The 57,671-nt window shown below is 69.0% G+C and carries 42 protein-coding genes and 1 pseudogene (1 of these 43 running past the window's edge); 20 read left to right on the top strand and 23 right to left on the bottom strand.

The annotated features are described in order from the left end of the window. A partial coding sequence (locus JFB92_RS03150) for a glycosyl hydrolase family 95 catalytic domain-containing protein (protein ID WP_372451562.1) occupies positions 1–2,679 on the bottom strand: 2,679 nt, incomplete at its 3' end. Between the two features lie 163 nt (positions 2,680–2,842). Next, entirely contained in the window at positions 2,843–3,613 is a 771-nt protein-coding gene (locus JFB92_RS03155) for a FadR/GntR family transcriptional regulator (RefSeq protein ID WP_199034824.1), read from the bottom strand. Between the two features lie 146 nt (positions 3,614–3,759). Here JFB92_RS03155 and JFB92_RS03160 point away from each other — a divergent pair, with 146 nt between their 5' ends. From JFB92_RS03160 to JFB92_RS03185, 6 genes are all read left to right on the top strand, one after another. Then, a complete protein-coding gene (locus tag JFB92_RS03160; protein WP_199034826.1) occupies positions 3,760–5,028 on the top strand; it encodes an ABC transporter substrate-binding protein in 1,269 nt (422 codons plus the stop codon). A gap of 3 nt (positions 5,029–5,031) precedes the next feature. Beyond that, on the top strand, positions 5,032–6,012 hold the full coding sequence (locus tag JFB92_RS03165; RefSeq protein ID WP_372451559.1) for a carbohydrate ABC transporter permease: 981 nt from the start codon (positions 5,032–5,034) through the stop codon (positions 6,010–6,012). Further along, positions 6,012–6,839, top strand: a complete 828-nt coding sequence (locus JFB92_RS03170) for a carbohydrate ABC transporter permease (RefSeq protein ID WP_199034830.1) — start codon at positions 6,012–6,014, stop codon at positions 6,837–6,839. The genes JFB92_RS03165 and JFB92_RS03170 overlap by 1 nt, the downstream gene beginning before the upstream one ends. 1 nt (position 6,840) lies before the next feature. Beyond that, complete coding sequence (locus JFB92_RS03175; protein WP_199034832.1) at positions 6,841–8,010, top strand: mandelate racemase/muconate lactonizing enzyme family protein; 1,170 nt, start codon at positions 6,841–6,843, stop codon at positions 8,008–8,010. 31 nt (positions 8,011–8,041) lie between these two features. Next, the gene (locus JFB92_RS03180; protein WP_199034834.1) at positions 8,042–10,456 is read left to right on the top strand and encodes a ricin-type beta-trefoil lectin domain protein; all 2,415 of its coding nucleotides are present in this window, start codon (positions 8,042–8,044) and stop codon (positions 10,454–10,456) included. 119 nt (positions 10,457–10,575) lie between these two features. Beyond that, positions 10,576–12,573 carry a hypothetical protein gene (locus JFB92_RS03185; RefSeq protein WP_199034836.1) on the top strand — a complete coding sequence of 666 codons (1,998 nt, stop codon included), beginning with the start codon at positions 10,576–10,578 and terminating at the stop codon, positions 12,571–12,573. Positions 12,574–12,661: 88 nt separating this feature from the next. On the opposite strand, the gene JFB92_RS03190 is transcribed toward JFB92_RS03185, so the two are convergent. The 4 genes from JFB92_RS03190 to JFB92_RS03205 all read right to left on the bottom strand — a co-directional run bounded on the left by JFB92_RS03190 (position 12,662) and on the right by JFB92_RS03205 (position 18,064). Beyond that, positions 12,662–14,314: a type 2 periplasmic-binding domain-containing protein gene (locus tag JFB92_RS03190; protein ID WP_199034838.1), complete on the bottom strand. Its 1,653-nt coding sequence runs from the start codon at positions 14,312–14,314 to the stop codon at positions 12,662–12,664. Between the two features lie 54 nt (positions 14,315–14,368). Then, positions 14,369–15,328, bottom strand: coding sequence for a carbohydrate ABC transporter permease (locus tag JFB92_RS03195; RefSeq protein ID WP_199034840.1), 960 nt, complete (start codon positions 15,326–15,328; stop codon positions 14,369–14,371). 14 nt (positions 15,329–15,342) lie between these two features. Continuing rightward, positions 15,343–16,335 carry an ABC transporter permease gene (locus tag JFB92_RS03200; protein ID WP_372451560.1) on the bottom strand — a complete coding sequence of 331 codons (993 nt, stop codon included), beginning with the start codon at positions 16,333–16,335 and terminating at the stop codon, positions 15,343–15,345. Positions 16,336–16,438: 103 nt separating this feature from the next. Further along, positions 16,439–18,064 (bottom strand): GH39 family glycosyl hydrolase, encoded by a 1,626-nt coding sequence (locus JFB92_RS03205; protein ID WP_199034842.1) that lies wholly within the window; start codon positions 18,062–18,064, stop codon positions 16,439–16,441. Between the two features lie 203 nt (positions 18,065–18,267). Here JFB92_RS03205 and JFB92_RS03210 point away from each other — a divergent pair, with 203 nt between their 5' ends. Continuing rightward, complete coding sequence (locus JFB92_RS03210; RefSeq protein WP_199034846.1) at positions 18,268–19,311, top strand: LacI family DNA-binding transcriptional regulator; 1,044 nt, start codon at positions 18,268–18,270, stop codon at positions 19,309–19,311. 11 nt (positions 19,312–19,322) lie between these two features. Here the strand turns inward: JFB92_RS03210 and JFB92_RS03215 are convergent, their stop codons facing one another. The 4 genes from JFB92_RS03215 to JFB92_RS03230 are packed head-to-tail and all read right to left on the bottom strand — an operon-like array spanning position 19,323 to position 23,662. Then, positions 19,323–20,009 (bottom strand): hypothetical protein, encoded by a 687-nt coding sequence (locus JFB92_RS03215; RefSeq protein WP_199034847.1) that lies wholly within the window; start codon positions 20,007–20,009, stop codon positions 19,323–19,325. A 5-nt stretch (positions 20,010–20,014) separates the two neighbouring features. Next, entirely contained in the window at positions 20,015–20,902 is an 888-nt protein-coding gene (locus tag JFB92_RS03220) for a carbohydrate ABC transporter permease (RefSeq protein ID WP_372451563.1), read from the bottom strand. Positions 20,903–20,943: 41 nt separating this feature from the next. Next, positions 20,944–21,954: an ABC transporter permease gene (locus JFB92_RS03225; protein WP_199034849.1), complete on the bottom strand. Its 1,011-nt coding sequence runs from the start codon at positions 21,952–21,954 to the stop codon at positions 20,944–20,946. Between the two features lie 52 nt (positions 21,955–22,006). Next, the gene (locus JFB92_RS03230; RefSeq protein ID WP_199034855.1) at positions 22,007–23,662 is read right to left on the bottom strand and encodes an ABC transporter substrate-binding protein; all 1,656 of its coding nucleotides are present in this window, start codon (positions 23,660–23,662) and stop codon (positions 22,007–22,009) included. A gap of 600 nt (positions 23,663–24,262) precedes the next feature. On the opposite strand from JFB92_RS03230, the gene JFB92_RS03235 reads away from it, so the two are divergent. Genes JFB92_RS03235 through JFB92_RS03245 form a run of 3 tightly spaced genes read left to right on the top strand, consistent with a single transcriptional unit; the run spans position 24,263 to position 27,254 of the window. Further along, positions 24,263–25,486: a Gfo/Idh/MocA family protein gene (locus tag JFB92_RS03235; protein WP_199034856.1), complete on the top strand. Its 1,224-nt coding sequence runs from the start codon at positions 24,263–24,265 to the stop codon at positions 25,484–25,486. Then, on the top strand, positions 25,483–26,184 hold the full coding sequence (locus tag JFB92_RS03240) for a ThuA domain-containing protein (protein WP_199034857.1): 702 nt from the start codon (positions 25,483–25,485) through the stop codon (positions 26,182–26,184). Before JFB92_RS03235 ends, JFB92_RS03240 begins: the two co-directional genes overlap by 4 nt. Then, positions 26,157–27,254: a Gfo/Idh/MocA family protein gene (locus JFB92_RS03245; protein WP_199034858.1), complete on the top strand. Its 1,098-nt coding sequence runs from the start codon at positions 26,157–26,159 to the stop codon at positions 27,252–27,254. Before JFB92_RS03240 ends, JFB92_RS03245 begins: the two co-directional genes overlap by 28 nt. A gap of 44 nt (positions 27,255–27,298) precedes the next feature. Here the strand turns inward: JFB92_RS03245 and JFB92_RS03250 are convergent, their stop codons facing one another. Together JFB92_RS03250 and JFB92_RS03255 are read right to left on the bottom strand one after the other, a co-directional pair. Further along, positions 27,299–28,093: an SDR family NAD(P)-dependent oxidoreductase gene (locus JFB92_RS03250; RefSeq protein ID WP_199034863.1), complete on the bottom strand. Its 795-nt coding sequence runs from the start codon at positions 28,091–28,093 to the stop codon at positions 27,299–27,301. Between the two features lie 45 nt (positions 28,094–28,138). Then, on the bottom strand, positions 28,139–29,005 hold the full coding sequence (locus tag JFB92_RS03255) for a LysR family transcriptional regulator (RefSeq protein WP_199034865.1): 867 nt from the start codon (positions 29,003–29,005) through the stop codon (positions 28,139–28,141). A 74-nt stretch (positions 29,006–29,079) separates the two neighbouring features. On the opposite strand from JFB92_RS03255, the gene JFB92_RS03260 reads away from it, so the two are divergent. The 3 genes from JFB92_RS03260 to JFB92_RS03270 all read left to right on the top strand — a co-directional run bounded on the left by JFB92_RS03260 (position 29,080) and on the right by JFB92_RS03270 (position 30,460). Continuing rightward, complete coding sequence (locus tag JFB92_RS03260; RefSeq protein ID WP_199034867.1) at positions 29,080–29,613, top strand: cysteine dioxygenase family protein; 534 nt, start codon at positions 29,080–29,082, stop codon at positions 29,611–29,613. Between the two features lie 8 nt (positions 29,614–29,621). Further along, entirely contained in the window at positions 29,622–30,059 is a 438-nt protein-coding gene (locus JFB92_RS03265; RefSeq protein ID WP_199034868.1) for a VOC family protein, read from the top strand. A gap of 140 nt (positions 30,060–30,199) precedes the next feature. Further along, the gene (locus JFB92_RS03270; protein WP_199034869.1) at positions 30,200–30,460 is read left to right on the top strand and encodes a hypothetical protein; all 261 of its coding nucleotides are present in this window, start codon (positions 30,200–30,202) and stop codon (positions 30,458–30,460) included. A 57-nt stretch (positions 30,461–30,517) separates the two neighbouring features. Here JFB92_RS03270 and JFB92_RS03275 read toward each other — a convergent pair whose 3' ends face one another. From JFB92_RS03275 to JFB92_RS03300, 6 genes are all read right to left on the bottom strand, one after another. After that, the gene (locus JFB92_RS03275; protein WP_199034870.1) at positions 30,518–31,330 is read right to left on the bottom strand and encodes a DeoR/GlpR family DNA-binding transcription regulator; all 813 of its coding nucleotides are present in this window, start codon (positions 31,328–31,330) and stop codon (positions 30,518–30,520) included. Beyond that, entirely contained in the window at positions 31,321–32,454 is a 1,134-nt protein-coding gene (locus tag JFB92_RS03280) for a zinc-dependent alcohol dehydrogenase family protein (protein WP_199034871.1), read from the bottom strand. The genes JFB92_RS03275 and JFB92_RS03280 overlap by 10 nt, the downstream gene beginning before the upstream one ends. Continuing rightward, a complete protein-coding gene (locus JFB92_RS03285) occupies positions 32,454–33,347 on the bottom strand; it encodes a carbohydrate ABC transporter permease (protein WP_199034872.1) in 894 nt (297 codons plus the stop codon). Before JFB92_RS03285 ends, JFB92_RS03280 begins: the two co-directional genes overlap by 1 nt. Positions 33,348–33,350: 3 nt before the next feature. Continuing rightward, positions 33,351–34,301, bottom strand: a complete 951-nt coding sequence (locus JFB92_RS03290; RefSeq protein ID WP_199034873.1) for a carbohydrate ABC transporter permease — start codon at positions 34,299–34,301, stop codon at positions 33,351–33,353. A gap of 5 nt (positions 34,302–34,306) precedes the next feature. Then, positions 34,307–35,665, bottom strand: coding sequence for an ABC transporter substrate-binding protein (locus JFB92_RS03295; RefSeq protein WP_199034874.1), 1,359 nt, complete (start codon positions 35,663–35,665; stop codon positions 34,307–34,309). 420 nt (positions 35,666–36,085) lie between these two features. Next, complete coding sequence (locus tag JFB92_RS03300) at positions 36,086–36,484, bottom strand: transposase (RefSeq protein WP_199034876.1); 399 nt, start codon at positions 36,482–36,484, stop codon at positions 36,086–36,088. Between the two features lie 356 nt (positions 36,485–36,840). On the opposite strand from JFB92_RS03300, the gene JFB92_RS03305 reads away from it, so the two are divergent. Next, entirely contained in the window at positions 36,841–37,695 is an 855-nt protein-coding gene (locus tag JFB92_RS03305; RefSeq protein WP_199034878.1) for a hypothetical protein, read from the top strand. 121 nt (positions 37,696–37,816) lie between these two features. Here JFB92_RS03305 and JFB92_RS03310 read toward each other — a convergent pair whose 3' ends face one another. After that, entirely contained in the window at positions 37,817–42,508 is a 4,692-nt protein-coding gene (locus JFB92_RS03310) for a tetratricopeptide repeat protein (RefSeq protein ID WP_199034880.1), read from the bottom strand. A gap of 376 nt (positions 42,509–42,884) precedes the next feature. On the opposite strand from JFB92_RS03310, the gene JFB92_RS03315 reads away from it, so the two are divergent. The 5 genes and pseudogenes from JFB92_RS03315 to JFB92_RS25200 all read left to right on the top strand — a co-directional run. Continuing rightward, positions 42,885–44,396 (top strand): WD40 repeat domain-containing protein, encoded by a 1,512-nt coding sequence (locus JFB92_RS03315; RefSeq protein ID WP_199034882.1) that lies wholly within the window; start codon positions 42,885–42,887, stop codon positions 44,394–44,396. Positions 44,397–44,408: 12 nt separating this feature from the next. After that, on the top strand, positions 44,409–48,140 hold the full coding sequence (locus tag JFB92_RS03320; protein ID WP_199034883.1) for an nSTAND1 domain-containing NTPase: 3,732 nt from the start codon (positions 44,409–44,411) through the stop codon (positions 48,138–48,140). A 122-nt stretch (positions 48,141–48,262) separates the two neighbouring features. Then, a complete protein-coding gene (locus JFB92_RS03325) occupies positions 48,263–48,862 on the top strand; it encodes a DUF4333 domain-containing protein (RefSeq protein WP_199034887.1) in 600 nt (199 codons plus the stop codon). 204 nt (positions 48,863–49,066) lie between these two features. Next, positions 49,067–49,384 carry a hypothetical protein gene (locus tag JFB92_RS03330; protein WP_199034889.1) on the top strand — a complete coding sequence of 106 codons (318 nt, stop codon included), beginning with the start codon at positions 49,067–49,069 and terminating at the stop codon, positions 49,382–49,384. Positions 49,385–49,689: 305 nt separating this feature from the next. Beyond that, a pseudogene (locus JFB92_RS25200) lies at positions 49,690–50,085 on the top strand (pyridoxamine 5'-phosphate oxidase family protein); the annotation flags it as partial. Between the two features lie 36 nt (positions 50,086–50,121). Here JFB92_RS25200 and narI read toward each other — a convergent pair. The 4 genes from narI to JFB92_RS03350 are packed head-to-tail and all read right to left on the bottom strand — an operon-like array spanning position 50,122 to position 56,865. Next, the gene (gene narI / locus JFB92_RS03335; RefSeq protein WP_199034891.1) at positions 50,122–50,865 is read right to left on the bottom strand and encodes a respiratory nitrate reductase subunit gamma; all 744 of its coding nucleotides are present in this window, start codon (positions 50,863–50,865) and stop codon (positions 50,122–50,124) included. Then, entirely contained in the window at positions 50,862–51,503 is a 642-nt protein-coding gene (gene narJ / locus JFB92_RS03340) for a nitrate reductase molybdenum cofactor assembly chaperone (RefSeq protein ID WP_199034893.1), read from the bottom strand. The genes narI and narJ overlap by 4 nt, the downstream gene beginning before the upstream one ends. Continuing rightward, positions 51,500–53,182 carry a nitrate reductase subunit beta gene (gene narH, locus JFB92_RS03345; protein WP_199034895.1) on the bottom strand — a complete coding sequence of 561 codons (1,683 nt, stop codon included), beginning with the start codon at positions 53,180–53,182 and terminating at the stop codon, positions 51,500–51,502. Before narH ends, narJ begins: the two co-directional genes overlap by 4 nt. Next, on the bottom strand, positions 53,182–56,865 hold the full coding sequence (locus JFB92_RS03350; protein ID WP_199034897.1) for a nitrate reductase subunit alpha: 3,684 nt from the start codon (positions 56,863–56,865) through the stop codon (positions 53,182–53,184). The genes narH and JFB92_RS03350 overlap by 1 nt, the downstream gene beginning before the upstream one ends. A 216-nt stretch (positions 56,866–57,081) precedes the next feature. Here JFB92_RS03350 and JFB92_RS03355 point away from each other — a divergent pair, with 216 nt between their 5' ends. Continuing rightward, a protein-coding gene (locus JFB92_RS03355) for an MFS transporter (protein ID WP_199035034.1) crosses the window boundary here: on the top strand, positions 57,082–57,671 show its start. Its footprint extends 619 nt past the window's final position; 590 of the gene's 1,209 nt are visible here — the first part of the coding sequence; its start codon is at positions 57,082–57,084; the stop codon falls past the right edge of the window.

Here is a 57,671-nt window from a genome sequence, read left to right on the forward strand (position 1 = left end):
CACCGCACCAGAATCGGCCTGCTGGGTGATGTCGGCGCCGGGCCCGGCGCCGGACACCTCGAGCACCAGACCCGAATGGCGGGCCCTGATACGCCAGAACCCGCCGCCGGCGTCGACGAAGTCGAACTGCTGATTGTCACCGCCGTGAATCGACCACTGGATCGCGGCAGCTCCGGCTCCGGCGGACGCACCCTCGATGTCGACTGCCTTCCCGCTGTGCTTCGCCACCAACCGGTAGAACCCACCGGGCTCCACCACGGATGCCTCACCGAGGGAGGTCACGCGGTAGGCGCGTCCGGCCTGGCCGTTGAACTCGATCACGTCGCTCTCGGGCTCGTCTGGAACGATGACCGAACCGTTCGACTCGTCCACGAGCTCGTAGTCGCCGGTGAACATCCGGCTGCGCACCTTGACGGAGCCGTCGGAGTCGGGCGTGACGGTGAGTTCGTCGATCGATCCGGCGCTCCAGGCGGCACCGACGGTGAATCCGCCGCGGCCGCGCAGGCCGGCGACGCTTCCGGTCGACCAGGCGGGCGGCAGCGCGGGCAGCAGATGAAGTTCGTCGCCGTGGCTGTGCAGCAGCATCTCGGCGATGCCGGAGGTCGCGCCGAAGTTGCCGTCGATCTGGAACGGCGGGTGCAGGTCGAACATGTTGGGCGCGAGACGGTCCGGCGTCACCAGCTGGCGGATCAGGTCGTGGGCGCGGCTTCCTTCCTCCATGCGCGCCCAGAAGTTGATCTTCCAGGCCAGCGACCAGCCGGTTCCGGCGTCGCCGCGGAGTTCGAGGGTCCGGCGCGCCGCTTCGAACAGCTCGGGGGTGCCGCGACTGGTGATCTGGTTGCTCGGGTGCAGGCCGTAGAGGTGCGAGACATGCCGGTGACTCGTCTCGAGCTCGACCCAGTCGTAGAGCCACTCCATGATGTTTCCGCGGGATCCGACTCGCGTGGGCGCCAACCGGTCTCGTGCGTCCTTGACTTGCGCCCCGAAGTCGGAGTCGACGCCCAGCACCTCGCCGGCGCTCACGCAGCCGTCGAACAGGTCGCGCAGAATCTGCATGTCCATGGTGGGCCCGGCGCACACGCTGGCGCCGTTGTGATGTGGCAGCTCCGGGGAGTTCGACGGATTGGTGACCAGCCATCCGAGGTCGGGCTCCTCCACCAGCGTCTCCAGGAAGAATTGGGCGGCGCCTTTCATCAGCGGATAGTTCGCCCGCAGGAGCTGGGAGTCGCCGGTGAACCGGTAGTGCTCCCAGATCTGCGTGGCGAGCCAGGCGCCGCCGGTCTGCCACATGCCCCACAGCGCCCCGTCGACGACTGAGGCGCCCCGCCAGCCGTCGGTGTTGTGGTGGCTCATCCAGCCGCCCGCCCCGTACTGCACGTCAGCGACCCGCGCTCCGGTGTGCGAGAGGTCGTCGACCATGTCGAACACCGGTTCCAGGCACTCGGCGAGGTTCGTCGTCCCGGCCGGCCAGTAGTTCATCGGCAGGTTGGCGTTGATGGTGTACTTCGACTCCCAGGCGGGGGTCATCTCCTGGTTCCAGAGCCCTTGCAGGTTGGCGGGCTGAGTGCCGGGACGCGACGCGGAGATCAGCAGGTAGCGGCCGTACTGGAACAGCAAGGTCGAGAACTGCGGATCGTTCACGGAATCGTGCTGGGCGATGCGGACGTCGGTCGGCTGGTCGGCCGCGGCCGTCCGCCCGAGGTCGATGGAGGTGCGGTCGAATAGTTCCCGGTAGTCGGCCAGGTGCCGGGACCGCAGGTCGTCGTAGGAGGTGTTCGTCGCGGCGTCGAGGTGGCCCCAGGCGATCCCCTGGTAGTCGCCGTCGACGTACTGATAGTCGACGTAGCTCGTCCCGATCGAGATCAGCAGCGTCACGGCGTCCGCATCGGACACCTGGAGCGTGCCGCCGGAAGAGCTCGAGTCGCCTCCTTCGACGACGGCCCGCGCCAGCGCGAGGAACCTGACCGAGCCCGCGATGCCACGGTGGTCGCCCGATCTGCCGTCGAGGGCGATCGTGCGGCCGTCGGGGCTGGACGTCGACGCGTTTTGCGGAGTGTCGAACGTGGCGGTGAACGAGATCCGACCGGCGGTGTCGGCGGTGAGGCGCACCGCGATGACCTGGTCGGGCACGGTGGCGATGACCTCGCGCTGGTAGCGCACGCCGTTCGCGAGGTAGCCGACGCCGGTGGCGGCGGTGGTCAGGTCGAGCCACCGCTCGTACTCGGAGACCCCGCCGATGCCGGGAAAGGCGAAGTCGAGGTCGCCGACGGGCTGGTAGGCGAGCTGGCCGGCGGGATTGCCGAGCATGGTCTGGTTGATGAGGTCCTGCGCCTCGCCCCACCGGTCGGCGAAGACGAGCCCGCGGATCTGCGGGAGGGCGTCGGCCCCGCCGGGGTTGCTGTAGTCGTGCGGGCCGCCCGCCCAGACCGTGTCCTCGTTGAGCTGCAACCGCTCCGCGCCGTAGTTGCCGAACACCATCGCGCCGAGCCGGCCGTTGCCGACCGGGAGGGCGCGCAGCCAGTCGGTGCCGGCGGGCTCGTCGTACCACAGTGCAAGGTCACCGGCGGCCTCCACCGCCGCTGGTGCCGCGGCCGCGCGCGGCGCGGCCCACTGGAGCGGGGCCGCGACCGCGCCGATCGCACCGTACTGGATCACCTGTCGTCGCCGCAGCGCTGCCATGTCGATCCTCCGAGGGGTGGCCGCGCACGCGGCCAGGGCTCTGAACATCGAAGACAGTCTATAAAGATTGGATCTATGAAGTCAAGTATGTGAATATTGAGCCTTATGGCTCAACGGAAGCCGGGGGGTTCGGCCGAGTCATCAGACCTATCGAGGCGCCGCCCTAGCGCTGAAGCCGGTCGGGGTCGGCCTGCCCGCTGCGGCGGACCAGCCACGCGTCGGTGATGTGCCTGAACATCGCCTCGCCGGCGCCTTCGGCGTCGCGGGCGGCGATGCGCTCGTACACGCGCCGGTGCCCCTCGTTGGACGCCACGCACAGCGACCGCTCGGTGCGGCCCATGTAGCTGGCGGTGTTGATGACCTGGCTCTCCAGGGAGCGGACGACGGCGCGCGCGATGCGGTTGCCCGAGGCCCGCATGACCGTGTCGTGGAAGGCCCGGTCCTGCTCGTGGTACGACGAGGGATCGTCGACGAGCCCGTCCATGCGGTCCACGAGCTCGCGCATCCGCTCGATCGCCTCCTCGTCGGCGACGCGGGCGGCGACGTGGGCCATGTCGGATTCGAGCACGCGCCTGGTGACGACCAGGTCGTCGAGGATGGAGAGGCTCTCGTCCTCGGCGATGGTCGCGCCGAGCACCAGCTCGTCGAGCATGTTCCACTCCGTGGAGGGCAGCACGGTGGTCCCCGCGCCCTGGCGGATCTGGACCATGCCCTTCTCCTGCAGGATCTTCACGGCCTCCCGGACGACGGTCCGGCTCACCGAGAACGCCTGGCACAGGGCCGGCTCCGGCGGCAGCGGCGCACCGGCCGGATAGTCGCCGCGGACGATGCGCTGCACCAGCTCCGCGGTGACCGCCTTGGCCAGGTTCGTGGGTCGTCTCGCCCAGGCCGGCGGCTTCGAGTCGCCCGCGGCCGATTGCTGCAATGCCGTCATGTTCCCTCCGTTTGCGCAGGCCGCTGGGCCGCGGCGCGCGAGCACAGTATACGTCATTCCATTGACATAAGACGTCATACGAGTTACGTTCTCGGTGGACATGCATCCGCCGGGCGACCGGCGACCCCTCTGGAGAGTGATCTGCGATGAAGCAGCGAACACTGACGGCCGCCGCGATGGCCGCGGCATTGGCACTGGCCGGCTGCGGCAGCGCCGCGCAACCGGACTCGGACTCCGGCGGCTCGGAAGACAAGCTGGTCGTCTGGGACTGGAAGTCCGGAGACGAGAATGCGGTCTCGTACATCGAGCTGGCGAAGGCCGACTTCGCCGAGAAGCACCCGGACGTCGAGGTCGAATTCGTCGCCCAGCCGTTCGACCAGTACTACAACCTGCTGGGCACGGCCATACAGTCCGGCGAGGGCCCCGACGTCATGATGTTCAACGGCGGCGGCCAGCTGCGGGACCGGACCGACGCCCTCCTCCCGCTCGACGACTACATCGCCGAGGACCGGGAGCGCCTGGCCGGCTGGGAGGCGTTCAGCGCCGACGGCACCGCCTACGCGGCGCCGGTCACGCTCCAGGGCCACCCGATCTACTACAACAAGGACCTCTACGAGCAGGCCGGCCTCGACCCGGAGGCCCCGGCGGCCACGTGGGACGACCTGGCCGACGACTGCGGGGCCGTCACCGAGGAGACCGGCGCGAACTGCTTCGCGCAGGGTAACAAGGAGGGCTACGGCATCCAGTTCTGGCTCTCCGGCCTGGGCTCGGGCGTCCTCACCGACGCCGAGTACGAGGCGTGGATCGCCGGGGACCGCGACTGGTCCGCTCCGGGCGTGAAACGGGTCTTCGAGCTGTGGCAGGAGTCCGGGGACGCGGGCCTGTTCAACGACGGCGCGAACTCGACGGCCATGTTCAACGACATGTTCGCGGTCTTCGAGGCCGGCGAGGCCGCCCACGTGATCGGCCTGATGTCCGACGTCGGGCACTGGAAGGACTTCAGCGAGTTCCTCGGCGCCGAGAACGTCGGCGTGATGGAGGCGCCGCTGGTCAACCCCGAGTCGGCGCCCAGCCTGCCCTACGACGGCGGCATCGGCTACGGCGCCGCCGAATGGACGGCGGACCCCGAGCTGGCGGCGGACCTGGTCCGCTCGCTGACCTCGACCGCCGCGCTCGAGGCCTTCTACGCCGACGCCGGAGCCATCGCCTCGGACACCACCATCGACGCCTCCGACGCCGGCCCGGCCGCGTCGGCGATCGTCTCCCGGATTCCGGACGGCGAGCCCGCCCTCCACGTCGCCTTGTCCTCCGAGACGCTCGAGCTGATGGGACGGCTCTCCCAGCAGCTGCTGAGCGGCTCGGTCACCGTCGACGAGGCGCTCGACCAGCTCGCAGAGAGCGACCAGGCGGGATAGGGCATGCCGATCGGAAGTCCGCCTCCCTCGGTCCGCCCATCCGTGGTCGGGCGGGCCGGGGGTGCGGCACCCGCACGGGTTCCTCAGCAGGCACGGGGACGGCGCGTACGGGCCTCGCGCCGCCCCCGTGCCGAACGTCTCGCGCCGTACGTGCTGGTGGCGCCCGCGGTGCTCATCATCGCGGGGCTTCGGCTGTACCCGCTGGCGCTCGGGGTCAACTTCTCCTTCACCGGCGACGGCGACCGGAACGGGCAGGCGGTCGGGCTGGACAACTACGCAGTCCTGCTCGACGACCCGCTGTTCCGCGAGGCGATGGGGAACGTCTGGCTGCTGGTGCTGCTCCTGCCGGTCGCGGTGGCGATCCCGGGGATGCTGGCGACGTTCATCTACCTGCGCGTCCCCGGCCACCGGTTCTACCGGAGCGTCTACTTCTTCCCGGCGGTCCTGTCACCGGTGATCGTCGGCGCGATCTTCAACCTGCTGCTGGCGTACGACGGCACGGTCAACACCGTGCTCGGCGCGATCGGGCTCGGACCGGTCGACTGGCTCGGCGATCCGGACGTCGCGATGTTCGCGGTCGTCGGCGTGCACGTGTGGGCGACCTTCGGGATGGCGCTGGTGGTGTTCCTCGCCGGATTCTCCACTCTCGACTCAGCCCTCATCGACGCGGCACGCATCGACGGCGCCTCGCTCTCCCAGGTGATCCGGCACGTGATCGTCCCCGGCCTGTCGCGCACCATCCAGTTCGTCTTCGTGACCACGATGATCGGGATGCTGACCTCGATGTTCGGGCTGCTGTACGTCATGACCGGCGGCGGCCCGGAGGGCTCGACGTACCTGCCCGAGTACTACATCTGGATCCAGCAGGGGCAGATGAACCGCCCGGCGCTCGCCTCGGCCGCCTCCACCGTCCTGTTCGGCGTGATGCTGGTGGTGGGGCTGGCCCAGATCGCCGTGCTCCGCCGCGCGGGGAGGGAGGACTGATGTCCCGCAACCGTTTCGGCAGATGGCTGATCGCGGTCCCGATGGCCGCGCTGGCGGTGGCCACGATCTACCCGCTGGTGTTCACCGCCAACGTCGCGTCCAAGACCCGCCACGAGTACATCCTCGACCGCTTCTCCCCCACCGAGTCCCTGCGACTGGAGAACTTCGCGTCCGCGTGGGCCAGCGCGGGCATGGCGCGTTACTTCGCCAACTCGGTCATCGTCGTCGCCGGCGCGGTGGCGCTGCTCCTGGTGGTCGGCTCGATGGCCGGGTTCGCGCTGAGCCGGCTGCGCTTCACCGGATCGCGGGCGCTGTTCCTCGGCTGCCTCGCGGCCCTGTTCGTCCCGTTCCAGGTGATCATGGTGCCGCTCGCCCGGACCATGGACCAGATCGGCCTCATGGACACCTACCCCGGGCTGATCCTCGCCTACGTCGCGCAGTTCCTGCCGTTCACGATCTTCCTGATGACCGCCTACTACAGCGGCATCCCGCGGGAGATCATCGACGCGGCCCGGATCGACGGGAACACCACGTACGGGGTGTACTGGCGGATCATGCTGCCGCTGGGCCGTCCGGCGCTGCTGTCGGTCGGCATCCTCAATGCCCTGTTCTGCTGGAACGACGTCCTCATCGCGCTGCTGATGATGCCCTCGGCCGACCACCGGACCCTGATGGTCGGCGTCACCTCGCTACGTGGGCAGTACTCGGACGACATCCCGACCTTCGCGGCCGGGGTGCTCATCGCCGCGCTGCCGGTCCTGCTGCTCTACCTGTTCTTCCAGCGCCAGATCGCCGCCGGCGTCACCGCCGGCTCCACGAAGGGATGACATGCGGATCACCGGTTACCGAGCATTGACGACCGTCCAGGAATGGGGCAGGCCGGTCGGTGACGCCAACGGCGTCCTCGCCGACGGCGTCACCACCGTGCCGATCGTCCTGGTCGACACCGACGAGGGCATCACCGGCACCGGCATCGGCTCCCACGTCGAGCTGGAGACCGTCTTCGCCGCCGTCGCCGGGCAGGACCCGCGCTCGGTCACCGCGCTCTACGACCGGATGCTGCGCCGCACCTTCAAGACCGGCCACGCCGGAGCCGTGTTCGGGACCATCGGCGCGATCGACACCGCCCTGTGGGACATCAAGGCGCAGGCGGCGGACGAGCCGCTGTGGCGCCTGCTGGGCGGGCGCGCCCGGACCGTCCCCGCCTACGCCTCGGGGCTCGACATCGGACTGGACGACGAGGAGCTGGCCGCTGCCTACCGCCTTTACGCCGAGCGCGGCCTGCGGGCCGCCAAGCTCAAGGGCGGTCTCGATGTCGAGCGCGACCGCCGCCGCCTGGAACTGGTGCGGGAGGTGCTCGCCGGGTCCGGGCGCGGATCGCGGCCGGGCCTGATGCTGGACGCGAACGAGGTCTGGACGCGCAAGGAGGCGGTCCGGCACGTAGCCGAGCTCGAGCGCTCCCTCGACCTGATCTGGGTCGAGGAGCCCGTGCGGCGCTGGGACGCCGAGGGGTTGGCCGTCGTCCAGCGCGGGGTGCGCGCCTCGGTCGCCGCGGGCGAGAACCTGACCGGGCTCGAGCAGTACCTCCCGCTGCTGCGGGCGGGCGGGCTCGACGTCGTGCAGTCGGCGGCGGTCGGCGGCGTCACCCACTTCCTGCGGGTCGCCGCCCTCGCCCACGCCCACGACCTCCCGGTCAGTCCGATCGGCAACATCCCGGTCGGGCTGCTCCACGCCGCCACTTCGGTGCCCAACCACATCGCCAGCGAGCTCCAGGACCTCAGACCGCCGGTCGGGCTCGCCGTCGACCTCGACATCGCCGACGGCGCCTTCGTCCTCGGCGAGTCGCCCGGCCTGGGCATCAAGGTCGACCAGGCCGCGATCGCCGCGATCGATCCCGCGCCGAGCAGCCCCAGCCCCGAGGGGCCGGGTGTCAGGCCCGAACACGCCGGACGCCGGCTCCTCCCGCCCCCAGACTCCGATCCCGCCACACACAACTGATCAACTCGCTTCGAAGATGAAGGAGAAGACCATGCGTTCCTCACCCCCGCAACTCGCCCGCTCGGCGGCGCTGGCGGCCACCGGCGTCATCGCCGCCGCCGGGTTCCTCGTCGGCCCGGCGGCAGTCCCGGCACATGCCCAGCAGGAGGCCGAATACGAGTACTTCGTCGCTCCGGACGGCGACGACGGCGGCCCCGGCACCGTCGAGCAGCCGCTCGGCTCCCTGGAGGAGGCCCAGCAGCGGGCCCGGCAGGCCGCCGCCGAGGGAGACGGCGACGTGGTCGTGAACCTCCTGGACGGCACCTTCCGCCTCGACTCCCCGCTGCGGTTCGACGCGGCCGATTCGGGACGGGGCGGCCACATCGTGACCTGGCGGGCCGCGGACGACGCCGAACCCGTCGTCACCGGCGCCCGGGCCGTCACCGGCTGGGAGCTCGACGACGCCGCGGAGAACGTCTACCGGGCGGACGTCGGCACCGGGTTCGACACCCGGCAGCTCTACGTCGACGGCGTCCTGGCGCAGCGGGCCCGACTCAGCCTGTCGCCGAATGACATCTCGCTCAACGCGAACGGGTTCGATATCCAGAACCAGAACCTCGGCTGGCTCTCGGGCCTGCCGGACCAGGGTCGCATCGGCTTCCTCGCGCACCTGACCTGGAGCACCCGGATCACCCCGGTCGACCACATCTCCGGCCCGACGGTCACGTTGCGGCAGCCCGCATGGGACAACAACACCTGGGGGTGGGACACGGTCCAGAACCCGTTCGTCGGCCCGCGGTTCTACCTGGAGGGCTCCCGCGAGTTCCTCGACGAACCGGGCGAGTGGTACCTCGACGAGGACGCCGGAACGCTGTACTACAAGCCGCTGCAAGGCCAGGACTTGGCGAGCGCGAGCGTCGAAATGCCCCGGCTCGAATCGCTGATCGAGGTCGGCGGCACTTACGACCAGCCGGTCCGAGATCTCCAGTTCGAGGGGCTGACCTTCACCGGCACCTCCTGGCTTCACCCGAACTCGGACGACGGCTACGCCAACCAGCAGACCGGCACCTTCATGACCGGGCACCAGTCGACCCGGCCCGGCAACGCGTTCGACACCTGTTCGCGCGGCTGCTACGGCTTCGAGGGCTCCCGCAACACCTGGTCGCAGACGCCCGCGGCGGTCCAGGTCTCGGCGGCCGAGAACATCGCGTTCTCCGGCAACACCTTCGTGAACCTCGGCTCGATCGGGCTCGGCATCGGCAACGACGTCAACGCCCACGCCACCGGGGTCGGCCTCGGCGCCCAGAACGTGTCGGTCGAGGGCAACGTCTTCACCGAGAGCGCCGGCGGCGGCATCGCGGTCGGCGGGGTCCGCCCCGACGCGCACCACCCGTCCGATCAGCGCATGGTCAACAGCGACATCGTGATCAGCAACAACAGCATCTACTCGACGGCGCTGGACTACCTCGACAACGACGCGATCCTCGCCACCTACGCCACCCGGCTCACGATCGAGCACAACTACATCGCCGACATGCCGTACAGCGGCATCGGCGTCGGGTACGGCTGGGGCGCCAACGACCCGGGCGGCAGCCAGGAGTACGTCGACCGCGGGCTGTACGACTTCCAGCCGATCTACAACACGCCCACCACGCTCACCGACGTCCGCATCGTCGGCAACCACCTGGTCGACACGGTGAACACACTGTGGGACGCGGGCTGCATCTACACGCTCTCGGCGCAGCCGAACAGCACGATGGAGGGGAACTTCTGCGACGGCACCGGCCAGCTCGGCATGTACTTCGACGAGGGCACCCGCTACTACGACGTGACCGGCAACGTCATGATGAACACGGCCGGGCAGTGGGCCCACGCGAACATCGCCGGCGGCCACAACACCGGCGACCTCACCCTGACCGGGAACTACTCGACCAGTTCGGACATCACCGGCATCCCCGACGGAGAACGCGGCAACACCGTCCAGAACAACACGGTGTTCTCGGCGGGCGACATCCCGCCGGGGGCCGCGCAGATCATCGAGGACGCGGGCCCGACCGACGGCGCCGGGCCGGACGGCGGTCCGCTCCGCGGGACCGGCTCGGACCGGTGCCTGGACGTGCCGGAACAGTCCACAGAGAACGGCACTCAGGTGAGCATCTGGGACTGCCACGGCGGCGCCAACCAGCAGTGGACTCACACCGCCGCGGGTGAGCTGACGGTGTACTCGGGCGGCTCGACCAAATGCCTGGACGCCGAGGGCGGCGGCACCGCCGACGGCACCGCGGTGATCATCTGGGACTGCCACGGCGGGACGAACCAGCAGTGGAGCCTCAACGGCGACGGGTCGGTCACCAACGCCCAGTCCGGGCTGTGCCTGGACGTGTCGGGTCAGGGAACCGAGAACGGCTCGCTGGTCCAGCTGTGGTCCTGCCACGGCGGCACCAACCAGCAATGGAGCCGCGGCTGACTCGGACAGGTCGACCCGGTGCGGGTCGCCGCGGGCGGCGACCCGCACCCACGGGCCTTTCGACCGGCCCCGCCGTCCACCACTGATGCGTTCGCAGGAACGCAGGAAGAGATACGACCATGCACCACACGCCCTCGCTTCGAGCCCGCGAATCCGCGGCCGAGCACGAATTCTTCGTCGCGCCTGACGGCGACGACGGCGGCCCCGGCTCCATCGACCGGCCGCTCGGTTCTCTGGGAGAGGCTCAAGTCCGGGCCCGCCGGGCCGCCGCCGCGGGGGACGGCGACGTGGCCGTGAACCTCCTGGACGGCACCTTCCGCCTCGACTCCCCGCTGCGGTTCGACGCGGCCGATTCGGGACGGGGCGGCCACACCGTGACCTGGAGGGCCGCCCCCGGTGCCGCGCCCGTGGTGACCGGTGCCGAGGCCGTCACCGGCTGGGAGCTCGACGACGCCGAGACCGGTGTCTACCGTGCGGAAGTCGGCACCGGCTTCGACTCCAGGCAGCTCTATGTCGACGGTGCGCTGGCGCGTCGCGCCCGGCTCGCCCTGTCTCCTTCTGACATCAAGTTCGATCCGAGCGGGTTCACCGTCGAGAACCAGAGCTTCGGTTGGCTCGCCGGTCTGCCGGACCAGCGGCGCATCGAGTTCGTCGCGTATCTGACGTGGACCGTCAGGATCACCCCGGTCGACGCCATCGCGGGCTCCACGGTCGCACTGCGGCAGCCCGCCTGGGACAACAACACCTACGGCTACGACACGGTCCAGAACCCGTACGTCGGTCCGCGGTTCTTCCTGGCGGGCTCCCGCGCGTTCCTCGACGAGCCGGGCGAGTGGTTCCTGGACGCGAACGCCGGAATCCTGTACTACAAGCCGCTCCGGGGCCAGGACCTGGCGAACACCGCTGTCGAGCTGCCCCGGCTGGAGACGCTGATCGAGGTCGGCGGCACCTACGACCGGCCGGTCCGCGGTCTCGGTTTCGAGGGGCTGACGTTCACCGGGACCTCCTGGCTGCATCCCAATTCCGATGACGGCTACGCCAACCAGCAGACCGGCACGTTCCTCACCGGAGTCCAGCCCGACCGGCCCTCCGACGCGTTCGACACCGGCTCGCGCGGCTGCTACGAATTCGAGGCGACCCGGAACGACTGGTGGCAGATGCCGGCGGCGGTGCAGGTCTCGGCGGCCGAAGGGATCTCGTTCTCCGGCAACACCTTCGTGAACCTCGGCTCGATCGGGCTGGGGATCGGCAACGACGCGAACGCCCACTCCTCCGGTGTCGGGCTCGGTGCGCATGACGTGTCGGTCGTCGGCAACACCTTCACCGCCGGCGCCGGCGGGGGCATCGCGGTCGGCGGGGTCCAGCCGGATGCGCACCACCCTTCCGACGAGCGCATGGTCAACCGCGACATCCTGATCGGGGAGAACAGCATCTACTCGACGGCACTGGACTACCTCGACAACGTGGCGATCCTCGCCACCTACGCCACCCGGCTCACGATCGAGCACAACCACATCGCGCACATGCCCTACAGCGGCATCGCCGTCGGCTACGGCTGGGGCGCCAACGACCCGGCGGGCTGCCAGGAGTACCTCGACCGCGGGCTGTACGACTTCCAGCCGATCTACGTCACGCCCACGACGCTGACCGACGTCCACGTCATCGGCAACCACCTGGTCGACATGGTGAACACGCTCTGGGACGCGGGCTGCATCTATGCGCTCTCGGCGCAGCCGAACAGCACGATCGAGGGCAACTTCTGCGACGGCTCGGGCCAGCTCGGTCTGTATTTCGACGAGGGCTCGCGCTACTTCAAGGTGACCGGCAACGTCCTGATGAACACCGAGGACCAGTGGGCCCACGCGAACATCTTCGGCGGCCACAACACCGGCGACCTCACCCTGACCGGGAACTACTCGACCAGTCCGGCGATCACCGGCATCCCCGACGGAGAACGCGGCAACACGGTGCAGAGCCACACCGTCTTCTCCGCCGACGACATCCCGGCCGGGGCCGCCCGGATCATGGCCGGCGCGGGCCCGAACCGCGGCGCCAGTGAGCGGCGGAGGCGGCCTGGGCGCGGTCGAGTCGGATCGCCGAGGGCGCAGTCTCAGTAGACCCGGATCGCCTGGGCGGGATCGTGGCGGTGGGCCGCCTCCATTGCCTGGCGCGGAGGCGGCCCACCGGTTGGGGAGGAGTCAGGTCCTACTCGGCGGCGTCCCATGCCTCTTGGTAGATCTCGACGTAGCGTTCGGCGCCGAGATCGGTGAGGTTCTGCTGGAAGTCGGCCCAGTCGTCGTCGCTGTCGATGTCGCGGGCCCCGGTGACGAACTCCGCGCTCGCCTGCACGACGAAGTTCTCCACGTTGGTCTGGATCGGCGCCAGTTCCGTCGCGGTCTCGCCGCTGATCTTGACCTCCCAGTACGGGAACAGGTCGTCGGACTCGTGGCCCTCATAGAGCTGCGTGGCCTCGAACAGACGGCGCTCATAGCCTTCGGCGGTGTAGATGTCGGTCGCGGTGACCTGGCTGTTGCGGAACTCCGCGTCGCTGAAGAACTGCGCGATCGGGCCCCAGGAGTTGTTCAAGCCCTCGCCCTCGGGAGGCGTGAGGACCTTGAAGTTCGGCTCCGTGTCCTCGTCGAGGGCCACTTCGCCTTTGTCGGGCTCGGCCCAGTTGACGCCCTCGACGCCGAACTCGCCCAGGAGGTGGCCCTCGTAGGAGACCATGAAGTCCAGGATCTCCATGAGCGTCTTCTGCTTGGCCTCGCTGGCGCGGTTGGTGATGACGAAGGTCGCTCCGGGAGCGGCGCCGGCGCCGCCTGCGCTCCAGAAGGTGTCGTCGCCGGCCGGACCGGTCAGCGGCGGGACCGCGTCGTACTCGGTGTAGCGATCGCCCTCGCTGTCCTCGGTGACGAACCACGGGTGCATCACGGCGACCGAGCCGAGGATCTCGCTCTCGGCGTTGTTGCCCTTGGCGGTGAGCGCCTCGCCGTTCTGGGTGAAGGCGCCCTCGTCGATCAGCCCGTCCTCGTACAGGGAGGTGACGTAGGAGATCGCCTCTCGCCATTCGTCTCGGGTCGGCTGCAGGACCACCTCGCCGCCGTCGGTGCCGAGCGCGGCCGGGGTCACGCCCTCGGCGTTCTGGTACATCTCCGCGGTGTAGACGAACGGGTTCATCAGATACGACAGGAGCGCGCCGCCGCCCGAGGCGGACAGCGGGATCTCGTCGGCCTCGCCGTTGCCGTTGGGGTCCTGGGTCTTGAACGCCTCCAGCACCGTTCGCAGCTCCTCGGGCGTGGTGGGCTGCTCCAGGTCGAGCTCGTCGAGCCAGGCGGAGTTCATCCACAGCTTCGAGGGGTACGAGCAGTGGTAGCAGTCGTTCCACGCCGGAATGCCCCAGATGTTCCCGTCCGCGGACGTCGCCAGTTCCTCGAAGCCGGGTTCCTTCTCGAACGCGGCGGTGAGGTGCGGGGTGTCCTCGCCGATCAGGTCGTCGAGCTGCACGATGACGCCCTGGCCGCCGAGCTTCACCAGCTCTTCGCCGCTGAACTGGTCGACCCACGGGATGAGCATGTACGCGTCCGGGTAGTCGCCGCTGGCCAGGGAGATCTGGCGCTTCTCCGCGGCCGCGTCGCCGTCCCAGGTGGTCGTCTCGAATTCGAGTTCGACGTCGAACTTCTCTTCGATGAGCTTCGTGAACGCGTTCTCCTCCAGGTCCACGTCGGTGTCCTGAGGGGCGAAGACGGTGATCACGTCGTCCGGAGTGGTCTCCGGTTCCGAGGAGCAGGCGGCGAACGCGCCGGTGGACACGGCCAATGCCGCTCCGGCCGCCGCCGCTCGGGTGAGTCTGCTGGTCATCGTTGACTGCCTTTCGGTGAGGAGTTGTAGGGATCGGGTTGGGCAGGGGCGCGGCTAGCCCTTCACTGAGCCGAGCATCACTCCCTTGTTGAAGTGCCGCGCCACGAACGGGTAGACGAGCAGGACGGGCACGGTCGAGACGACGATGAGCGCGAACTTCATCAGGTCGGCCATCTGCTCGGCCGCCAGTTGGTCCGCGATGTTCGTCCCCGCGGTGTTGTTGACGATCAGGATGTTCCGCAGCACCAGTTGCAGTGGATAGAGTTCCTCGCTGCGCAGGTAGATCAGGGCGTTGAAGTAGGAGTTCCACTGGGCGATGCCGTACATGAGCGCGATGACCGCCAGCAGCGGCTTCGACAGCGGCAGCACCACCGACCACAGGAAGCGGAGGTCAGAGGCGCCGTCGAGCTGGGCCGCCTCGTGCAGTTCCCCGGGGATGGTCGATCGGAAGAACGTCATCGCGATCAGCACCTGCCAGGCCCCGATCGCGGTGGGGAGGATCAGCGCCCACCTGGTGTCCAGCAGGCCGAGGGACCGCACGACCATGTAGGTGGGGATCAGGCCGCCGCTGAACAGCATGGTGAACAGGACGCCGCCGATGAGGAATCGCCGCCCGACCAGGTCGCTGCGGGAGAGCGGGTAGGCGATCATCACCGTGAGGGCGACGCTGACGGCCGTGCCCACCCCGGCGTAGAACAGGGAGTTGCCGAAGCCGGTGAGGATGGCCTGGTTGCTCAGCACCGCTTCGTATCCGATGAGGGTGAAGTCCACCGGCCACAGGAGCACCCGCCCGCCCGAGACCGCCGCGGGGCTGGAGAAGGAGCTGGCCAGGATGTTGATGAGCGGGACCAGCACGATGAGCAGGAAGGTCGTCAGGAGGATGTAGACGCCGACCATGAAGATCCGGTCGACGCGGGTCTCCTGGACCTGCGCGGCGCGGTGGCGCTTCGGCTTGTTGCGTCCCGGCTCCGGGTCGGACTCGTGCGCCGGCGTCGTCGCGGTCTTGAGGGTCATTGCATGCGCTCCCTTCACCACAGTCCGTTGCCGGTCACGCGCTTGGAGACGGTGTTGACGGCCAGGAGCAGGACGAGGTTGATGACGGAGTTGAACAGCCCGACCGCGGCCGCGAGGCTGAAGTCGGCGTTGAGCAGGCCGATCTTGTAGGTGTAGGTCGGGATGATCTCCGAGGTCGAGAGGTTGAGCGGGTTCTGGAGCAGGAACGCCTTCTCGAATCCGATCGCCATGATGTTGCCGACGCTGAGGATCATCACCACCACGACCGTGGGCGCGATGCCGGGCAGGTCGACGTGCCAGATCTTCCGCAGGCGGCTGGCGCCGTCGAGCCGGGCGGCCTCGTACAGGCTCGGGTCGATGCCCGCGAGCGCGGCCATGTAGATGATCGCCGAGTACCCGGCGGTCTGCCACACGTCGCTCCAGACGTAGACGTGCCGGAACGAGTCGGGGTCGCCCAGGAGGTTGCCGCTCATGCCGAAGAAGCCGAGGAGGTCGGCCATGAAGCCGATCCGGGGCGAGAAGATGAGGATGATCATCGAGACGACGATGACCGTGGAGATGAAGTGCGGGGCGTAGGTGACCATCTGGACGGTGCGCTTGAAGAAGCGCAGCCGCACCTCGTTGAGGGCCAGGGCGAGGATGACGGGCACGGGGAACCCGGCCAGGAAGCCGTAGACGCTCAGCACCAGGGTGTTGCGGATGAGGTCCCAGGCGACCGGGTTGGCGAAGAACCGTTCGAAGTTGGCGAAGCCGGCCCAGGGGCTGCCCCAGATCCCGTCGACGATGTTGTATTCCTTGAAGGCGATCACGTTGTTCGCCATCGGGATGTAGTGGAACACGACGAAGTAGGCGACGGGCAGGATGAGCAGCAGGTAGAGCTGCCAGTGCCGGCGCAGGTTCCGTCTTCGGGTCCGTCGGCGGCGTTCGCGGAAGGCGGCGGCGCTCGGGGTCTGGACTGCCGCGCTCACGGCGCCGCCCCTGTCGAGCCGCGCGCCGTGAGGCCGCATTCCCCGTTCAATACGCTCACGTTCGCTCCTTTGCGATCCGGGTTCGTGGATGTCGTCGGCATCGGGGGCGCCCGGCCCCGTCGACGCCCGGTGGCCGGGACGGTCAGATCTGGGTCAGGGACATCACCGCCCACGGCTGGAGTTCGACGTCGAGTTCGAGCACGCCGGATTCGGGCACGGTCAGCGTGTACCGCCCGAGCGCGTCGGCCACCTCGCTCAGGTACCGGCTCTGTTCGCGGGACGGGTTGATGGGGCTTCCGAGCCCGTACCAGGCTTCGGCGGGGTTGCCGTGCTCCCAGTCCAGGATCTCCGCGACGAACGCCGTGCCCGGTTCGAGCCCGCCGATGGAGTGCCGGATGCGGCGGCTCGGCCCGAGGTCGGCGAGGGCGCGCGTCGCCTCGTACGAGTCGGCCGAGCCGATCGCCTTGGTGCCCATGTCGTCGGGGTAGTTGAAGAACACCGCCGACACCGCCGAGGTCTGGCTGTCGCGGGTCACGGCCCCGTGGGGCGTGCTGAGGAGCAGCCGGTCGCCGAGGCGGTGGAGCATCTTGAGCGCGTGGAACGTGGGCTTGTGGATGCCGGCCTCGTTCACCAGGCCGAATCCTCCGTGGAACGGTCCGATGCCGGCGCCGCCCTCCTCGAACACGTCGGTGAAGGCCCAGTATGAGATCGAGTCGGCGAGCGCGGCGCACTGGAGGTAGGAGCGGGTGATGGAGGCGGCCGCGAACACGGTGTCGTGCATGCGGTCGCGGGAGGAGGGGGTCGTCGACCACTCGGTTATGTGGATCTCGGCGTCGGGGTAGGCGCTGTCGGCGACGAGTTTCCGCAGGAGGGTCAGGTCGTCGAGGGTCGCGTCGGCGTAGCGGGAGATGTGCACGCCCTCGCCGCTTGAGTCGAACGCGTAGTCGGTCGGGTACAGGTGGGTCGTGAGGAAGTCGACCGGGAGTGCCCGCTCCTCGCACCAGGCGAGGAAGTCCTCGATCCACACCGGCCTCCAGTCGAGCGCGTCCACGTCTTCGGCCTCGGCCGTCTCGTGGGTCTTGGAGCGGTCCTCGAATTCGCCCTTGTAGCGGTCGTCGGGGACGAAGACGCTGGTGGAGGGGCCGCCGACGGGCAGCTCGGGGTCGACCCGCTTGATGGCCTCCACGGTCTGCTCGTAGAGCTCGAAGTACTCGGTCTTCGTTCCGGTCCAGAAGTGCGGCACCAGGTTCGGTTCGTTCCAGACCTCGAATCGCCAGTTGCGGACCTCGGCGAGGCCGTAGCGGTCGATCCAGTGCTCCACGGTCCGCGTGACCAGCTCGGTCCAGCGGTCCATGTCCTTGGGGGGACTGCAGTGCGCGCGCCACCAGAACAGGGTCTCGGTCTGCGTGGCGAGTTCGCGGGGCATGAAGCCGAGTTCGACGAAGGGGCGGGCTCCGGCCTCCAGGATGAAGTCGAAGACCTTGTCGATGTAGCCGAAGGTGTGGACCGGGGTCTCCAGTCGGGTGTCCGGGCCGAAGCCGCTGCCGTAGGTCCCGCGGTAGACGAACATGTCGTCGTGGAAGAGGCCGTGGAAGCGGATGTAGCGGAATCCGAGGGTGTCGACCGCTTCGGCGAACTGCCGCTGCCAGTCGGCGCGCAGTGCCTCGTTCGCCCTTCCGGCGCCGGCGCATTCGCTCCAGACGTGCGGCAGGGCCTTCTCCGCGGGGGACTCGCCGTCGATGCGGATTCGGGTTTCGAACGTGCGCATGCCTGTCATGGCCTCATTTCGTTTCGTCGATCCTGCGGAACGCTTCGAAAACATTTCGAAAACTATTCGAAGGAAATTCAGGCTACCGCTCGACATCAAGCGCTGTCAATAGCGAACATGGCGTGCTGAGAACCGCCGGAATTGAGCGAATTCGAGGCTGTGCTAGGCTCGAAAATATTTCGAACTCAATGGAGGGAACCGTGATGGGTCGGCGATCCCAGCCCGAGAGAGTCACCTTGGCGGACGTCGCGCGGGCGGCCGGGGTCTCGCCGGCGACCGCCTCGAAAGTGCTCAACCGGCGCGGCGACGTCGCGGACGGCACCAGGGACCACGTGCTCCGGGTCATCAACGAGATCGGCTACAGGCCGACGACGGTGCGGCAGGAGCGGATGCGGAACCGGGCCCTGGTCACCGTGCTCGACTTCGTGGAGTCGCGCTACGCCGGGACGGTCCTCCAAGGGATACTCCTCGCCGCGAACTCCGCCGACGCCGAACTCCTCCTCCGGCTGCCGCCCGAGCAGCTGATCGGCTCCGGTCCCGAGACCGCCCACGCCTGGCTCGCCGAGCTCCAGGCGTCGGGCGCGGTCGGCATCATCGAGCTCGCCGTCGCCGTCCCCGATCCGGTGCTCGACGCCGCGAAGGACCTGGAGCTGCCGGTGGTGACGATCGACCCGATCGACACCACCGAATCGCGCGCGGTCAGCATCGGCTCGACCAACTGGGCGGGCGGGCGCTCGGCGACCGAGCACGTGATCGGCCTCGGCCACCGCAGGATCGCCTGGGTGGGCGGCCCGCAGGCGTCCGCGCCCTCGACCGAGCGCTTCCACGGGTACCAGGCCGCGCTCGACGCCGCCGGGCTCGCCCCGGACCCGGCGATGGTCCGCCACGGCGCGTTCTCGGTCGAGGCCGGACACGGCCACGGCCGCGACCTGCTCGCGCTCGACGCCCCGCCGACCGCGGTCGTCGCCGGCAACGACGAGATCGCCATCGGGGTCCTCGCCGCGGCGAAGGAATGCGGCGTGGACGTCCCGGGCCGGCTGTCCGTCACCGGGTTCGACGACACGCCGCAGACAGAGTGGACCTCCCCGAGTCTCACCTCGGTCCGGCAGCCGCTGGCGGGCATGGGCCGGATGGCCGTCGAGACCGTGCTCGGCATGGCCGACGGCACCCAGCCCGCGTCCCGGCACGTCCAACTGGCGACTACCCTCAGCATCCGCGACTCGACCGGCCCCGCCCCGGCCGCCTGACCGGGGCGGGCTCAGTCCCGGACGGTGAACCGCTCGGTGACGTCCGCGACGACCGGCCGCACCGCCGCCCACAGCCAGGCGCAGAACACCCAGCCGAGCAGGAGCAGGAGCGCCTCCGAACTCAGCAGCACGGTGGCGGTCGCGACCACCAGCAGCGCGAGGATGCCGAGGGTCGCCTTCCAGGAGAGGAAGAACTCCGCGGCCGCCACGCGCAGGACGTCCCGGAAGCGGAAGGAGAAGAACGAGCTGACCACGAGCAGGTGGCCCGACCACACCGCGGCCGCCGCCATCAGCACCGCGCACACCGGTCGCAGCAGCTCGCCTCCCGGGACCGCGTCGGCGAACAGGATGTTCACCGCCAGCACCGCGTTGAGCGCGAGCATCGGGATCCACCAGGCGAGCGTGTCCCGAGTGTTCAGCCGGAGCCCGCGCACGAGAGGCTTGGCCGGTTTGAGGTCCGGCTCGGCCGCCCACGCCCGCTGCGCGTACAGCGCCGCCGAGAGGGCGGGCGCGACCGGTGCGAGCGCCGCGACGAAGAGCACGGCGTTCGCCGGCTGCGGCGACAGCAGGCTCCAGAACACCACGGTCGGCAGGCCCGAGACCGCCAGGAAGACCCCGAGGACGAGGTACCGGTAGACCGCGGCGGTCAGCCGGGAGAGCACCCCCGGGCCGATCTCGCCATAGCGCGCCGATTCCATGCGAGTCATCCCTTCACCGACCCCAGCATGATGCCCGAGACGAAGTAGCGCTGCACGAACGGGTAGACGCACAGGATGGGGATGACGGTGAGGATCATCGTCACCGCCTGGATGTTCGTGGAGAGCAGCGCGGTCGTCGACCCGGTGGCGGCCGCTCCCTCGGACGTCGTGGTGGAGGCCCCGGCGATGAGGTTCCTCAGGAACAGCGTCACAGGGAACAGCTCGGTCTTGTCGAGGTAGAGGAACGCCAGAAACCAGTCGTTCCAGTACTGGACCGAGTAGAACAGCACCATCGTGGCGATCATCGCCTTCGACAGGGGCAGCACGATCCGGCCGAAGATGCCGTACCAGCCGAGCCCGTCGATCTGAGCGGCCTCCTCGATGTCCTTCGGAAGGTGCTCGAAGAACGACTTCATGACCAGGAGGTTGAACACCGACACCGCGTTGGGCAGCACGATCGCCCACAGGGTGTTCGTCATGCCGAGCGAGGAGATCAGGACGTAGTTCGGCACGAGCCCGCCGTTGAAGAACATGGTGAACACGGCGATCCCGATGAGGGTGTTCCGGCCCTTGAGGTGTTTCTTCGACAGGACGTAGGCGTAGGTCGTGGTGAGTGCCATGGCTATCGACGTCCCGACCACGGTGTAGAGCACGGTGTTGCCGTAGTTGCGCCAGAACGTGCCGTTGGACATCACGGCGGCGTAGGTGTCGACGTTGAAGTCGACGGGGAGGAGGTTCACCTTGCCGGCGTTGATCGCCCCCGCCGAGCTGAACGACTGGGCGAGCACCGTGACGAACGGGTAGAGCATGACCACGCACAGCAGGACCAACAACGTCGCGTTGACAGCGACGAAGACGCGCCTTCCGGTCGTCTCCTGCTGCTTTCGCGGCACGCGGCCGGTCGGCTTCGTCGGGTTCTTCGCACTCGTCTCGGTCACCACAGGCTCGTCCCCACCATCCGCCGCGAGATCAGGTTCGCGGAAAGCACCATCACCAATCCGATCAGCGCCTGGAACAGGCCGATCGCCGTCGCGTAGCTGAGATTGTTCGACACGAGGCCGACCCGGTAGAGGTAGGTCGATATGACGTCGGCCGTCTCGTACGTCAGCGGGTTGTACAGCAGGAGCACCTTTTCGAAGCCGACCTGGAGGAACATCCCGATGTTGAGGATCAGGAGCGTGACCATCATCGGGCGGATGCCCGGAACCGTGACGTGCCAGGTCTGCCGCCATCGGCCCGCACCGTCGATCTTCGCCGCCTCGTACAGCGAGTCGTCGACCGTGGTGAGCGCCGCCAGGTAGAGGATGGTCCCCCAGCCGACGGTCTGCCACACCTCGGACCCGACGTAGATCGCGCGGAACCACTCCGGTCGCTGGAGGAACGGAATGCCCTCCCCGCCGAACGCCTCGATGACCTGGTTGACCGTGCCCTGCAACGACAGGATCTGCATGACCATGCCGACGATGATGACGATCGAGAGGAAGTGCGGCAGGTACGAAATCGACTGCACGATCCGTTTGAAGTACTTCTTCCGGACCTCGTTCAGCATGAGCGCCAGCACGATCGGGAGCGGGAAGCCGACCAGGAGGGTCAGCCCTCCCAATATCGCCGTGTTGGCGAACACCTGCCAGAACGTCGGGTCGTTGATGAACAGCTCGATGTACCTCAGGCCGACCCACTCGTCGCCGAAGATGCTCCCGCCGGGCCGGAACCTCCGGAACGCGATGACATTCCCGACCATGGGGCCGTACTTGAAGATCGCGAGGAAGATCAGGGGAAGGACGGCGAGGCTGTAAAGCTGCCAGTCCCGCCGCATCGCCTCTCGCCAGGTCTGGCGCTTCCGCTTGGCCAGCCGGCGCGGTTCGGTCGGCGTCACCGCCGAGACGCCGGCGACCGCCTCGCCGGTCGCCGGTCGCGGGGTCTGCTCGTCTTGTGTGAGGGACATGTCCAATCCCTCCCGTCAGCGTCGCCGGGGCGAGACCGCCCCGGCCCGCCGATCAGGAGTTCTCCTCCTCGAAACGCTCGCGTGCGCCGTTGATGAGGTCGAGGTAGTCGGCCAGGCCCTGGGCCTCGAGCTCGGAGACGTAGTCGTCCCATTCGGCGATGTCGCGCTCGCCGAGGATGAACTTCAGGGTGTTCGTGTCGACCGTGTCCTGGAGCGGTGTGGCCAACAGCGACGCACGCTCGAGCTCCAGCTCGTCCAGCGGGGCCGGCGGGTACGGATCGCGCGGCGTGCGGGTGGAGAGCACGGTGTCCATGTACGCCACGAAGGACTCGGTGTTGTACGACTCCTTGAGCGTCCGCGACTCGGTCGAGTCGGCGAACACGTTGTTCGACCAGCCGAGGTCCTCCTGGATGTCGGTCGTTCCGTCCAGATTGATGTTGAACGCCTTCAGGGAGTGATCCGGGTCGATCTCGATGTTGCCGTCGGCGTCCTTGGTGTAGGTCTCGTCGAGCACGCCCCAGCGGAGCATTTCGCGGGCGTCGGGGTTGTAGTAGAGCCAGTCGAGGAACTGGAGCGTCGCGAGGAAGTGCTCGGACTCGGTGATCTCGGAGCTGAGCATGAAGCCGTTCCAGAAGTTGCGCGGCTCGACCTGCTGGCCGGCCGGGCCTCCGGGCGGGGCGATCTGGAGCACCTCGAAATTGCCCTCGCCGACCGTCTCGACCAGGGCCTGTTCGAACTCGATCGCGGTCCCGGCCGATCCGGACGCGGCGAACACGGTCTCGTTCGCGAACTTCTCGGCCACGCTCCCGCCGCCGCTGCCGTCGTTGTCGGCCGTGAAGGACTCGGTGTCGACCAGTCCGTCCTCCACCAGGCCGCGGAAGAACTCGACCATCTCCTTGTACTCGGCGGACGCGGCAGTGTAAGCCAGGCCGCCGGAGCCGTCGTCCACCATGCCGTTGCCGAAGCCCCACCCGGCCCGGGCGCCCCAAGCGTGCGAGGCGAAGTTCAGCAGCGAGGCGGACTCGAAACCGTCGGCGAGGGGCCTGGAGTCGGGGTACTCCTGCTTGATCTTGAGGAGCGCCTCGCGCATGTCGTCCCAGGTCTCGGGGACGCCCGCGCCGACGGCGTCGAACACGTCCTTGCGGATGATGAGCGTGAAGACGGGCACCGAGACCTCTTGGAGGCCGGGCACCATGTAGTACTTGCCGTCGGCCTGCTTGAGGTTCTCGATCATGTCACCGAGGTCCCACTCCTCCACGTACTTCTGGAAGTTGGGCATATGCTCGACGTAGTCGCTGATCGGGAGGATCGCGCCCGAGGAGACGAACGAGCTCTCGTCGCCGGTGTAGATGAGCGGGATGACGGTGGGGGCGTCGCCCGCGCTGATGAGGAGGCTTCGCTTCTCTTCGACGTCGCTGAACGGGACGTTGGTGAGATCGAACTTCACGTTCGTGCGCTTCTCGATCTCGTCGAAGATCTGCCACGAGTCCTTGATCGGGAGCTCGGGCCAGTCGGTCCACAGCAGCGGCAGGGTGAACGCCTCGGTCGCGGTGAACTGCATGTCCGCGGTGAAGTCCTCCATCGCGCCGGTCGACTGGCCTTCGATGTCGACCTCGCCGTCGCCGCCGTCGCCGCTGCAGGCCGCGAGTGCGAGTGCGCTGGAGGCGGCGATCGAGTAGCCGAGGACTCCGCGGCGCGTCGCTCTCATTGGCGTCCGCCGGAATACATCTGACATGTCTCTCCTCTTTGAGGTTGTCCGTATGAGCCCGACCGTCCGGTCCGATGCGCGTGGGCACGCCCTCGCACGGACCGAAATTTTCGGTTTCATTACCGATAATTTCCAGAGCCTAGTCGCAGCAGACAATGATGTCAATGAATCTGAAAGGCCAACTCAGCGACAGCGGGAGCGATCAGAGCACCGCGAAGCCCGCTTCGAAAGACCCCGACCCAAGCCACGGCCCCGAAGTCGGTCTTGCCGGGATTTACGGACTTTTCGCAGGCAGAGACCATAACAATTTGATATCCGTCGTTTGGTTCGGCGGGAGTGTCGGCAGCGGATCCAGTCCCATTCATCGGACTCTCGGCGGTCATGCCGGATTTGCGCATTGTGCGATGCGGTATTTTCGATGGAAGACCGGAAATTTTCATATCCTTGACCGATCGGAGTCGTGACGCACTGGTCGGCCGAGTCGGCCTTGCCCCGATTCGCTCGTCATCGGGGCACGCCGAACGGCGGCCTATTGTTACCGTGCGCCGCCGGTCGGCGGCGGCGCTCGCGTCCGAGGAGGAGACCTGAAAGTGAGCACCCATGGTTGACACTGCACCGGCCGCGCCGGACGACCCTGACTCGCCCCGACTGCGGATCGCGATGATCGGCACCGGCTTCATGGCCAGGGCGCACTCGCACGCCTGGCGGACCGCACCGAGATTCTTCGACCTGCCGCTGAGACCGGAACTCGCCGTCATCGCCGGGCGCGACCCGGCCAGGACCGAGGCCGCCGCCGCGAAGCTCGGATGGAGCGGCCACGACCGCGACTGGCGCCGCGTGATCGAGCGCGACGACATCGACCTGGTCGACATCGTCACCCCCGGGGACACCCACGCCGAGATCGCCGTCGCCGCACTCGAGGCGGGCAAGCACGTCCTCTGCGAGAAGCCCCTGGCGAACACGGTCGCCGACGCCCAGCGGATGGCCCGGGCCGCCGAATCGGCGGCCGACCGGGGACAGCTCTCCTTCTGCGGCTTCAGCTACCGGCGGACACCGGCGCTCACGCTCGCGCGCCGGTTCGTCCAAGAGGGACGCCTGGGCGCCGTCCGCCACGTGCGGGCGCAGTACCTCCAGGACTGGCTCAGCGACTCGGCCTCCCCGATGACCTGGCGGCTCGACAGGGTCCGGGCCGGCTCGGGAAGCCTCGGCGACATCGGCGCCCACAGCATCGACACCGCGCAGTGGCTCACCGGGCAGCGGATCACCGGCGTCTCGGGGGTCCTCCGGACCTTCGTCTCCCGCAGGCCCGTCCTCGACCAGCAGGTCGGCCTCGGCGGCACCGCGTCGGCCGACGCGCCCCTGGCCGAGGTCACCGTCGACGACGCGGCCGCGTTCACCGCCTCCTTCGAGGACGGCGCCCTCGGCGTCTTCGAGGCGACCCGGATGGCGCTCGGCCGCCGGAACGCGAACCGCATCGAGGTCAACGGCGAACACGGATCGATCGCCTTCGACTTCGAGCGCATGAACGAGCTGGAGTACTACGACGGCGCCGCGGCCGACGACGAGGCCGAAGGGTTCCGCCGCATCCAGGTCACCGACCCCGCGCACCCGTACGCGCCCAACTGGTGGCCGACCGGCCACGGCCTCGGCTACGAGCACCTGTTCACCCACCAGGCCGTCGACGTCGTCACGGCCGTCGCGCAGGGGACGTCCGCCTCTCCGACCTTCGCCGAAGCGCTCGGAGTCCAGAAAGTACTCGCAGCGGTCGCCTCGAGCGCGGCGGACGCGTCGCGATGGACCGAAATCGACGAGGAGACCCGATGACCGAGAAGAACGCGCTGATCGTCCGAGGCGGATGGGAGGGGCACGCGCCGGTCGAGGCGACCGAGCTGTTCCTGCCGTTCCTGAAGGACAACGGCTACACCGTCCGCATCGAAGAGTCCCCGGCCGCCTACAGCGAGGACCTCGGCGCGGTCGACCTGATCATCCAGTGCGTCACCATGTCCGAGATCTCCGGCCCGCAGCTGGGGGGCCTGCGCGAGGCGGTCGCGGCGGGCACCGGCATGGTCGGCTGGCACGGCGGGATCGCCGACTCCTACCGCGCCGCCTCCGACTACCTCCAGCTCATCGGCGGCCAGTTCGCCACCCACCCCTCGAAGGAACCGGAGCTGTGCTGCGGCACTCAGGAGGACAACTACCTGCCCCACACCGTCGAGATGACCGACCTGGGCCGCGAGCACCCCGTCACCCGCGGCATCGAGGACTTCGAGCTCGACACCGAGCAGTACTGGGTCCTGCACGACGACCTGATCGACGTCCTCGCCACCACCACCCACCCGGTGCGGCCGTGGCATCCGTGGCACCGGCCGATCACCTCCCCGGCGGTCTGGACCCGCCGGTGGGGGCACGGGCGGATCGCTGTGGCCACCCCCGGCCACAGCGTCGACCTCCTCCAGCACGAAAGCGTCCGCACCATCATCGAGAGGGGAATGCTGTGGGCGACCCGCACGGCATCGGCATAGTCGGCCTGGGCGCGATCTCGGCCCAGTACCTGGCGACGATCGAGTCGCACCCGCTGGTCAAGATCGTGGCCGTCGCCGACCTCAACGAGTCCCGGGCGCGCGAGGTCGCCGCCGAGACCGGCGCGGAGGCGGTCACGGTCGACCAGCTCGTCGACGACCCCAGAGTGGACACCGTCCTCAACCTCACGATCCCGGCGGCGCACGCCGACATCGCGCTGCGGGCGATCGCGGCCGGCAAGCACGTATACGGCGAGAAGCCGCTGGCCGCGACCTTCGGCGAGGCCGAGCGCGTGGTCGAGGCCGCGAGGGCGGCCGGGGCGACGGTGGGATGCGCTCCCGACACCGTGCTCGGCACGGGAATCCAGACGGCCAGGGAGGCCGTGGACGCCGGACGCATCGGCACGCCCACGGCCGCGACCGCCACCATGATCGCCCCCGGCCACGAGCTGTGGCACCCGAACCCCGACTTCTACTACGCCGAAGGCGGCGGGCCGCTGCTCGACATGGGGCCGTACTACGTCACCTCCCTGGTGCACCTGCTCGGCCCGGTGGTCTCGGTCTCGGGCGCCGCCGGCCGGTCCCGGGACGTCCGGACCATCCGCTCCGGCCCGCGCGCCGGGGAGCGGATCCCGGTCACCGTCGACACGCACGTGACGGGCATCCTCGAACACGCCGGCGGCGCGCTGAGCACGATCGTGATGAGCTTCGAGGGTCTGACCACCGAGGCGCCGCCGATCGAGGTCCAGGGCACCGAGGGCTCGCTCGCGGTCCCCGACCCGAACCATTTCGACGGCGAGGTCACGCTCCGCTCGCTCGGCCGGGAGGGCAGCGTGGCGCTCCCGGTCAGCGCCGGTTACGCGGAGGCCGGGCGCGGTGTCGGCCTCGTCGACATGCTGCGCGCCGACCCGGATCGCCCGGCCCGGGCCGACGGCGCCCTCGGGCTCCACGTCCTCGAGGTGATGACCGCGGTGCTCGACTCGGCGGCCGCCGGGAAGCGCCTCGAGATGACCACTTCCGTCGAACGCCCGAGCCTGGTGCCGCTGAGCGAACGCGGCGCCTGGACCGGTTGAGGACTCCGCCGCCGACCGACGACACGGCGGTCGGCGGCACCGGCTCAATCGGTTTCGGCGGCGGCCCGGGTGGAGGCGGGCCGCGTGGCGGCGCCGGAGAGGATGCGGCCGATCAGTTTCTGCGGCAGCAGCCGTCCGATCGCCGCGATCGTCTTGTACTGCCAGCCGGGGACGCTCAGGGCCTTGCCTTTGTGCCAGTCCCGCAGCGCCGCCGCGGCGACGGCGTCGGCGTCCATCCACATGAAGCGCGGGATCTTGGACATGTCCATGCGCGCGCTGCTGTGGAAGCCCGTGCGGGTGAAGCCCGGGCACAGCGCCGTGACCGCGACATTGTGGATTCGGGCCGTTCGCGCCGCCGCCTGGCTGAAGTTGATGACCCAAGCCTTGGTGGCCGAATACGTCGAGCTGGGAAAGAAACCCAGGACCGAAGCGGTGTTGATGACGCCGCCGCGGCCGCGATCGATCATGGAGGGCAGTGCGGCGAGAGCGAGGCGGAGCACGGTCTCGGTGTGCAGCCGGAGCATGGCGACCTCGGCCTCGACCGGCGTGTCGAGAAATCCCGTGGGGTGCCCGAATCCGGCGTTGTTCACCAGAAGATCAACGGCCCTGCAACGCGCCTCCAAGGCGGCGACATCGGCTTCGGAGGCCAGATCCGCCGCCACCACTTCGCATTCGACGGCCAGCCCACCCGCGACGCTCCGCAGGCGCGCGTCATCGCGGTCGACCAGGATCAGCCGGTGGCCTTCCCCCGCCAACACCCTGGCGAACGCCGCGCCGATACCCGAAGCGGCCCCGGTGACGAGCGCCGTCGGCGCAGATGCAGACCGTCCCTCACTCACCGGCCGAGCCTATCCAGCGGCGCAGCGGCCGCGTTCAGGTCCCGGTCATGCGTAGCGGCGGGCCGCGTTCCGGAGCGCGGATACGAACGCCTCGGTCGCAGGCGGGTCGGGGGGTTCGCCGTAGGTGACCAGGTGGACGCGTCTGCGGAAGTGGGTGAGCGGGGTGGCCTCGATGTCGTCCCGCCGGTGGGTCCGGAGCGCGAGCCCGGGGTTGGTGGTCACGCCCAGGCCCGCCGCGACCAGGGCCTGCTGGACGATGATGTCGTCACTGGTGTAGGCGATCTCGGGGGTGAACCCGGCGGCCCCGCACGCGTCCAGGAACTCTCGCCGGCAGCGGGTGCAGCCGGCGATCCACGCCGACGCGCGGTGGTCGAGCAGCGTCTCACCGGCCCGGAGGCTGACCAGGTGCATGGGGTCGTCGAACAGGTGGGTGCCGTTGACATCGCCGGGTAGGTCGTCGTCGTAGCGGAAGATGACGGCGGCGTCGATCTCGCCCGCGCGCAGCATGGTCAGCGCGACCTCGGGGTGGCATTCGATCAGGCTCAGTTCGACGCCGGGGTGGTCGCGGCGCATCGCCGCCGCCGCTTCGGGGACCAGCAAGGTCAGCGCCGACTGGAATCCCGCGAAGCGCACCCGCCCGGCCCGCAGGCCCGCCATCGCCTCCAGTTCGGCCTCGGCCGCGTCGACCCGGCCGATGATCTCGATGGCGCGCCGCGCCAGCGCCTCGCCCTCCGGGGTGAGCCGGATGCCGCGGCCGACGCGCTGTACCAGCCGCGCCCCGGTCTCGGACTCCAAGCGCGCGAGGTGGTGGCTGACGGAGGGCTGCGAGTAGTGCAGGTGCTTCGCGGCCCGGGTGACCGATCCGTGCGCGGCGACCGCCGCGAGGACGCGGAGCCGCACTATATCGAGCATGCATAGATTCTATCTATAGGTTCACGCGAAAACTGGCATTGGACTTATGGATCGATCCGGGGGAACCTGAAGCCATGACCACCATGATCGGCACGCCACCCGCGCTCACCGAAGCCACCACCGCGGTCCGCTCGGCACTCCGCGTCCGCACCGACTGGGCCGGAGCGGCCCGCCTCGTCGCCGATGAGCTCCGCGAGAACCTGCCCGGCCCCGAAATCCTCACCCCCGAACAGCGGCTCGGGGACCCAGACGGCCCGACCGGGCACCTGCTGCACACCGAACCGGACGGAAGCTTCTCCATGCTCGCGGTGATCTGGCGCCCGGGGCAGACCACCCGCATCCACGACCACATCACCTGGTGCGTCGTCGGGGTCATCCAGGGCATCGAACACGAGGAGCTCTACGACGAGCACCTGAACCCGATCGGCCTCAACGACAACCACCCCGGCGAGGTCACCGGCTTCGCACCGCCCGGCGACATCCACCGGATCGTCAACACCGGCACCGAGACCGCGATATCGTTGCACGTCTACGGCACCGACCTCGGCCGAGTCGGCAGCAGCGCCCGCCGCTACTACGAGCCCGCCGACACCGAAGGATCGAGGTGACCCGTCCCATGGCACTGAAACGACTGGACCACACCGGCATCGTGGTCGAAGACCTCCCGGCCGCCATCGCGTTCTTCGTCGAACTCGGCATGGAGCTGGAAGGCCAGGCGTCGATGGAAGGCGAATGGGTGGACAAACTCATCGCCCTGGACGGCGTCCGCGCCGACATCGCCATGCTCCGCACCCCGGACGGCAACGGCCGAGTCGAACTGTCGACGATCCGCACCCCACCGGCCACCGGCAGCGCCCCATGGGAACCGGTGAGCACCCCGGGCATCCCGCGCCTCACCTTCGTCGTCGACGACGTCGACGACACCCTCGAACGCCTGCGACAGCACGGCGCCGAACGCCTGGGCGAGATGACGCAGTTCGAGGACGTCTACCGCTACGTCTACACCCGGGGCCCGGCCGGGGTCATCATCGGCCTGGTGGAGGAGATCCAGTGAAACCGGACCGAACCGCCGCACCCGCGTCGCTGGCACGGCGCGCGCGAACTCCGGACGGCCGTGCGGAATTCATGCGGGATCCGTGCGGTGCCGGTCGTATCCTGCCATCGGCATAAACCCCCACCGAAAGGATCATGCCGATGAAACGCCTGCGCTTGACCGTCTGCGCCCTGGGAATCGCCGTCTTCGGCGCGCTCGGCGCCCTCGTCCCCTCGGCCGCCCAAGCCCACCCGCACGACTGGGACGACTTCACCTATTGGGGCGCGTACCCCACTTCAGCGGACTGCATCGATACGGGATGGACGCTGTCACACCGATACAACTGGCACGCCTTCACGTGCGGCGTGAGCAATAATGACGGCCGCTGGGTCTACACCCTGTGGTACGTCCCCACGACTTGAGCTCGAGACCGGCGCGATCGCCTCGTTTCCGCCCGACCGGAAACGGAGCCATCGCGCTCAAGTGATCGGGCCCGGGTCGATGACGTCGACGGCCACGCCGGTCTCGCGGAGCGCGAAGATCTCTTCGGTCGAAGTCTCGGCGTCGGTGATGACCGCCCGGAAGGCCGCCACGCTCCCGTGCATGTGGGTGGCGGCCTTTCCGAACTTCGTGTGGTCGATCAGCAGCAGGGCCTCGGAGCCGGATCCGACCATGGCCTCCTTGATCTCGGCGACCTCGCGCACCGGATGGTAGAGGTTGCCGCCGAGGACGGCGGTGGCCGACATCAGGACCACGTCGACATGGGTCCGCGCGAGCACCCGGGTGACCTCCGGACCGGTGCAGGAGTTGAACTCGGACTGGAAGCGGCCGCCGAGGAGCGTCACGTCGGCGCGCGGCAGCTCCTCGGCCATGCGCCCGGCCACGCCGAGCGAGTTGGTGACCACCGAGAGGTGCTCGGTACCGGCTTTGCGCAGCTCCGCCGCCAGCGGCAGGACGGTGCTGGAATCGTCGACCAGGATCGTCTCGCCCGAGCTGATGTAGCGGACCGCCGCCGCGCACAGCGCGGCCTTCAGCTCCAAGTTGACGCCTTCGCGGAACCTGGTCGCGGTCTCCATGGTGAGCATCGGGAACGCCACCGCCAGGCCGCGTTCCTTCCGCAGCAGGTTCCGGGAGGCCAGCCGGTCGAGATCGCGGTGCATCGTCATGAGGCTGACGTTGAAATGGTCGGCGAGCTCGGCGATGCGGATCTCCCCCGCCTCGGCGACGCGGCTGAGAATGGCCTGGCGCCGCTCCTCGACGACCGCTTGGGACGGCCGCGATTTCACGGGCATCGGACCTCCGTCTTCTCGGCGTTCCATCGGTTGGCGGTGAACGCCAGCTTACCCGAGGCCGAGTCCGCGGCTGCGGACTCGGACCTCGGGCGGCCGTGTCTACGACGTGTTTCATCCTCCACATCGGTTAACGGTCGGATTTGGAGTTTGCGTCCGGTGCCGGCGCGGAAGGTCTCGATCGCTTTGGTGTACTGGTCGAGTCCGAAGGTGTGGCTGGTCATCGCTTCGGCGTCGATCACGCCCTTGGCCAGCAGGTCGACCGCACGGCCGAAGGAGTGGAGGACTGCCATGGAGCCGACGATGTGGATCTCGTCTTTGTAGACCCGGAACGGCGAGAAGTTCGCCGTGGCCGATTCGGAGGCGACCCCGAAGACCTGGAACGTCCCGCCCTTGCGGACCCGGGTCAGACCGTCCTCGATCGCCGGGACCGCGCCGGTGCAGTCGATGACGACCTCCCAGCCCTCGGGCCGGTCCAACTCGTCGGCTGCGGTGGCGGTGGCGTCGGCCGCCAGGCGCTCGGCCACGGCCAGCCGGTCGGTGTTCAGATCGACCACCGACACGCTCGCGGCCCCGGCGAAGCGGGCCAGTTGGGCCATCATCAGGCCCATCGTGCCGGCCCCGTAGACCAGGTAATGCGCCCCGATCCGTCCCGGCAGCAGGTCGAAGCCGTGGACGGCGCACGAGAGCGGCTCGATCAGCGGCGCGTGGTCGAGCGAGACCCACTCGGGCAGCCGGTAGCAGTTCGCGGCCGGGGCCGCGCAGTACTCGGCGGTCGCGCCCGGGGAGCGGATGACGCCGATGGCGTTGTACCGCTCGCACAGGTTCCCGCGGCCGATCTTGCAGTAGTGGCAGGTCCGGCACGGCAGGTTCGGGTCGACCGCGACCCGGTCGCCGACGGCGAAGTCGTCGACCCCGGGGCCGACGGCGGTGACGGTGCCGGCGAACTCGTGGCCGGGCACGATCGGGTAGACCGTGCCCTCCAGGTCGCCGTCGAGCACGTGGATGTCCGTGCCGCACACCCCGACGCCCGCCACGGACATGACGACCTCGCCGGGACCGGGCGCCGGGTCGGCGACGATGGCGGTGGCGATCTCGCCGGGCGCTTCGATCAGGACTGCTCGCATTACTTGACAGCTCCTAGGGTCAGGCCGCGCACGAGCCACTTCTGGGCGATCCATCCGGCCAGGATCACCGGGAAGGCGGCCATGGTGGCGGCGGCGGACAATCGGGCGAGGAACAGGCCCTCGCTGGTGATGAACCCGGTGAGGAACACCGGCACGGTCGCCGCCCGCGTCGAGGTCAGCGAGACGGCGAAGAAGAACTCGTTCCACGCGAAGATGAAGCAGATCAGCGCCGTGGCCGCCAGGCCGGGCGCGATCATCGGCAGGATGATCTTGCGGACCTCGGTGAAGAAGCCCGCCCCGTCGACCTTGGCCGCCTCCAGCACCGCCGTCGGCACCTCCAGCAGGAACGAGCGGATCATCCAGACGGCGATCGGCAGGTTCATGGCCGTGTAGACCAGCGAGAGCATGGTGGCGTTGTCGAGCACACCGACGTTGTTGGCGATGATGTAGAGCGGCAGGATGATCGCGGCCGGCGGCATGAACCGGGTCGAGATGAAGAAGAACAGCGAGTCCCGCCATCGGCCGACCGGCGCGAGCGAGAGCGCGTACGCGGCCGGGGTGGCCAGGACGATGACCAGGATCGTCGACCCGATCGAGGCCATGAGGGAGTTGAGCAGGAACGGCGTGAAGTCGCGGCCGAGGATCGCCTCGAACTGGTCGAGGGTGGGTGTGAAGACGAACGCGGGCGGGTCGGTCGAGGCGTCGGCCTCCCGTTTGAACCCGGAGACGAACATCCAAGCCACCGGGAAGAAGAACACCAGCGCCGCCGCCCAGGCCAGCAGCGCGACCCAGGTCGAGTGCAGGCGGCGGCGCCACGCGTACGCGGCGCCGCGGCGCCGCACGGGCGCGGCGGCCGTGCCCGGCGGGCTGGTCGTGTCAGATTCGGTCAGCATCGCTCACCTCGCCTCCTCTCGGAACATGCTCGCGAACACCCGCAGCGCGAACATGGCGATCACGATCGTGCCCGCGACGACGACGACGCCGGCCGCGGCCGCCTCACCGACCTCGAATGCGCGGAAGGTGCGCTGGTAGATGAAGTACGGCAGGTTCGTGGTCGCCTGGCCCGGGCCGCCCTGGGTGATCAGGTAGATCGGATCGAAGGTCTGGACGATGAAGATCGAGCCCAGCAGGACCGCCAGCTCGATGAACCGGCGCAGCTGCGGGAACGTGATCCGCACGAAGATCGCGCCGGGCCCGGCCCCGTCGATCCGGGCCGCCTCGAGCAGCTCCGGGTTCTGGCTCTGGAGCCCGGCGAGCACGATCAGCATCATGAACGGCGTCCACTGCCAGACCAGCATGAGCACCAGCGAGAACATCGGATGCTCCGAGACCCAGTCGACCCGGTCGACCCCGAACGGGGACAGCGCCCAGTTCAGGACCCCGTAGACCGGGTTCAGCATGGCGTGCTTCCAGATCAGCGCCGCCGCGGCCGGCATCGCCAGGAACGGCGTGATCAGCAGCGTCCGCACGATGCTGCGGCCCAGGAACTTCTGGTCCAGCAGCACCGCCAGCGCGATACCGAGGATCATCGACAGCAGCACCACGGTCGCGGTCAGGAACACGGTGTTGAAGACGGCGCCGCGGAACTGCGCGTCGCCCAGCACCGCCCCGTAGTTGGCGAAGCCGGCGAAGCCCGCCTCGTCGGGGCGCAGCAGGTTGCGGTCCTGGAAGCTGTAGTAGACCGTCGCTGCGAACGGCAACTGCGTCAGCACGATCACCAGCAGCAGCGCCGGCAGCAGCGGGCCCCGCCGCTTCCACCGCTCGCCCACGGGCAGTTTGGGCTCCTTCTTCGGAGCCCCCGGGCCGCGGCGCTCTCGCGCCGCGACCGGGGATTCAGTGGCGGTCATCGGCCTCACTGGTCCCTGTATCCGCCCTCGTCTGCCACTTCCTCGGCGTAGCCCTGGGCTTTCTCCAGGGCCTCCTCGACCGTCTGGTTCCCGGCGATCGCCGCCGAGATCTCCTGGGCCACACGGGTGCCGAGATCCTGGAACTCCGGGATGGAGATGTACTGGACGCCCGCCCAGTTCTGCTCGTACAGGCCCGGCTGGTTCACGTCGACGTTCTGGATCGCCTCCAGGGTCTGCGGAGCGAACGCCTCGGCGGCCTCCATGTACTCGGGGATCTCATAGGTCGAGGCGCGGCTGCCCGGCGGGACGCGCGTCCAGCCCAGTTCCTCGCCGACCAGGTGCATGTAGTCCTTGCCGGTCGCCCAGGCCATGAACTCCCAGGCCGCGTCCTTGGACTCCGAGGTCTCCGGGACCGCCAGGGACCAGGCCCACAGCCAGCCCGAGGAGTCGGTCTCCATGACCGGCGCGGGCACGTAGCCCATGTTCCCGGCCGCGTCGGAGGACTCGGGGTCCTCCAGGACGCTCGCGCCGACCGTGGCGTCCAGCCACATCGCCGCGTTGCCCTGGCTGGTCGCGGTCAGGCACTCGCTGAACCCGGCGTTGGCCGCGCCGGGCTCGCCGTACTCGCTGACCAGGTCCACGTAGAACTGCACGGCTTCGACCGTCTCGGAGCTCGTCAGCTGGGCGTTCCAGTCCTCGTCGTACCAGCGGCCCCCGAAGGTGTTGATCACCGTGTTCAGCGGGGCGAGCACCTCGCCCCAGCCGGCGAGGCCGCGCAGGCAGATACCGGCCACGTCGTTGTCGGGGTCGTTGAGCTCGGCGGCCAGGTCGGCGACCTCGTCCCAGGTCGGGTTCTCCGGCATGGTGACTCCGGCGGCCTCGAACAGGTCCGTGCGGTACATCAGGAACGACGACTCGCCGTAGAACGGCACCGCGTACAGGCTGTCCTCGTAGGTCAGCGCCTCGCGGACCGGGGTGAGCAGGTCGTCGACGTCGTAGTCGGGGTCGCTGGCGTAATCGTCCAGGTTGGTCAGCCATTCGTTCTCGGCCCAGATCGGCGTCTCGTAGGTGCCGATGGTGACGATGTCGTACTGGCCCGACCCGGTCGCGATGTCCTGGGTGACCCGGTCGCGCAGTTCGTTCTCGGGCAGGACCACGAACTCGACGTCGATGCCGGTCTCCTCCTCGAAGTGGGTGGAGAGCTCTTCGATGTCCTGCATCTGCGGGTTGGCTACGGTCGCGATGGTGATCGACTCGCCGTCGCCGTTCCCACCGCCGCCCGCGCCGGAGCAGGCACTGGCCGCAAGGACCACCGCCACTGATCCGGCCACGAGGGCACGCTGCTTGATGGAAGGGGATTTCATCAGGACCTCCTCGTCCTCAACACGCCAGAACAGCGTGCCGTCTCCATTCTTTGAGCGGATATGCAGTTGTGAAGCCGGTAGACTCAAGAATCTATCATAAAATGATCCTCTGTTAACACACTACTAGTTAACTAGAGTGATATACAACACTTCAAATGGAAAATCAGCAGCCCTGGGAAGCGGTCGATGGAACAACCACCCTGGTAGGAGTACGGGGGGCATGAGGGGTTCGGCGTCGACGCCTACGCCGAGCGGATCGGCCACCACGGCCCGCTGCGGCCGGACCTGGCGACCTTCAAGTCCCTGCACCGGTCCCACGTCGCGAACGTGCCGTTCGAGAACCTCGACGTCATGCCCGGCAGAGGCCGAGCGGCTCTGGCGGAATCTTCGTGATCGCAGTGCTCAGCTGGGGCAGAGGATTCACTTGCGCAGCAGGTGGAACCCGACCCTGCCATCCATCTGCCGCTTGATCATCTCGACGCGGTTGACATGTCTTTCGACCACTCCGGAGCTGTAGGGCAAGGTGAGTCCGTCGACGACGGCGTCCCAGTCCTTGTACAACCCGGTCGCGAAGCTCGCCAAGGGAGCGATGCCGCTCGCCTGAGCGGCCTTGATCCAGGTCTCTAGTTCCCGGCCCCGGCGTTCGACCAGCATCTGCGCGAAGTCGGCGGCGAGCTCGCGAGTGACCCGCAAAGTCGGTGAGCGGTCGCAGGTCTTGTCGAGCTCGGCGGCCTGGCCCGGGGTCAGGCTCGCGGGATGGCAGGTGGTCCAGATCGTCGCCCCCCGGACCGAAGGTCCGGGATCCGCCGGTTCGTCCACTGCTGTTTGAGGCGGTGCCGGGACCGCGAGACAGGTGCGCGGGCCCAATTCCGCATTCCGGTCAAAGTGGATTCTCAGATCCCGACACGGCGAGTCCACGCGGCAAGGCGGGCGCTGATCAGTCGCGGCACCGTGGCGTCTACAGAGAACTGAGATGGACCGCGGCCGGATACAATCAGGGAGTTGAGATCTCACTGGCGATAGGATTCTTCATGGCCGGTCACCCCTCTCCCGACTATCGCAACATTCCCGGAGCGAGCAGGGCGCATACCCTGCCCGGGCCCGGAATACCCCCACATTCGGAGCCGCCTCGCCCAGGGTTCTGGCGCAGAGTCGGGAAATTCTGCAAGAAGCCCTTGACCATGTTCGTCGCCGGCGGCGTCGTGGCCGTGTTCGGCGGCGGATTCCTCACCTTCTCCGACCAATTCATCGCCGGTGCCATCAGCGACGCGGCCGATCAGGCGTTGAACGATCCGATCTTTCCCTACACCGTCAAACTGATGCACCCTCCGCCTTATCAAACCGGGCACGTGCTCCCGGATACGTTCACCGACGCCGACCTCGAAGACTTCACCTGGGGCGAAGACTACTCAGACCCCGCCTCGGCCAACTGGGCCGCCGACGAAGGCGGCACGTTCGCGAATTGGGGCCAGTGGGAGATCGCGCTCGAAGGCAAGCGGGACGACATGGTGACGATCACCGACATCTACCCGACGCAGATCGAATGCTCGGAGCCGCTCAACGGAACCTATTTCCCGCACACCGTCCAAGGCACCGGGGAGAAGCTCGGACTCGGCGCCGAGATCGACGGCGACGATACGCGTTTCAAGCAGATCCCCGCCGACGCACCGCTCGGCTTCGAGCCACCGGACCTGTCAGGACTTCCGCCGTTCTCCGAGGGGTCCACGATCACACTGGACCAGGGCGAGCAGCAGATCCTCACCGTCACGGTCAACGCCGCCGAACAGTACTGCGAATGGGTGATCGCCATCGAGTACCTCGCCGACGGCGAGCGTCGCACCGATCAGATCGCCCCCGAGGACACCGGGTTCTTCTCGGTCACGGCGACACGCGAACTGAGCGAATACGAGACCGTCGTGGTCCCGTGGACGGTATGCGACGACATACAGGCCCACGCCGTAACCGGTCAGAGAGCTCAGGAGATATTCGACGAGTTCAACAGCGAGTACAGGATGGTGGACTGTACCTGAGAACCGGGTCTACCTGGACCTGGAGCCGAGTGGCCCCGGGTTAGGTTGATCCATCCGTCCCGCGACCCGGCGCCCTGCTCCACGCGCCGAGCCGCGGCGGGCCGGTGGGCGTGTCGGGCGCTCATCGGGTCTTCCAGGGGTAGTAGGCGTCGCGGTAGGCGTAGTGGCCGGTGATCATCGGGCCTACGGCCGGTCCCAGCAGTTTCAGGGCCGGTTCGGGCCGCCATTCGCGTTCGCTCTGGCCGGCCGCGACCTGCGGCATGATCACCGACCTCAGTGACAGCGACGCGGGGATGGCGAGCGCGCCGGTCAGCTCCATCTCGGAGGCCAGGTTCAACTCGACGTCCCGGATGCGCAGGCTCCGCAGTTTCGGGAGCACGGCCCCGACCACGACCAGCGTCGCCCCCAGGAACGAGGCGCTGACGGCGAAGGTCGAGCCGGACGTGAACAGGCCGGCGATGACTCCCGCCGTGCCGATTCCGATCCCGAGGGCGATCACGAGGGCCTGCGGGATCCAGCCGGGGCGGATCCGCTGGCCCTCGGATTCGAGGCGCCGCCGCTCGAACGTCCGTGTCCGCTGCGCCGCAAGGGCGACGGCGCGAGTGTGGGCGCGGCTCTCCAGGATCGCGCGGGCGCGCGGGTCGTCGGTGACGGCGCGGACCTGTTTCGCCCAGTGCTTCGCGGTCGGCCGGAGCCACTCGCGCCAGTTGGTCCGGAACCGCCGGTGGCGCAACGTGAGCTCGGCGAGCATCAGCTGGAGGTTCGCCGTGGAGGACACGCTGTCGCGATTGCGCTTCGCGCCCAGCGCCTCCCGGATCAGCGAACGCGCGGTCGAGACGTGGTAGAGGGTCGTGTGCGTCGCCGCGTACACCACCGCCGACAGCACCGTGGGGTCGGTCCGGTCCATCAGCAGTGCCCGGTCGATCTCCTCGGCGCCCCGAGCGAATGTGGCCGAGTCGGCCTTGTCCTCGGTCGCCATCCGAATCCTGGTGTAGCCCAGGACGGCCAGGAGTTTGGCGTCCGGGTGGCGGAGGTCGAGGGCGGACTCCCCCACGGCGAGCGCCCCTTCGAGCCGGCCGCGGTGGTTGAGGACGATCGCCAGCTCAAGGTGCCCGCCGTGGATCGGATGGCACTTGATGGACTCCTTGAAGTGGCGTTCGGCCTGCTCCCAGTCCCCGAGCTGGTAGGCGGCCTGGCCGGCCAGCAGGAGCGAGCGCTCGAAGTCGGCGTCCGCGATGTTGCGCCGAGCCTCGGCCAGGGCCCGTTCGAGGAGTTCGCGCCGACTTCCCGGATCGCGTTCCCGGTCGGCCCGGTGGAGCAGGGCCATCGCCAGCCCGAACCGGGCCTCGGTGGAGCAGATCCCGGTGTCGAGGGCGAGCGCGAAGCTGTCCTCGGCCTCCCAGGGGCGTCCCTGGTAGATCCGGCACCAGCCGAGGCTGATCTGCCCAAGGCACTTCGAGTGGATGTCGGGGCGGCCGATGATCTCGAGGGCGAAGTGCTCCGCGAGTTTCCACGACCGACCGTCGCCTTCGCGGCTGGCCTGTGCGGCGTGGTTCAGCACCAGTTCGGCCAGGAGCCCCGAATCGGCCCGCTCGTAGACCGGCTCGCCGTCGCGGCGGTTGTAGTGCCGCAGGGCCTTCGCGATCACCGCGCGGCCGCGCTCGAACTCGCCGCGCATGCGGCAGAACAGGGCGGCGTTCTCGCCGATGGGCGGGTACAGCGGCAGCTCGGCCAGGGTCCGTTCGAGCAGGTCGAGGGCCTGGTCGGTGCGGTTGAGGTCCTCGAGTCCTCTGGCGAGGGTCAGCCGGGAGCGCCGGCTCACCGGGTGGTGTCCGAGCAGGTCGAGCGCCATCGCGAGCGATTCGCGCACCAGCCCTTGCGCGCGCACGGCGCGAATGTGGACGATCCGCAGCCAGATCGCCCGGTGACCGGGTTCCTCGTACCGCTCCGCGACCCGCTCGCAGATCCGGGCGGCGTCGGCGGATTCGCCGCACATCAGCCGCGTCTCGGCGAGCAGGACGTCGATCACGAAGTCGTTGTCGAAGAACCGGCGGGAGCGCTCGAGGAGCCGCACCGAGTCGTCGAACCGCCGCTGGGAGTTCCACAGGTGGACCTGCCTGCGGATCGCGGTGGGCGAGTATGGGTTGATCGCCCGGGCCCCGGCGAGGTCGTCGTCGGCCTCGTCGAAGCCGCGCCGCTCGCTCAGGCCGCGCCGCAGGCCCGCGCTGTCGTACTCGTCCCCGCCGTGCTCGGGCACGTTGACCGCGGCGACCTCGGCGTGCTCGCTGAGCAGTTCGAAGTCGTCGCGCCAGCCGCCGAACTCCTCGATCGTCTTGCGCGCCTCGTCGAGTTTGAGGTGGTGCCGGTAGAGGCCGGCGATGATCCTCGTGGTCGCCTGGGTCGGCCCCAGTCGGCGGAGGTTCTCGATGACGACCTCGCAGTCGGAGAACGTCGCGCCGCATTGGGCGAGCACCCCGGCGGCGAACTGCTCGACCCCGATGTCGATCGGGCCGTCCGAGGTCACGTGCCCGGCGCGCATGGCCGTTCTGGCGTCGGCGACGGCGCGCTGCGCCTCGTCGTCCCAGCCGCGCCGCAGCAGGGCCAGGCAGCGGGCCTCCCAGACCTCGACGCTGTCCGGGCGGCGCAGGCACGCCTTCTCGGACTCGGCGAGCGCCCGCGAGTGGTCGCGCAGATTGGAGAGGAATATGACCCGCCAGGCGAGGGCGCTGGCGTGGTTCGGGGCGTATACGAGCGCCTCGTCGAGCGCCTCGACGGCCGCCTCGAGCCGGTGGGCCGACGCGAGGAGCCATGCCTTCTCGCACATGACGGCGGGGTCGTTGCGCAGGACCCGCTGCGCGCGCTCGGCGCACTCGAAGGCTTCCGCGTGCTTGCACTGGGTCCGCAGCGCGCGGATCCGGCCGCGCCAGGCGCCGTCCGACATCGGGTTGATCGCCAGCGCCCGGTTGAACTGCCGCTCGGCGGCCTCGGGGTCGTTGCAGTCGAGGAGCACCCAGCCGTACTTGCCGAGCACGGTGGTGTTGTTGCGGGTGCGCTCCATGACCTCCTCGCACAGCCGCAGCGCCTCGGGGAGGCGGTGGCGCCAGCGCAGGCTCTCCACGCGCCATTCCCAGGGACCGCCGAACTCGCCGCCGAGGGAGCGCGACATCGCGGCCGCCCGCCATTCCCGCCAGGACTTCGGGCTCACCTCGTCGGTGTCTTTGAGGGCCTGGTCGACCAGGTCCCTGCCCGACTTCTCGAGCAGTTCGTCGGCGGCGTCGAGGTCGAACCTGGCGGCGCGGGCGAGGGCCTTGGCGAGGGTGATCCAGTTGGAGGGGACCGACGCCGGGGCGCCGAGCGCGCGGTCGGCGGGCGGTATCTCGGCGCTGTCGAACGAGGACTCGATCGCGTCGGCGAGGGCCCAGTCGCGGTTCCAGACCGCGGACTGGAGCCGGCCGGCCCAGCCGGGGCCGTTGGCCGGGTTGTTGCCGGTCAGGTGGGCGAAGAGCCGCTCCGATTCTCGGAAGTGCCCGTTCTGCGCCAGGCGCTCGGCGGCGAGCGCGATCGTGGGGGCGTCTTCGGGGATCCGGGCGAGGAGCAGGTCCACTTCGGGCATGGCGCGGTCGCCGGTCTGGTCCGGGGTCCGGCTGAGCGCTTCGATGTGGACCCGGATGAGCAGGGCGTCGGCCGAGTCGGGGCGGAGCAGGATCACCGAGTCGGCCATCTCGGCGGCGACCTCGTGGCGGCCGCTGTCGAGGAACAGGCGGGTGTACTCGAGCTGCGGGGCGTAGCTGTTGCGGTGCTCGTGCATGAGACGGCGGAGTCCGGCGTGGTCGCCGAGCTGGTGGAGCAGTTGGGCCTTGGTGTTGACGAGCTCGGTGAAGCCGACCTTGACCGCCTCGATCCGTTTGAGCGCGTCCCGGACCTGGTGTGGTTCACCGCCGTCGTAGCGCCACATGGCCGCTCGGGCGCGTTCGATCGCCATGGTGGGGCTCTCGGCGACCTTGAGGCCCCGGGCCGGGCTGTCGTTGCCGCGCCACAGGTCCTGTTTGGCCGCGTCGTCCCACAGTTCGACGAGTTCGGCGCGCCGTTCGACCATCTCGGTGCGCCTGCCGCCGGTGCGGAGGGTGTGGGCGCGCCACCGCCAGACCCACGGGTAGTTCACGCCGGTCTCGAGGAAGTGGTCGGCGGACGCGCGCTGGGCCCGGTCGAGGCAGCGTATCGCCGATTCGAGGTCGCCGGTCTGGCCGTGGGCCCGTCCGGCGACGACGAGCCGGCGGATCCGTTCGAGGTCGGCTTCGGCGGCGTCGGAGTCGAGCTCGACCTGATTGGACAGGCGGCGGACCGCGTCGTACCAGCCGAGCTTGAGCAGCAGGTCGACCTGGGTGGAGAAGACCGGTGCGGCCGATCGCAGTTGGGAGTCGACGGGCCCGTATTTGAGCAGGGCCAGTCCGCTCCTGACCTGTCCCCGGTCGGCGAGCGCCTCGGCGGCCGCGCAGGCGAGGAAGGCGAGGTCCTCGGGTCGGCCGGCGGCGTCGGGGGTCTCGAGCAGCGCGCCGGCCTCTTGGAGGAATTCGCTGAGGCGCGGCTGTTCGCCTTTCGCATTGAGCAGCCGCACTTGCTCCGACAGCAGGCGCGGATCGTCGGTCATGGGATGGGAGAGGTGTTCCTCGAGTTCATCGAATTGCTGGGTGTCGCGGAAGATGCGCATCTTCTCGAAGAGCACGGACGGGTCGGTGTGGTCGCATTTCTCGAGTTCCTTCGCCGCGAGGTCGTAGAGCTTGAGTTCGCGGAGGATTCTGAGTCTCTCGGACATCTCGGGCCCCTGATGATCCTGTGGCCGCCGCGGCTTCGACCTGGAGGGGTCGCGGGCCGAGCGGAGCGCTGCGTCTGGTTCGACCTCCATTCAATCGGTTCTCGGCCGCATCATAAAGGCTCCGAGAATTGTCCGGACAGGCTCGGACAGCGGAAATTCGAAGCATATTTTCACCATCCACAGCGCACACCATGATCATTCTTCAAGAGCCTATGTTCAGCACGTTTAAATAACGGTATCGGACACCGCTGTCCGGGTGAAATCGATCATGAAAGTACGCGACAATGGATCGAGTGGATGACCCCGTCCATCAACGTTCATAATCTACTGTCGTCGGACACCCTCAGCTCCTAGTCGACTACCCTTGAGGCGGAACATGATCGACGCTCCCAATCCCTCGCCCGACCCACGTGGGATCGAGACCCGCACCGAGTTCACGGCCGCGATCCGGGAGCTGCACCACCACTCGGCGCTGACCCTCCGGGAAATCAGCGACCGCATCGAACTGAGCCGCCAGGCCATCAACGACTACGTCAAGGGCAAGCACCTGCCCCGCTCCAACGGACGCAACATCGAGCCGTTCATGGAACTGCTGCGCACCGGCTACGGCGTCACCGACCCGGACGAACTGGAGGCGTGGAAGGCGGCACTGCGGCGCGTGGCCGCCCGCCCCGGGCCCCGGCCGACCGACGAGCCCACTCCCTACCCGGGGCTCCAGCCGTTCCGCGAAGAGGACCGCCCCTGGTACTTCGGCCGCGACGACGTCACCGGGGCCGTCCGGCGCATCCGCGACACGACCGATCCCCGGACGGGAACCGTCGCGGTCGGAGGGATCGACGGCGCCCTCTGGCTGTGGGCCGATCCGGACCTCGGCGGCACCCCGGTCGCCGTCGAAGGCTCGGGCGGCCCGATCAAGCACCTGGCCTTCAGCCCCGACGGCGACCGCGTCGCGGTCGCGGACTTCGAGGGCACCGCCTGGATCCACGATGTGGCCTCCGGAACCGAGACGGCTCGCATCGACGCCAGTTCGAACCGGCTCATGACGGTCGCCTTCAGCCCCGAAGGCGACGTCCTCGCCACCGGAGACACCAGCGGGGCGGTGAAACTGTGGGAACTGGGCGAGGAGCCGACGCTCGCGGGCGAGCTCGGCGGCCCGTCGAACTGGCTGTACTCGCTCGTCTTCCTCCCGGGCACCTCGTTCCTGGCGGCCGCGGCCAGCGACGGCCTGTGGCTGTGGAACCGCGACAGCGACGCCGAGCCGATCCACTCGCTGGAGGTCACGCCCGGCAGCCCGCTCTACACCGTGCGCTACGCACCGGACGGCGACCTGCTGGCCACGGGCGGCTTCGACCTCAGCGTCAGGCTGTGGGACACCCCTGACGGCCGGCCGCGGCAGTTGGGAGAGCCGCTCACCGGCCCCGAGCAGCTGATCATCTGGACCACCTTCGACCCGACCGGGACGCTCCTCGCCGCCGGAAGCGCCGACGGCCACGTCTACCTGTGGGACGTCACCGACCCGACCGCCCCGCAGGAGCTGCCCGCCTTGGAGGGCGACGGCGCCAGGATCGCCGTGGTCGACTTCAGCCCGGACGGCGAGATGCTGGCGGCGGCCAGCTTCGACGGGACGGTGATCATCTGGAACAAGGAGGATCCGCGGAACCCGCGGCGGTACGCCAACCTCTCCGGCACCGACGGCGGTCTGCGAGCCGTGGACTTCGACGCCGACGGGTCCACAGTGGCCGTGGGCGGAGACGACCCCGGAGCCCGCCTGTGGACCACCGACCCCGAGGCGGCCGCCGAGACGATCTGCGCCGCGGTCGGCTCCCCCATCACACCGGAGGAATGGCGACGCCACGTCCCCGGCGTCCCCTATCAGAACCCTTGCTGAACTGGAGCGATGATGCCGGACTCCTCGCCAGAACCCTCGAAGGCCCACTTCGTCGATCCGTCCCGGATCCAGACCAGAATCGAGTTCTTCGAAGCACTCAAGCGGCTCCACGACCAGTCGGGCAAGACCTTCCGCGAAGTCAGCCGCCACATCGAGCTGTCGTATCAAGCGGTCCACGGCTACGTGAACGGCAAGCACCTGCCGCACGCCCGCGGGGAGAACGGCAAGCTGTTCGCACAATTGCTGCGGACCGGATACGGCATCGACGACCCGGCGCAGCTGGAGGCCTGGTCGGCGGCCCTGGACCGGGTCGCCACCGCGCCCGGGCCGCGGTCGGCCGACGAGACCGTTCCCTACCCGGGCCTGCGGCCGTTCGAACCGGACGAGCGCGAATGGTTCTTCGGCCGGGAAGAGCTCACCGAACGCATCCGCGATCTGCTCGGCGACGGCATCGAGACCGGAACGCGCTCGATGCTCCTCGTCGGACCGTCGGGATCGGGCAAGTCGTCCCTGGTCAACGTGGCCGTCGTGGCCACGGTCGAGGAGGACGAGCGATTCGCCGACTGGACCGTCGAGCGGATCACGCCGGGGCCGACCCCCGCGAAGGCCCTCGCGGCCGCGCTGGAGGAGCGCGGGACGGAGCGGCTCGTGATCGTCGTCGACCAGATGGAGGAGCTCTGGTCGGAGGAGGTCGATCCGGCCGAGCGCATGCGATTCCTCAAGGCGCTCAAAGCCTGCGCCGAGGCGAACGCCCCGGAGGCGTTCGTGGTCGTGGTGATGCGGGCCGACTTCTACGAGCACGTCCTCCGCTACCGGTTCCTCACCGAGATCGCCTCGGACCGCCAGGTCGCGGTCGGGCCCATGAGCACCGGGCAGCTCACCGCCGCCATCGAGGGGCCGGCCAGGGCCGTCCACACCGAAGTCGAGCCGGACCTCACCGCGCGGCTGCTGAGCGACCTCGACACGGACGACGTCACCGCGGCCGGGACGCTGCCGCTGCTCGCGCTCGCCCTGCGGGACCTGTGGGGCAGGGGCAGCCGCGGCTCGATGAGCGCGGCCGACTACAGACAGACCGGCGGCCTGGCCGACATCGTCAAGCGGATGGCGGAGGAGACGTGGGGGGACTTCGGCACCGACGAGCAGCGCACCGCGAAGGAACTGCTGACGCATATGGTGAGCGTCCAGGAGGACCTGCCGCTCACCCGCCGCCACATCCCCGGCGACCAGTTCGACGCGCTTCGGGGCGCCAACACCGAAGTGGACCGGGTCGCCGGGCGGCTCATCGCCTCCAGGCTCGTGGTCCTCGACTCGGACGGCCTCACGCTGGCGCACGACGTCATCCTGCGGGCCTGGCCTCGCCTGACCGAGTGGATCGAGGCCGACCGGCAGCGGCTCGCGGCCCGGAGCGAACTGTGGCGCTCGGTGGACCGCTGGAGGCGGCACGGCCGTGACAACTCCTATCTGTACCCGCGGCGCCGCCTGGAGGCGATCCGGGAGCAGCTCGGTCCGGACGCGCCGCTGTCGACCTTGGAGGAGGAGTTCCTCGAAGCCGCCCAGGTGCGCGCGGAGCGCACGCAGGGCCTCCGCCGCGCCCTGACCGCCACGATGGCCGTGCTGCTCGCGGCCAGCCTGGTGAGCATGTTCATCGCCATCAACCAGCACTCGCAGGCCGAGCGGCAGCGCGTCGAGGCCGAATCGCGCTTCATCGCGGCGCGGTCCGAGCAGCTGCGCGAGTCCGATCCCGCTCTGGCCAGGCAGCTCGCCGTCGCCGCCTATGCGACGGCGCCGACGCTCGAGGCGCGCTCGGCGCTGCTGTCGGCCACGGCGATCCCCGCGATCACCCGCCTGCCGGGCACGGCACCGGCCGTGGTCGACCGCATGGCCGTCAGTCCCGACGGCGACCGCCTGGCCGCCGCTCCCGACAACGGCGAGGCGTGGGTGTGGGACACCGCCGAGCCGTCCGAGCCCGCACTGCTCGTCTCGAATCTGCCCGAAGTGGACGAGGTCACCAGGTCGGTGCGGTGGCGGGCCGACGGGATGCTCTACAGCGCGGGCGACAGCGGCACGGTGTACCTGCACGACTTCTCGTCTCCTTCGGACCCGCGCCTCGCCGCGACCGCGACCGGACCGGTAGGTCCGGTGAACTTCATCGACGTGCACCTGCCTTCGGGCGCGGTCGCGGTCGGCACCGACACCGACCTGTGGCTCTGGTCCGATCCGGATCTCGGCGGCGAACCGCTGCGCCTGCGGGGTCCCGGGGGCCGGATCCTCGGGACGGCCTTCAGTCCGGACGGCTCGCTTCTGGCGGCCGCCGGGTACGACGGGCTCGTCGCCGTCCACGATCTCGAAGCCGCCGATGCGGATTCGGAGCCGATGCTCCTCGACGTGGGCCACGAGCGTTTCGTCAGCATCGCGTTCAGCCCCGACGGGAGCCTTCTCGCCGCCGGTACCTCGGCGGGCCCGGTCGTCCTGTGGGACACCGGGAGCCTCGAGCCGCTGACCGAGCTCACCGGGCCCGCCGGGTGGGCGGACGCGATCGCATTCGTCCCGGGCACCCCGTTCCTGGCCTCCGCCGCGACCGACGGCCTGTGGCTGTGGAACCACGAGAGCGGCGGAGCCTCGTGGTTCCCGAGCGACAGCCCGGCCGAGGAGGTGGTCGTCAGCCCCGAGGACGGCGCGGTCTTCGTCGGCTTTGCCGACGGGGACGTGCAGCGCTGGACCCTGCCGGGCCCGGTGCTCACCTCGCCGACCGAGGTGGTCAGGAACGTCTACTTCCTCGGTGACGGTTCGACGCTCGCCGCCGCCAGCAACGACGCGGCCATCTGGCTCTGGGATGTCGGCGAGCCGGGAGCGGCCCGCGGCCCGATCGGCGAACTGCGGCCGGAAGGGGGCCGTCTCATCACGTTGGTGACCGGGACCGTCGACGGTTCGCTCCTCGCCTCGGCCGATCTCGACGGCCGCATCTGGGTCTGGGACCTCACCGAGCCCGACGCGCCCCCGCGGGCGCTCACCGGCCTGGACGTCTTCTCCTACCAGATCGCGTTCTCCCCCGACGGCACCCGGATCGCGGCGGTGAGCAGCGACGGCGAGCTCGCGGTCTGGGACCTGGACGCGGGCCCGGAGCCGGTCCATTCGCGAACCGCCGACGGGGAGATGTACGGGCTCGTGTACTCGCCGGACGGCGAGACGCTGGTGACCAGCGGACCGGGAACCGTCCAGCTGTGGGAGGCGGCGGGGCTCGGCGGACCGGTCGAGCTCACCCTGCCCGCCGACGATGCGCTGCAGAACTTCAGCTCCCTGGGTTTCGCTCCGGACGGCTCGTTCCTGGCGGCGGCCAACGACAACGGCAACGCCTATCTGTGGGAGGCCGACGACCTCGCCTCGGCTCCGCGGCCGGTCACACTGCGGGGCAACGGGGCCACGATCCAGAACGTCTCGCTCAGCCCCGATGCCGAGTACCTGGTCGGGGCGAGCTACGACGGCAGCGGCATCATCTGGAGCCTCGAAGACCCCGCCTCGCCGCGACGGTATGCGGAGCTGAGCGGGTCCAGTTCACTGATCACGGCCGAGTTCAGCCGCGACGGCGCGGTCATCGCCGGGGCCGGAACCGATCCGGCGCCGCAGTTGTGGCTGACCGAGCCCGGTGCGGCCATCGAGTCGATCTGCTCCACGGCGGGAGTGGTCATCACCCGCGAGGAATGGGAGCGGCACGTGCCCGGGGTCGAGTACCGGCCGCCCTGTTAAGGCTCTGACCTTGTCAAACTGTGTCCGGACAACTCCGCGGCACTGGTGATCACTGTGGACTGGATGCGAGAGTTCGAAGTAAGGGCGCCCGATTGCCAGCTTCGAACCGAAAGGCCCTTCAAATGCATCGAGTCAACAATCACTCCGAATGCAGCGGTCTGCTGACGGCCGCCGCGGTCACGCTCATCGACGTGTTCACGGCGGCACTTCCCGCCTCCGCTACCGAGGCCGCCGAATCCGGCGCCGCCCGGACGGAAGCCCTCGCGAGCGAGGACTCGGTCCGAAATGCCGCCGGATCGTCGGCCCAGCTCGAGATCGGGGGCAACACGGTGTTCGCCGCCATCGCATTCATCATCGTTCTGGTCGTCGTCTTCCGCAAGATCAAGTCGGACAGGGAGAAGCAGCAGAACAGGGTGATCGTGCACGTCGCGGCGCCCCAAGCCAGGCGAAGGCCCGTCATCCGCTGGCTGATCCTCGCCGCCGCAGTCGCCGGAGTCCTGGCCCAATCCGACGGTTCCTTCAGCCGGACGGATCTCGAGGCCGAGATCTCCAGGAGCTACGAGACCAGGAACGGCCAGCGCCCCACCAGCGTCACCTGCCCGAGCATCTTCCCGCAGCAACCGGGCGCGACGATCGAATGCCGGATCGAGGCCCCGGAACAACCGACCGTCTCCGCGGAGGTCGAGATCGTCGACGACGGCTACCGAATCAACTGGCCCTAGTGTTCTTCACAAGACGGCCGCCACGATGGGAGGCCAGTTGAATGGCCGGGAACGCTGGTCTCCAGCTGGCCGCCCTCACTGGTTCGGAGCGCGGTTCGTCACGCGAAGGCCGCGATGAGTCGGGGCCGATCACAAGTCCTGTAGGGATGGTGCTCAGCCGGTATTGCGGGCGGCAGCCCGACCGCCAATGATCAGGAAGCCCTCATGATCGACCCCTTCACCGACGCACCCATTCCGCCCCGGGGTGATCGGCCACCCGAGAACGGCATCGGCACCACCGCGCTCGTCCTCGCGCTGATCGCGTTCGCGTTCTTGTGGCTGCCGATGCTCTACCTTTTCACCTGGCCCGTCGCTCTGCTGGCCGTCGTCTTCGGCGCCATCGGCCTCAACCGGGCCCGCACCGGCCTCGCCACCAACCGCAGCGCCGCGGCCGGCGGGTTCTTCGGCGGACTCGGGGCCCTGGTCGTCATGGCCCTGTGGGTGATCATCAGCCTCTCGAACGGCCCATTCCCGTCCACCTGACGCGCCGTACCACCACCAGGTCAGCGACTACCGACACCGGCCGACCCACCAGACCTGCGAGGTCGCCCGGGTCCGACGGTGATACCGGGCGAGAAGTGCGACCGATATGCCCCCTCCATCCACGCACTGAGGTCCTGGTGCTGATCCTTCTGCACCGCGGTCGAATTGGGTGGTTCGGGTGGGTTGAGGAGATCCAGGATCCATCCCGCGACGCCGCTCGACAGACCTCCTGCTCTGCGGGCCGGGACCTTCGCCCCTCCCGCACTCCCGCCCGAACGGCGACGATTGCACTAGTACCAGTTGTCATGGGGGGAATTCCGGTGCAGACGCAGCGAAAACTCATCGAGCTCGATCGTGCCCAGGCACTCGGGCTGCTCGCGCGCGCCTCGTTCGGGCGCGTCGTGTTCACGATCGGAGGGCTGCCCACCGTTCGCCCGCTCAACCACGTCGTCGTCGACGAGGAGGTCATCGTCCATACCAGGGGCGAGACGGCGTTCGCGAAGTCGGTGCTGAAGGCGGGCGGCCTGGTGGTGGCCTACCAGGCGGACGAGATCGATCCGCACGGCCGTCTGGGCTGGAGCGTGGTCGTCTCCGGCACGGCCTACGTGGTCGACGATCCCAGCCGGGCCAAGCGCCTCGCACGCCAGGTCCGAACGTGGATCGACCACCCGGTGGACACCGTGATCGCCATCAAGCCGCAGGTCGTCTCCGGCTTCCGCCTCACTTTCCCGAAGCTGTCAACTCCAGCCGCGGCGGACGGGCCTGGTGGAGCGCGCCGGTTCGCGGCCGCGGGAGCGGTAGACGATGTAGGGCCGGAACAGGTAGCCCACGGGCGCACTGAAGGCGTGGACCAGGCGGCTGAACGGGAAGAGTGAGAACAGACCGAGGCCGATCAGGACATGGATCTTGAAGCCGGTCGAGGCCGCCGACATCGCCGCGACGTCCGGTTGCAGGACCCAGATGCTGCGGAACCACACCGAGACGGTCTGGCGGTAGTCGACCTCCACGCCGCCGGTGAAGCCGCTGTAGGCCGACAGGAGCGTCACCGCCAGGCCCGAGACGATCGCGGCGGTCAGCACCAGGTACATGGTCTTGTCGTTGACGGTGGTGGCGCTGAAGACCGGGCCGGTGGTGCGGCGCCGGTAGATCAGCAGGGCGATCCCGCCGAGGGTGGCGATCCCGGCGATGACGCCCATGGAGAGCGCCAGGACGTGGTACGCCTCGTCGCTCAGGCCCACCGCGTGGGTCCACGACTCGGGGATCAGGAGGCCGACCGCGTGCCCTACGATCACCACGAGGAGCCCGAAGTGGAACACAGGGCTGGCGATCCGCAGCAGCCGGGATTCGTACAGCTGCGAGGATCGGGTGGTCCAGCCGAACCGGTCGTAGCGGTAGCGCCAGACCGTACCGCCTACGAGGACGGCCAGCACCACGTACGGCAGTGCGCCCCACGCGAGGTAATCGAGCGAGGTCGGGGTCATCGGGATCCTCCGGCGGGGTCGAGGACGGTCGGCATGCCGAGCGGGATCACCCCGCCGTACGGGTCGAGTCCGACGTCTTCGGAGGGCGGACCTCCGGTGGCGAGACGCATGGCCTGGCGGCGGGTCTCGTCGCCGGGCGGCGGCAATGTGAAGGCGACGGCGTCGAGGACGTCGGCGTAGGGGGTGCCGTGTTCGTGCAGGGCGCTGCGGAGCAGCTCGATGCCGGGCTGGAACGCCGCGAGGAGGCGCCGACCCCATTCCCGGTCGCCGCGGGCGGCGAATTCGAGGAGTACCGAAAGGTGGTCGGGCAATTCGTCATCGGCCAGCCGCCAGCCGCAGCCGGCGTAGATCTCCTTGAGCCTGGCCAGCGCGTGGCCGCGCCGCCGCGTGTCGCCGTCGGTGTAGTAGGTCATGTGCAGGGCGCGGCGCCGCCTCATGTCGAAGGTCTGCACGAAGTGGGCGCCGAGGTCGATCTCGCCGGTGGCGGCGGCGTGGTCGGCGAACCGGTTCAAGGAGCGGGCCGCGCGGTCCTGCGGTGCTTCGGCTATCGCCGTCCGCACCAGGCCGAGCCGGTCATAGAAGTCGCGGTCGGGGTAGCACAGCAGCACGGCGGCGGCCTGCCTGATCAGGGCGTTCATGCCTGGTCCTCCTTCTTGGGCGGGAACAGGCCCGGCGGGCGGCCGTTGCCGTCCCAGTTGAGCAGGTTGACCCGCCGTGGCGGGCCGGAGCGCTCGTCGCTGGTCTGCCGGTCGCGCAGGGCGTGGAAGTTCTCCACGGTGGCCGGTTCGGGCCGTCCGGAGGCTTCGCCGAAGGGGGTCGGTCCGCCCATACCGCCCATGCCGGGGCCGCCGTCGAAGTCGAGGCTGCACCCGATCTCCTCGATGACGCCTTTGTCGGTCTCGTCGACGCCGTAGGCGGTGGGGATGACGTACCGCTCGTCGTATTTGGCGAGCGCCAGGAGCCGGTACATGCGTTCGATGTCGGTGCCGGTCATGCCGACCGATTCGGCGATGGACTCGTCGCGGTCCTGTCCGAGGTTGATGCGGCGCATGTAGGAGCGCATCGCGGCGAGCTTGCGGAGCGTGGCCTCGACCGGGGCGGGGTCGCCGGCGGTGAACAGCTCGGCGAGGTATTCGACCGGGATGCGCAGTGCGTCGATGGCGCCGAACAGGTTTCCGGCGTCCTCACCGTCGTGGCCGGTGGAGGTGAGGGAGTCGACCACGGGTGATAGCGGCGGGATGTACCAGACCATCGGCATGGTCCGGTACTCCGGGTGCAACGGGAGCGCAACGCCGAATTCCTTGACCAGGAGGTGGATCGGGCTGCGCTGTGCTGACTCGATCCAGCGGTCGGGGATGCCGTCGCGGCGGGCCGCGGCGCGGACTTCGGGGTCGTTCGGGTCGAGGAGGACCTCGAGCTGCGCGGGGTAGAGGTCCTCCTCGTCCTTGACGGCGGCCGCGGCCCTCACGCGCTCGGCGTCGTAGAGGACGACGCCGAGGTAGCGCAGGCGGCCGACACAGGTCTCGGAACACACCGTCGGCTGGCCGACCTCGATGCGCGGATAGCAGAGCGTGCACTTCTCGGCCTTGCCGGTCTTGTGGTTGAAGTAGACCTTCTTGTAGGGGCAGCCGGTGACGCACATGCGCCAGCCGCGGCACTTGTCCTGGTCGACCAAGACGATGCCGTCCTCGGCGCGCTTGTACATCGCGCCCGAGGGGCAGCTGGCGACACAGGAGGGGTTGAGGCAGTGCTCGCAGATGCGCGGCAGATAGAACATGAAGGTCTCTTCGAATGAGAACTTGACCTGTTCGCCGAGCTTCTGCGCGATAGGGTCCTGCGAGCCGAGCTCCTCGCCGCCGCCGAGGTCGTCGTCCCAGTTGGCACTCCATGAGATGTCCATGGGTTCGCCCGAGATGAGCGAGCGGGGCCGGGCGACGGGGATGTCGTCGCCGAGCGGGGCGGTGATGAGGTTCTCGTAGTCGTACGTCCAGGGCTCGTAGTAGTCCTGGATGGACGGCATCTTGGGGTTGGCGAAGATCGTCGCGAGCTTCTTGAGCCGCCCGCCGGCCTTGGGTTTGAGGCGGCCGGTCCGGGTGCGTTTCCATCCGCCTTCCCAGCGTTCCTGGTCTTCGTAGCGGCGAGGATAGCCCTGGCCGGGACGGGTCTCGACGTTGTTGAACCAGACGTATTCGACGCCGCTGCGGTTGGTCCACGCCTGTTTGCAGGTGACCGAGCAGGTGTGGCAGCCGATGCATTTGTCGAGGTTCATGACCATCGCGACTTGGGCCATTACCTTGCCGATCCGTTCGGGGGCCATCAATAGGTCACCTCCGTGGTGCGCTTGCGGACCACCGTCACTTCGTCTCGCTGGTTGCCGGTCGGTCCGATGTAGTTGAACGCGTAGCTGAACTGCGCGTAGCCGCCGATCAGGTGGGTCGGCTTGATCAGCAGGCGGGTCAGGGAGTTGTGGATGCCGCCCCGCTTGCCGGTGGTCTCGGTCTTCGGCACGTTCACGACCCGCTCCTGGGCGTGGTACATGTAGACCGTCCCGGTCGGCATCCGGTGTGAGACCACCAGACGCGCCGACACCACGCCGTTGCGGTTCACCGCTTCGACCCAGTCGTTGTCCGCCGCGCCGATGACCTCGGCGTCGGCCGGGCTCATCCAGATCGTCGGGCCGCCGCGCGAGAGCGTCAGCATCAGCAGGTTGTCCTGGTATTCGGAGTGGATGGACCACTTCGAGTGCGGCGTGAGGTATCTGACGGTCACCTCGCGTTCGCCGGTCGGGCCGATCCGCGGCTCGTCGAACAGTTCGTGCATGTTCAGCGGCGGGCGGTAGACCGGCAGCGCCTCCCCGAATTCGTGCATCCAGTCGTGGTCGACGTAGAAGTGCATTCTTCCGGTCAGGGTGTGCCAGGGCTTGTCGTGCTCGACGTTGATGGTGAACGGCGAGTATCGCCGGTCGTGGGACTCCTTGCCCGACCATTCCGGGCTGGCGCCGACCGGTGTGGGACCCCTCTGGGTGTCGCTGAAGACCACCCGCCGCTCGCTCGAGGCGTGGATGAGCTCGTCGAAGTCGGTGCCGGTGCGCTCGGCGAGGCGCGTGAAGCCCTGGGCGGCGAGGCGGCCGTTGCTGGTGCCCGACAGGGCCAGGATCATCTCGCAGACCTTGACGTCGGTGTCGATCGCGGGCCTGCCGGCGGCCGGACCGCTCGGGACGGTGCCGTTGCGTTCGGCGAGCCAGCGGATCTCGGCGTCGGGTGTGAACGAGACGCCTTTGACGGGGAGCCCGGCGGTCTCGGCGAGCGGGCCGATCGCGGCGAGTTTGGCGGCGACGGCCGGGTAGTCGCGCTCGACGGCGATGAGGTTCGGCATGGTGCTGCCGGGGATCGGAGTCGCGCCTGCGGGCTTCCAGTCCGGGGCGATGCCGCCGGGCTGGGCGAGCTCGCCGGGGCTGTCGTGCTGGTGCGGCGCGGCCACGATGTCGGTGCCGGTGCCGAGGTGGGTCTCGGCGAGCTGCGAGAAGCGCTTCGCGAGGGTCTGGAATGCCTCGAAATCGGTGCGCGCCTGCCAGGGCGGGTCGATCGCCGGGGAGAAGGCGTGCACGAACGGATGCATGTCGGTGGTGGACAGGTCGTGTTTCTCATACCAGGTGGCCGCGGGCAGCACGATGTCGGACATGAGCGTCGTGCTGGTCATCCTGAAGTCCAGCGACAAGAGCAGGTCGAGTTTGCCCTCGGGTGCGTCCTCGTGCCAGGTCACGTCGGCGGGCCGGTGCTCGGGGCCGGCCTCGGCGCCCTGGACCGCGGAGGCGGTGCCGAGGAGGTGGCGCAAGAAGTACTCGTTGCCCTTGGCCGAGGAGCCCAGCAGGTTGGCCCGCCACACGGTCAGCACCCGGGGCCAGTTCTCGGGCGCGTCGGGGTCCTCGGCGGCGAAGCGCAGTTCGCCGGAGGCGAGCTGCTCGGCGATGTACTCCCCCGGCGGTTTGCCCGCGTCGGCCGCCTCGCGGCCGAGGGCGAGCGGATTGCGGTCGAAGGTCGGGTACGAGGGCATCCAGCCCATGCGGGCCGAGGCCGCCACGAGGTCGGCGGTGTGCTTCCCGGCGAGGGCGCCGGGACCGGTGGCGGAGGTGAGGGCGTCGGCGTTGTAGGTGTCGTATCGCCACTGGTCGGTGTGCAGATACCAGTAGGCGGTTCCGGCCATGAAGCGCGCCGGGCGGGTCCAGTCCATCGCCGAGGCGTACGTGGCCCAGCCGGTGTGCGTGCGGCACTTCTCCTGGCCGACGTAGTGGGCCCAGCCTCCGCCGTTGACGCCCTGGCAGCCGGTAAGCAGCAGCAGGGTGAAGAAGGCGCGGTACATGGTGTCGCCGTGGAACCACTGGTTGGTGCCCGCGCCGAGGATGATCATGGCGCGTCCGCCGGTGGCCTTCGCGGTGTCGGCGAACTCGCGGGCGATGCGGACGGCCCGCTCGGCCGAGACGGCCGTGATCGACTCCTGCCAGGCGGGCGTGCAGGGTTCGGTCGGATCGTCGTAGCCGCTGGGCCAGGTCCCGGGCAGTCCGGGCCGGTGGACCCCGTATTGAGCCATGAGCAGGTCGAACACGGTCGTGACGGTGCGGTCGCCGACACGGCGCACCGGGACGCCCCGCACCAGGTGGTCCCCGTCGCAGTCGAAGCGGGGCAGGCGGATCTCGGCGGTCTCGGCGCCCTCGCCGTAGAGGCTCAGGCGGGGCTTGTGTTCGCCGAGGTCGAGGTTCCATCGTCCCGGGTGGTCCGGGTCCCACCGGTCGCCGAGGGTGCCGTTGGGGGCCACGACCTCGTCGGTGGATTCGTCGACGAACATCGGCTTCCACTCGGCGTACGGTTCGTCGACGCCGAGCGCGGCCCGGTTCAGGAACTTGCCGGGCACCTGATATCCGTCCTGTTCGGATAGCTCTATGAGGAAGGGCAGGTCGGTGAACTTGCGGACGTACCGGTCGAACTCCGGAGTGGGACCGGCCTCGCCGCGCCCTCCGAAGTGCTCGCTGAGGATCACGTGGCCCATCGCCATCGCCAGCGCGCCGTCGGTCCCCGGGTGCGGAGCCAGCCACTCGTCGGCGAATTTAGTGGCGTCCGAGTAGTCGGGTGAGACGACCACGACCTTCTGACCCCGGTAGCGGGCCTCGGCCATCCAGTGCGCGTCGGGGGTGCGCGTGACCGGGACGTTCGAGCCCCACAGGACGAGGTAGGCGGCGTCCCACCAGTCCCCGGACTCGGGCACATCGGTCTGGTCGCCGAACACCTGCGGTGAGGCGATCGGCAGGTCGGCGTACCAGTCGTAGAACGACAGCATCGATCCGCCGAGCAGGTTCACGAACCGGGCGCCGACGCCGTGGGAGACCTGCGACATCGCCGGGATCGGGCTGAACCCGGCGATGCGGTCGGGGCCGTAGGCGCCGATGGTGTGCACGTGGGCGGCCGCGGCGATCTCGACCGCCTCGTCCCAGCCGATGCGCACCAGTCCGCCCTTGCCGCGCGCGGACTGGTAGCGGTGGCGCTTGTCGGGGTCGGTGGTGATCTCGGTCCAGGCGGCGACCGGGTCGCCCAGCCTGGCCTTGGCTTCGCGGTACATCTCGATCAGGACACCGCGTCCGTACGGATAGCGCACCCGGGTGGGCGAGTAGGTGTACCAGGAGAAAGCGGCGCCGCGGGGGCAGCCGCGCGGCTCGTACTCCGGGCGGTCGGGGCCCACGGACGGGTAGTCGGTCGCCTGGGTCTCCCAGGTGATGATCCCGTCCTTGACGTAGACGTTCCACGAGCACGACCCTGTGCAGTTCACGCCGTGGGTCGAGCGCACGACCTTGTCGTGACTCCAGCGGTCGCGGTAGAACACGTCGCCGTCCCGGCCGCCGTCCTTGAACACGGTGTGCAGGTCCCCGGTGGTCTCGGACCGGGTCAGGAACACCCCGGTCCGCAGCAGCAGGTCGGCCGGCCCGTCAGTGGTCTCGTGCGGTGGAGCCACGCGATTCGCCCCTCTCAGATCATCGATGCGATTCGCCTTCACGGCCAGACAACGAATGGAACCAGGGACACCACCGTCAGATTAGGGGCTTTGGTCCCGTGAAGGAAGCGCAATCGTCATACTGATTCGGGGCCCTTGGCCCGCCGCCGACATCGCATCCCCGTTGCCATGCTTGCCCTCGCCGCAAGACGACAGAACCCGCCGGGAGACCGAACGATGAGCAGTACTGCGGAAATCGAGAAGTCCACGACCCGCCACTCGGGCTCGGGTGCCAACCTGGCCATGGCGACAGCGGTGTTCGCGGTCGCGTTCTGGGCCTGGAACCTGATCGGACCGCTGTCGAAGACCTATTCGGAGCGGCTCGGTCTGTCGCCGACGCAGACGGCGGTCCTGGTGGCCTTCCCTGTACTGGTCGGGGCGGTGGGACGGATTCCGGTCGGGATTCTGACCGACCGGTACGGAGGGCGGCGGATGTTCACCGTCGTGGCCTTCGTCTCCGTCCTTCCCACCGCATTGGTCGGCCTCTCCTCCGATTCCTATGTCGCGCTCCTTGTCTGGGGGTTCTTCCTCGGCGTCGCGGGAACCGCGTTCGCGGTCGGCGTGCCGTTCGTGAGCGCCTGGCACCGGCCGGAACGTCGCGGGTTCGCCACCGGCGTGTACGGCGCGGGCATGGGCGGCACGGCGCTGTCGGCGCTGCTGACGCCGCGGTTGGCCGAATCGTTCGGGCTGCTGGAGACCCATCTGGCGATGTGCGCGGCGCTGGCGGTGACGGGGGCGATCGCGTGGCTGTTCATGAGGGACGCTCC

The organism is Glycomyces salinus, assembly GCF_016428645.1.
Classification (GTDB): domain Bacteria; phylum Actinomycetota; class Actinomycetes; order Mycobacteriales; family Micromonosporaceae; genus Glycomyces; species Glycomyces salinus.

What these genes read in the sequence shown, in the direction of transcription:
- JFB92_RS03155 (WP_199034824.1), bottom strand. Translation starts at nt 3,613, where the DNA reads ATGACGGCATTGCAGCAATCGGCCGCGGGCGACTCGAAGCCGCCGGCC.
- JFB92_RS03160 (WP_199034826.1), top strand. Translation starts at nt 3,760, where the DNA reads ATGAAGCAGCGAACACTGACGGCCGCCGCGATGGCCGCGGCATTGGCA.
- JFB92_RS03165 (WP_372451559.1), top strand. Translation starts at nt 5,032, where the DNA reads ATGCCGATCGGAAGTCCGCCTCCCTCGGTCCGCCCATCCGTGGTCGGG.
- JFB92_RS03170 (WP_199034830.1), top strand. Translation starts at nt 6,012, where the DNA reads ATGTCCCGCAACCGTTTCGGCAGATGGCTGATCGCGGTCCCGATGGCC.
- JFB92_RS03175 (WP_199034832.1), top strand. Translation starts at nt 6,841, where the DNA reads ATGCGGATCACCGGTTACCGAGCATTGACGACCGTCCAGGAATGGGGC.
- JFB92_RS03180 (WP_199034834.1), top strand. Translation starts at nt 8,042, where the DNA reads ATGCGTTCCTCACCCCCGCAACTCGCCCGCTCGGCGGCGCTGGCGGCC.
- JFB92_RS03185 (WP_199034836.1), top strand. Translation starts at nt 10,576, where the DNA reads ATGCACCACACGCCCTCGCTTCGAGCCCGCGAATCCGCGGCCGAGCAC.
- JFB92_RS03190 (WP_199034838.1), bottom strand. Translation starts at nt 14,314, where the DNA reads ATGACCAGCAGACTCACCCGAGCGGCGGCGGCCGGAGCGGCATTGGCC.
- JFB92_RS03195 (WP_199034840.1), bottom strand. Translation starts at nt 15,328, where the DNA reads ATGACCCTCAAGACCGCGACGACGCCGGCGCACGAGTCCGACCCGGAG.
- JFB92_RS03200 (WP_372451560.1), bottom strand. Translation starts at nt 16,335, where the DNA reads ATGCGGCCTCACGGCGCGCGGCTCGACAGGGGCGGCGCCGTGAGCGCG.
- JFB92_RS03205 (WP_199034842.1), bottom strand. Translation starts at nt 18,064, where the DNA reads ATGCGCACGTTCGAAACCCGAATCCGCATCGACGGCGAGTCCCCCGCG.
- JFB92_RS03210 (WP_199034846.1), top strand. Translation starts at nt 18,268, where the DNA reads ATGGGTCGGCGATCCCAGCCCGAGAGAGTCACCTTGGCGGACGTCGCG.
- JFB92_RS03215 (WP_199034847.1), bottom strand. Translation starts at nt 20,009, where the DNA reads ATGGAATCGGCGCGCTATGGCGAGATCGGCCCGGGGGTGCTCTCCCGG.
- JFB92_RS03225 (WP_199034849.1), bottom strand. Translation starts at nt 21,954, where the DNA reads ATGTCCCTCACACAAGACGAGCAGACCCCGCGACCGGCGACCGGCGAG.
- JFB92_RS03230 (WP_199034855.1), bottom strand. Translation starts at nt 23,662, where the DNA reads ATGAGAGCGACGCGCCGCGGAGTCCTCGGCTACTCGATCGCCGCCTCC.
- JFB92_RS03235 (WP_199034856.1), top strand. Translation starts at nt 24,263, where the DNA reads ATGGTTGACACTGCACCGGCCGCGCCGGACGACCCTGACTCGCCCCGA.
- JFB92_RS03240 (WP_199034857.1), top strand. Translation starts at nt 25,483, where the DNA reads ATGACCGAGAAGAACGCGCTGATCGTCCGAGGCGGATGGGAGGGGCAC.
- JFB92_RS03255 (WP_199034865.1), bottom strand. Translation starts at nt 29,005, where the DNA reads ATGCTCGATATAGTGCGGCTCCGCGTCCTCGCGGCGGTCGCCGCGCAC.
- JFB92_RS03260 (WP_199034867.1), top strand. Translation starts at nt 29,080, where the DNA reads ATGACCACCATGATCGGCACGCCACCCGCGCTCACCGAAGCCACCACC.
- JFB92_RS03265 (WP_199034868.1), top strand. Translation starts at nt 29,622, where the DNA reads ATGGCACTGAAACGACTGGACCACACCGGCATCGTGGTCGAAGACCTC.
- JFB92_RS03270 (WP_199034869.1), top strand. Translation starts at nt 30,200, where the DNA reads ATGAAACGCCTGCGCTTGACCGTCTGCGCCCTGGGAATCGCCGTCTTC.
- JFB92_RS03275 (WP_199034870.1), bottom strand. Translation starts at nt 31,330, where the DNA reads ATGCCCGTGAAATCGCGGCCGTCCCAAGCGGTCGTCGAGGAGCGGCGC.
- JFB92_RS03280 (WP_199034871.1), bottom strand. Translation starts at nt 32,454, where the DNA reads ATGCGAGCAGTCCTGATCGAAGCGCCCGGCGAGATCGCCACCGCCATC.
- JFB92_RS03285 (WP_199034872.1), bottom strand. Translation starts at nt 33,347, where the DNA reads ATGCTGACCGAATCTGACACGACCAGCCCGCCGGGCACGGCCGCCGCG.
- JFB92_RS03290 (WP_199034873.1), bottom strand. Translation starts at nt 34,301, where the DNA reads ATGACCGCCACTGAATCCCCGGTCGCGGCGCGAGAGCGCCGCGGCCCG.
- JFB92_RS03295 (WP_199034874.1), bottom strand. Translation starts at nt 35,665, where the DNA reads ATGAAATCCCCTTCCATCAAGCAGCGTGCCCTCGTGGCCGGATCAGTG.
- JFB92_RS03310 (WP_199034880.1), bottom strand. Translation starts at nt 42,508, where the DNA reads ATGTCCGAGAGACTCAGAATCCTCCGCGAACTCAAGCTCTACGACCTC.
- JFB92_RS03315 (WP_199034882.1), top strand. Translation starts at nt 42,885, where the DNA reads ATGATCGACGCTCCCAATCCCTCGCCCGACCCACGTGGGATCGAGACC.
- JFB92_RS03320 (WP_199034883.1), top strand. Translation starts at nt 44,409, where the DNA reads ATGCCGGACTCCTCGCCAGAACCCTCGAAGGCCCACTTCGTCGATCCG.
- JFB92_RS03325 (WP_199034887.1), top strand. Translation starts at nt 48,263, where the DNA reads ATGCATCGAGTCAACAATCACTCCGAATGCAGCGGTCTGCTGACGGCC.
- JFB92_RS03330 (WP_199034889.1), top strand. Translation starts at nt 49,067, where the DNA reads ATGATCGACCCCTTCACCGACGCACCCATTCCGCCCCGGGGTGATCGG.
- narI (WP_199034891.1), bottom strand. Translation starts at nt 50,865, where the DNA reads ATGACCCCGACCTCGCTCGATTACCTCGCGTGGGGCGCACTGCCGTAC.
- narJ (WP_199034893.1), bottom strand. Translation starts at nt 51,503, where the DNA reads ATGAACGCCCTGATCAGGCAGGCCGCCGCCGTGCTGCTGTGCTACCCC.
- narH (WP_199034895.1), bottom strand. Translation starts at nt 53,182, where the DNA reads ATGGCCCCCGAACGGATCGGCAAGGTAATGGCCCAAGTCGCGATGGTC.